The sequence below is a fragment of the Paenibacillus sp. FSL F4-0125 genome, assembly GCF_038008565.1.
In the GTDB taxonomy this organism is placed as follows: Bacteria; Bacillota; Bacilli; order Paenibacillales; family Paenibacillaceae; genus Paenibacillus_AQ.
The window spans coordinates 1960832-2018502 of sequence record NZ_JBBOZJ010000001.1; the positions used below are offsets into that span (position 1 = coordinate 1960832).

The 57671-nt window shown below is 43.6% G+C and carries 33 protein-coding genes and 3 pseudogenes (2 of these 36 running past the window's edge); 29 read left to right on the forward strand and 7 right to left on the reverse strand.

What is annotated here, in order from left to right:
• The 8 genes from NST74_RS08570 to glnA form a co-directional block, all read left to right on the forward strand.
• Positions 1-164, forward strand: partial view of a HAMP domain-containing sensor histidine kinase gene (locus NST74_RS08570; protein WP_042125653.1) — the final stretch only. The gene continues 913 nt to the left of window position 1, outside the view; 164 of the gene's 1077 nt are visible here — the last part of the coding sequence; the start codon falls outside the window, past its left edge; it ends in the stop codon at positions 162-164.
• Positions 165-167: 3 nt separating this feature from the next.
• A complete protein-coding gene (locus NST74_RS08575) occupies positions 168-821 on the forward strand; it encodes a response regulator (RefSeq protein ID WP_042186223.1) in 654 nt (217 codons plus the stop codon).
• A 687-nt stretch (positions 822-1508) separates the two neighbouring features.
• Entirely contained in the window at positions 1509-3176 is a 1668-nt protein-coding gene (locus NST74_RS08580; protein ID WP_341111501.1) for a S1C family serine protease, read from the forward strand.
• Between the two features lie 109 nt (positions 3177-3285).
• Complete coding sequence (locus NST74_RS08585) at positions 3286-3975, forward strand: response regulator transcription factor (protein WP_042125657.1); 690 nt, start codon at positions 3286-3288, stop codon at positions 3973-3975.
• Between the two features lies 1 nt (position 3976).
• Complete coding sequence (locus tag NST74_RS08590) at positions 3977-5425, forward strand: sensor histidine kinase (RefSeq protein WP_042125658.1); 1449 nt, start codon at positions 3977-3979, stop codon at positions 5423-5425.
• A gap of 60 nt (positions 5426-5485) precedes the next feature.
• Positions 5486-6442: a 4-hydroxy-3-methylbut-2-enyl diphosphate reductase gene (locus NST74_RS08595; RefSeq protein WP_042125660.1), complete on the forward strand. Its 957-nt coding sequence runs from the start codon at positions 5486-5488 to the stop codon at positions 6440-6442.
• A gap of 258 nt (positions 6443-6700) precedes the next feature.
• Entirely contained in the window at positions 6701-7747 is a 1047-nt protein-coding gene (aroF, locus tag NST74_RS08600; protein ID WP_076119233.1) for a 3-deoxy-7-phosphoheptulonate synthase, read from the forward strand.
• Between the two features lie 282 nt (positions 7748-8029).
• Positions 8030-9454, forward strand: a complete 1425-nt coding sequence (gene glnA / locus NST74_RS08605) for a type I glutamate--ammonia ligase (RefSeq protein ID WP_042125664.1) — start codon at positions 8030-8032, stop codon at positions 9452-9454.
• A gap of 221 nt (positions 9455-9675) precedes the next feature.
• On the opposite strand, the gene NST74_RS08610 is transcribed toward glnA, so the two are convergent.
• The gene (locus NST74_RS08610; RefSeq protein ID WP_341111505.1) at positions 9676-10710 is read right to left on the reverse strand and encodes a LacI family DNA-binding transcriptional regulator; all 1035 of its coding nucleotides are present in this window, start codon (positions 10708-10710) and stop codon (positions 9676-9678) included.
• A gap of 375 nt (positions 10711-11085) precedes the next feature.
• On the opposite strand from NST74_RS08610, the gene NST74_RS08615 reads away from it, so the two are divergent.
• The 8 genes from NST74_RS08615 to NST74_RS08650 all read left to right on the forward strand — a co-directional run bounded on the left by NST74_RS08615 (position 11086) and on the right by NST74_RS08650 (position 20274).
• Positions 11086-12453 (forward strand): ABC transporter substrate-binding protein, encoded by a 1368-nt coding sequence (locus NST74_RS08615; RefSeq protein WP_341111509.1) that lies wholly within the window; start codon positions 11086-11088, stop codon positions 12451-12453.
• Between the two features lie 122 nt (positions 12454-12575).
• A complete protein-coding gene (locus NST74_RS08620) occupies positions 12576-13469 on the forward strand; it encodes a carbohydrate ABC transporter permease (RefSeq protein WP_042125669.1) in 894 nt (297 codons plus the stop codon).
• On the forward strand, positions 13469-14305 hold the full coding sequence (locus tag NST74_RS08625) for a carbohydrate ABC transporter permease (protein ID WP_341111510.1): 837 nt from the start codon (positions 13469-13471) through the stop codon (positions 14303-14305). The genes NST74_RS08620 and NST74_RS08625 overlap by 1 nt, the downstream gene beginning before the upstream one ends.
• A 29-nt stretch (positions 14306-14334) precedes the next feature.
• The gene (locus NST74_RS08630) at positions 14335-17073 is read left to right on the forward strand and encodes a GH36-type glycosyl hydrolase domain-containing protein (RefSeq protein ID WP_341111512.1); all 2739 of its coding nucleotides are present in this window, start codon (positions 14335-14337) and stop codon (positions 17071-17073) included.
• 147 nt (positions 17074-17220) lie between these two features.
• Positions 17221-18108 (forward strand): hypothetical protein, encoded by an 888-nt coding sequence (locus NST74_RS08635; RefSeq protein ID WP_341111514.1) that lies wholly within the window; start codon positions 17221-17223, stop codon positions 18106-18108.
• 110 nt (positions 18109-18218) lie between these two features.
• A complete protein-coding gene (gene serC, locus NST74_RS08640; protein WP_076119239.1) occupies positions 18219-19307 on the forward strand; it encodes a 3-phosphoserine/phosphohydroxythreonine transaminase in 1089 nt (362 codons plus the stop codon).
• Positions 19308-19430: 123 nt separating this feature from the next.
• On the forward strand, positions 19431-19895 hold the full coding sequence (gene trmL, locus NST74_RS08645) for a tRNA (uridine(34)/cytosine(34)/5-carboxymethylaminomethyluridine(34)-2'-O)-methyltransferase TrmL (protein WP_042125678.1): 465 nt from the start codon (positions 19431-19433) through the stop codon (positions 19893-19895).
• Positions 19896-20019: 124 nt separating this feature from the next.
• On the forward strand, positions 20020-20274 hold the full coding sequence (locus NST74_RS08650; protein WP_039871533.1) for an AbrB/MazE/SpoVT family DNA-binding domain-containing protein: 255 nt from the start codon (positions 20020-20022) through the stop codon (positions 20272-20274).
• 251 nt (positions 20275-20525) lie between these two features.
• Here the strand turns inward: NST74_RS08650 and NST74_RS08655 are convergent, their stop codons facing one another.
• Genes NST74_RS08655 through NST74_RS08665 form a run of 3 tightly spaced genes read right to left on the reverse strand, consistent with a single transcriptional unit; the run spans position 20526 to position 22202 of the window.
• The gene (locus NST74_RS08655) at positions 20526-20723 is read right to left on the reverse strand and encodes a hypothetical protein (RefSeq protein WP_341116026.1); all 198 of its coding nucleotides are present in this window, start codon (positions 20721-20723) and stop codon (positions 20526-20528) included.
• 10 nt (positions 20724-20733) lie between these two features.
• On the reverse strand, positions 20734-21798 hold the full coding sequence (locus NST74_RS08660; RefSeq protein ID WP_341111517.1) for a phosphodiester glycosidase family protein: 1065 nt from the start codon (positions 21796-21798) through the stop codon (positions 20734-20736).
• Complete coding sequence (locus NST74_RS08665; protein ID WP_042125682.1) at positions 21795-22202, reverse strand: hypothetical protein; 408 nt, start codon at positions 22200-22202, stop codon at positions 21795-21797. The genes NST74_RS08660 and NST74_RS08665 overlap by 4 nt, the downstream gene beginning before the upstream one ends.
• Before the next feature lie 282 nt (positions 22203-22484).
• Between NST74_RS08665 and NST74_RS08670 the strand changes: the two genes are divergently transcribed.
• Together NST74_RS08670 and NST74_RS08675 are read left to right on the forward strand one after the other, a co-directional pair.
• Positions 22485-23141, forward strand: coding sequence for a response regulator transcription factor (locus NST74_RS08670; RefSeq protein WP_042125683.1), 657 nt, complete (start codon positions 22485-22487; stop codon positions 23139-23141).
• A gap of 139 nt (positions 23142-23280) precedes the next feature.
• Entirely contained in the window at positions 23281-24498 is a 1218-nt protein-coding gene (locus NST74_RS08675; RefSeq protein WP_341111519.1) for an aminotransferase-like domain-containing protein, read from the forward strand.
• Between the two features lie 973 nt (positions 24499-25471).
• Here NST74_RS08675 and NST74_RS08680 read toward each other — a convergent pair.
• Positions 25472-26410, reverse strand: a complete 939-nt coding sequence (locus NST74_RS08680; protein WP_341111521.1) for a DUF2161 family putative PD-(D/E)XK-type phosphodiesterase — start codon at positions 26408-26410, stop codon at positions 25472-25474.
• A gap of 181 nt (positions 26411-26591) precedes the next feature.
• Between NST74_RS08680 and NST74_RS08685 the strand changes: the two are divergent.
• Positions 26592-27464: pseudogene (locus NST74_RS08685) on the forward strand (protein prkA); the annotation flags it as partial.
• Positions 27465-27523: 59 nt separating this feature from the next.
• Here NST74_RS08685 and NST74_RS08690 read toward each other — a convergent pair.
• Positions 27524-29158 carry a recombinase family protein gene (locus tag NST74_RS08690; RefSeq protein WP_341111523.1) on the reverse strand — a complete coding sequence of 545 codons (1635 nt, stop codon included), beginning with the start codon at positions 29156-29158 and terminating at the stop codon, positions 27524-27526.
• Positions 29159-29614: 456 nt separating this feature from the next.
• Between NST74_RS08690 and NST74_RS08695 the strand changes: the two genes are divergently transcribed.
• The 7 genes and pseudogenes from NST74_RS08695 to NST74_RS08720 form a co-directional block, all read left to right on the forward strand.
• Positions 29615-32863: a family 43 glycosylhydrolase gene (locus NST74_RS08695; RefSeq protein ID WP_341111525.1), complete on the forward strand. Its 3249-nt coding sequence runs from the start codon at positions 29615-29617 to the stop codon at positions 32861-32863.
• Between the two features lie 85 nt (positions 32864-32948).
• Positions 32949-33941, forward strand: coding sequence for an S-layer homology domain-containing protein (locus NST74_RS08700; RefSeq protein WP_341111528.1), 993 nt, complete (start codon positions 32949-32951; stop codon positions 33939-33941).
• A gap of 139 nt (positions 33942-34080) precedes the next feature.
• Positions 34081-35646: pseudogene (locus NST74_RS29950) on the forward strand (glycoside hydrolase family 43 protein); the annotation flags it as partial.
• A gap of 1275 nt (positions 35647-36921) precedes the next feature.
• Positions 36922-37575, forward strand: coding sequence for a dockerin type I domain-containing protein (locus NST74_RS29955; RefSeq protein WP_445668182.1), 654 nt, complete (start codon positions 36922-36924; stop codon positions 37573-37575).
• An 89-nt stretch (positions 37576-37664) separates the two neighbouring features.
• The gene (locus tag NST74_RS08710) at positions 37665-40955 is read left to right on the forward strand and encodes a family 43 glycosylhydrolase (RefSeq protein WP_341111533.1); all 3291 of its coding nucleotides are present in this window, start codon (positions 37665-37667) and stop codon (positions 40953-40955) included.
• Between the two features lie 111 nt (positions 40956-41066).
• Positions 41067-45542: a beta-L-arabinofuranosidase domain-containing protein gene (locus NST74_RS08715; protein ID WP_341111535.1), complete on the forward strand. Its 4476-nt coding sequence runs from the start codon at positions 41067-41069 to the stop codon at positions 45540-45542.
• Positions 45543-46259: 717 nt separating this feature from the next.
• A pseudogene (locus tag NST74_RS08720) lies at positions 46260-47303 on the forward strand (protein prkA); the annotation flags it as partial.
• A 118-nt stretch (positions 47304-47421) separates the two neighbouring features.
• Here NST74_RS08720 and NST74_RS08725 read toward each other — a convergent pair.
• Positions 47422-48282 (reverse strand): helix-turn-helix transcriptional regulator, encoded by an 861-nt coding sequence (locus NST74_RS08725; RefSeq protein ID WP_042125692.1) that lies wholly within the window; start codon positions 48280-48282, stop codon positions 47422-47424.
• A gap of 269 nt (positions 48283-48551) precedes the next feature.
• Here NST74_RS08725 and NST74_RS08730 point away from each other — a divergent pair, with 269 nt between their 5' ends.
• The 3 genes from NST74_RS08730 to NST74_RS08740 form a co-directional block, all read left to right on the forward strand.
• A complete protein-coding gene (locus NST74_RS08730; RefSeq protein WP_341111537.1) occupies positions 48552-55943 on the forward strand; it encodes an endo-alpha-N-acetylgalactosaminidase family protein in 7392 nt (2463 codons plus the stop codon).
• Between the two features lie 513 nt (positions 55944-56456).
• Positions 56457-56666, forward strand: a complete 210-nt coding sequence (locus tag NST74_RS08735) for a hypothetical protein (protein WP_341111540.1) — start codon at positions 56457-56459, stop codon at positions 56664-56666.
• Between the two features lie 183 nt (positions 56667-56849).
• A protein-coding gene (locus NST74_RS08740) for an AraC family transcriptional regulator (protein ID WP_341111542.1) crosses the window boundary here: on the forward strand, positions 56850-57671 show its 5' portion. 75 nt of this gene lie beyond the right edge of the window; only the first 822 of its 897 coding nucleotides appear in the window; it begins with the start codon at positions 56850-56852; the stop codon falls past the right edge of the window.

Sequence of the window (57671 nt, forward strand, 5' to 3'; positions counted from 1 at the left end):
CCATGCGCGAACGTGCGGAGAAACTAGGTGGACAAGTGGAAATTATTAGCCGTAAAGGTGCAGGAACGACCATACGTGTACATATCCCTAAGTTTGTGCAAGGGAATTCTGAGTCAGAGGAAAAAAGAGTGCTAGGATCTGATATAGAGGACGAGGAGGAATAGAGCATGAGTGTCATAAGAGTGTTGCTCGTAGATGATCACGATATGGTGCGGATGGGCCTTAAAACATATCTGATGCTGGAGCCGACGTTTGAGGTTATAGGAGAGGCAGCCAATGGACAGGAAGCACTGGAGATGCTGCGTGCCGGTGGACATGAAGGCTTGCCTGATCTCGTGCTAATGGATCTGATGATGCCTGTGATGAATGGTGTGGAGACTACTCGTGCAGTGCTGTCAGAATTTCCTGGTCTCAAAATCGTGATCTTGACCAGCTTCCTTGAGGATGATCTCGTCGTGGACGCTATAGAAGCTGGAGCAGTCAGCTATGTGCTCAAAACCGTGTCAGCAGAGGAGCTGATCTACGCTCTGCAAGGCGCATTCCGTGGTATGCCTGTCATGACTGGTGATGTATCGCAAGCGCTGACGCGTGGCATTCGCCAGCGTACTGTGCAAGGTGATTCCTCCGGCTTGACGGAGCGTGAGAAGGAGGTCCTGCTGCTTATTGCTGAGGGCAAGACCAACAAGGATATCGGCGAGGAGCTGCATATCAGCATCAAGACGGTGAAGACGCATGTCAGCAACCTGCTGATGAAATGCGAGCTGGATGACCGTACCCAGTTGGCTATTTATGCTCATCGGAAGGGTTGGGCTCAGGGTTAGGGATTGTTTTTCAAGATGATGTGGGTTAGTTTATGGGGGCTTAAAAGTAAGTTATAGGGAAAACCTCCCTTTAAACTTGAGTTTTACGCTTGTATACAGGATTATAGGGAAATCCTCCGTATAAATTCATTGTTTTTCTCATAAACAGCTATATTGCTGAGAATTATAGGGAGGTATTCCCTTTAAATCTTGATTTCTTGTGATTTTTGGTTAATTATAGGGAGTTTTTCCCTATAATTGTTGTTTGTTCCTTGTTCCTTGTTCCTTGTTCTTGGACTTCGTTCATGGACGTCGTTCTAGGGTTTTGTTCTAGGTTGTATGTTGGAAGTTCGGGCCGCGTTGTTTTCCGCGCCCGAGCTTCTTTTTTACTTCCCTGCCTAGGGATTGGGTTCAGAGCGAAAAGTTTACGTCCGCCTTTGAAATCCTGTTCCACCTGCAGGGTCAATTCATAGGAACATGGTTTCAACAGCGGTGTAGCCTGAAACCCAGTCCCGACCAACAGCGTGCGCCTTTTGGAACCTAGTCCCCTAATAGCTCCCTTCTGATGCCCAATCCCGTCTATTTGCCTATATCTTTTATCTCCGCTTAAATTGTTTTTAATGTGACCTTAAGGTTTAAAGTACAAAATAAGAAACAAGAAAACAAATTAATCCTTGTCAGGCGACAGGATGCAGGAGGTATATGAACATGGACGATAACAAAAACAACTTTAATCGTGACAATGGACCAGCACCAGATCGGGATTGGGACAATAATAACCATAATAGTAATAATAATCAGTCATCCGAATCCGGATCATCATACTACTATTCTTACGGACCTTTTAAATCTTTGAACAAAGATGAAAGTGACACAGGCGGAAGTGCTCAGCATTACAACCGGATGGAGCCGGAGCGGGTTGAGGTTACACCTCCACAGCCCGTAAAACCACTCCCATACAACAGTTCATTTCGCAGTACAGGCTTTGATGGTAATGGCGGTGGACGAGGTGGAAACGGCGGAGGCGGCTCTGAAGGTGGCGGTGGCTGGCAATATAATAAAAAGCCAAAAAGCTCAGTGAAAACAGTCTTGATTTCCTTCTTAGCAGGTATGGTCGTTCTCTCAGGTTCAATGTTTATGGCAGATCGAGGCAACTGGTTCACAGGGGGTGCAGCTTCAACCGTTGCTAGCTCGGAATCGAATGGAACGGCGAAGACGACGAATGAGAGTGCTAGTACTACACCTAATACTACCACTACATCTTTGGTGAAAGGCTCCCGTGATGTGACTGGCGTAGTTGATGCGGTTGGACCAGCAGTCGTCAAGATTGAGACACTAGTAAAATCCAGTTCACGTAGTGGAGGTTCATCCAGCCCGAATTTGAGTGATCCGTTTTCTCAATTCTTTTTCGGAGATCAATACGGTGGAAGTGGTTCTTCACAAAATGAGCAGGACTCGAAGTCGGATTCAAGCTCTTCATCGCAGCTTATCCCATATGGAATTGGAACAGGCTTCATTTATGAGAAATCCGGATATATTTTGACGAATCAGCACGTCATTGAGAATGCCGATGTCATCCAAGTTACAGTAGATGGCGTAACCAAACCATATGAAGCAAAATTGCTAGGCTCTAGCAAAGATCTGGATTTGGCAGTATTGAAGATTGAGGGAGATAGTGACTTCCCTACAGTTGCTCTGGGAGATTCAGATAGCTTGAAAGTCGGTTCAGAAGTAGTTGCTATCGGTAACCCACAAGGCTTCGATCATACAGTAACCTCTGGTGTTCTTAGTGCAAAAGGACGCAGCATCGATATTAATGAAGAAGATGGTAGTGGAACACGTAACTACAAAAACTTGCTGCAAACGGACGCTTCTATCAACCCAGGTAACTCTGGTGGTCCACTGCTCAATATGAATGGACAGGTAATTGGTATGAACGTAGCCGTTAGTACGGATTCCCAAGGGATTGGTTTTGCTATCGCTGTGAACACGATAAAAGAAGTCGTAGATAAACTGGAAGCGAACCAAGCGATTCCTAAAGAACCAGTACCATTCATTGGTGCAACGCTTATGACGATTACAGATGAAGTAGCTAAACAAATGGGCACGGATATTAAAGAAGGCTCTGTAGTTGCAGATATTATCTTTAAATCGCCAGCGTATGCTGCAGACTTGCGCCCTTACGATATTATTACAGGTGCAAATGGAACGAAATATGCTACAAACCAAGATCTGATTGCTTTCATTCAAACGTTAAAAGTCGGTGACAAAGTAACGCTGAATGTTGTGCGCGATGGTAAAAACTTGGATCTTTCCGTCACAATCGGCAACAAAAATGATTTTGATACGACTACTGGGCAAAGTCAGCAGAAATAACACACCGGACGGTGAATAACGCGGAAGGGGCAACCCTTCCGTTTTTTGTCTAAACATGGTGCGACTGCTACAATATAAATAAAAAGAAATGAACAATGGGGGCTGCTTGATGCGACCGAATATTCTAATTATTGATGATGATGAAAAAATTATTTCCATGCTGCGCCGAGGGCTAGCCTTTGAAGGTTACGATGTAAAGACTGCGGTGAATGGAGCGGATGGATTACGAGCGATTCTGAGCAGTGATCCGGATGTGGTGATTCTGGATGTTATGATGCCTCAGGTAGACGGATTTGAAGTTTGCCGTCGTTTGCGAGAAGGGGGCAGTAATGTGCCTGTTCTAATGCTTACGGCTAAGGATGAAATTGAGCACCGTGTGAAGGGGCTTGATCTGGGTGCGGACGATTATTTAGTAAAACCATTTGCACTGGAAGAATTACTTGCCCGGGTACGTGCGCTACTTCGGCGTAAGAGTGAGCAAAGCGGAGGCAGTGAGCAAGCGGTTACTTACGAGGATATTACACTTGATGTAGATTCACGCGAGGTCACACGTGCAGGTAAGAGACTGGAGCTTACGGCGAAGGAATTCGAACTGTTGCATTTGTTTATGCAGAATCCGAAACGTGTGCTTTCGCGGGATCTGATCATGGATAAAATATGGGGTTATGATTACAGCGGTGAATCTAATGTACTTGAGGTATACATAGCTATGCTACGCCAAAAAACGGAGGAGCATGGCGGTAAACGCCTCATTCAAACGATCCGGGGTGCCGGTTACATTCTAAGAGGTGACAACTAACATGTCTATAAGATTGCGGCTGACTGCTTGGTATTCAGGGATTTTGGCCGTTATGCTGCTGGCCTTATCAGCCGCAATTTACGGCTTTGTCTATTTTAATACGTATGGTGACTTGAAGGATCGTCTAAGATTGCAAGCTGAGCAAACGAAACCTTTATTTAGTTACGATGTCTTCAACGGAGAGTTGAAGCTCGGTGGAGTGAGACGTCCTGAAAACTCCAACATGTATACACAGATTTATACTTATGGAAGCAAAAGCTTGTCGCAATCAACGAACATGATTAACTTTGGCTTACAGTTTGATTATCCTCCTCAAGATAAAGCTGTAAAGGGTTTTCGTAACGTAGTTGTAGACGGTAATCAGTTTTTGATTTACGAGATGCCTATTGAACTAGAGCATTATAATAATAATCCAGTGGCTGTATTACAAGTCGCTGCCTATGTGAGCGAGCAGAATAAGCTATTGGAGCGTTTGAAAAATATATTGCTTGTCGGGTCTTTTGCTACCTTGATTGCGGCATTTACCTTTGGATTATTCCTGGCCCGTAAAGCGATGAGTCCGATTGGGAAAGTTATTGAGGCTACAAATGGGATTCAGACGGGGAATGACCTAAGCTCCCGTATTGAATATGATGGACCTCCAGATGAAATAGGTCGCCTAATTGAGACTGTCAATAACATGCTTGGGCGTATGGAAGGATTCTACACTGAGTTAGAGGATTCGTATGCGGCACAGCGCCGATTTGTTTCCGATGCATCACATGAGCTGCGGACGCCGCTGACAACCATTCGCGGGAATATCGATCTGCTGCAAAAAGTATGGGAGATGGAGCCGGGTGAAGGGAAGATGAGCGAGGCTGAAATTCGCCAGCTCTCGATGGAATCGGTGAAGGATATCGCGGACGAGTCTAAACGAATGAGCCGACTGGTATCTGATATGCTCTCACTTGCGCGCGCTGATACAGGGCGAACCTTCGAGATAGAACCGGTGGCACTGGAACCAATGATGACGGAGATAGCACGTCGGGCGTCATTTCTACCTCGTCAAGCGGAGTGGGTTACAGGGGATATGTCCGTCTTAAATGGTAAATATGTTGTTGGTAATAAAGATTATTTGCAACAAATGTTGTTTATTTTTATTGATAATGCTTTTAAATACACACCTTCCGGTGAGGTGAGTTTAGATACGATTTTCTATCAGAATCAGGTTGGTATTCGAATCACCGATACGGGGATAGGTATGGATAAAGATGAGGTTCCATATATTTTCGACCGTTTCTATCGTGCAGATGAATCACGTGGAATTACGGAAGGAATTGGGCTTGGCTTATCTATTGCTAAATGGATTATTGACGAACATGGTGGGTCTGTGGAAGTTGTTACACGCCAAGGCGAAGGAACTACTTTTGTGATCTGGTTGCCGCTTCTCTTTGCTCCGCCGCTGGAATAGGGTATAATTTAAAGTGTGCCCTATTACAGAAGTCAACGAAAGCAGAAAGTTGGTGAAGTCATGGAAGTCATTAAAATTTCTCCCCGGGGATACTGTTACGGAGTAGTCGATGCTATGGTAATGGCGCGGCAGGCTGCGCAAAATCTCGATCTTCCCCGGCCGATTTATATACTGGGCATGATTGTTCATAATAGTCATGTCACGAATTCGTTTGAGGACGACGGCATTATTACCTTGGACGGTCATAACCGTCTGGATATTCTCGACAAAGTAGATAGTGGAACCGTTATATTCACTGCTCACGGAGTTTCTCCTGAGGTACGCAAGATGGCTAGGGATAAAGGATTGACTACTGTTGATGCTACTTGTCCTGATGTGACCAAGACACATGATCTCATTCAGGAGAAGGTCGATGATGGCTATGAGGTTATTTATATCGGCAAGAAAGGCCATCCGGAACCGGAAGGTGCTGTTGGCATTGCGCCAGAGCATGTGCATTTAATTGAAAAAGAAGATGAGATTGCAACTCTGTCCATCCCTTCTTCACGGATTGTAATTACGAATCAGACCACTATGAGCCAGTGGGACATTAAAAATATTATGAAAAAGCTTCTAGAGACCTTCCCAGGTGCCGAAGTGCATAATGAGATATGTATGGCTACTCAGGTGCGTCAAGAGGCTGTAGCCGAGCAGGCGGGCCAATGTGATCTAGTGATTGTCGTTGGCGATCCACGAAGCAACAACTCTAATCGTCTGGCACAGGTGTCGGAAGAGATTGCAGGTGTTCCGGCCCATCGGATTTCTGATATCTCTGAATTAAACACCGAGTGGCTAAAGGGTGTAAATATTGTAGGGGTTACTTCGGGCGCATCTACACCGACACCAATTACCAAAGAAGTTATTAATTATTTGGAGCAGTACGATTCCGAGAATCCCGAGACATGGGAGATCAAACGTACAGTGAATATGGCGAAGCTACTTCCTCCAGTTAAGAATAAGAGCGCAAGTACTACTTAATGCGCTAGCGAACTTATATATTTGTCTTGAAGAAGCGCTTAATCTCGTCTATCGGGGTTGAGCGTTTTTCTTTATAGAAAAAAACGGTTTCATCTTCTAAATCAGGAAATAGGATTGACGATAATGGATTTTTGGGGTAAAATCGCTTTATCGATTAAAAGCATAAAAGCATAAAAGCTTAAAAGCGAACACGCGTCGTAGTGCGAGTGTATTCAGCAAAATTATTATTAATTTTAAGTCCAGAGAGGAAGTTATAAAATGATCGTCATTACATCCAATCAAACGCCAGAAGAGCAGGTTAAAGATATTATCGCTGTGATCGAAAGAGAGGGCTTGCAGGTACATCTCTCCAAAGGTGCAGATCATACGGTTATCGGATTAGTAGGAAGTGTTACGCCTAAGCTTGCAGAGCATTTGCGGCAAATGAAGGGTGTGGAGAACGTCGTGAAGATCTCCAAGTCCTATAAGCTGGCTAGCCGTGATTTCCATCCAGAGGATACCATTATCGATATCAAGGGTGTGAAGATTGGCGGAGAGAATCTGGTGATTATGGGCGGACCTTGTGCCGTGGAGTCTCCAGAGCAGATTGATGAGATTGCCCGTCTAGTTAAAGCTTCAGGTGCGCAGGTACTGCGTGGAGGCGCGTTTAAGCCCCGTACAGGTCCATACAGCTTCCAGGGTGTTGGTGTAGAAGGTTTAACTATGATGGCTGAAGCAGGAAAGCGTCATGGCCTGTTGACCATTACAGAGGTTATGACACCAGAGTATGTGGATATTTGTGCAGAACACGCGGATATTCTCCAGGTGGGTACACGAAACATGCAGAACTTTGATTTGCTGCGTAAGCTTGGTACTTGTGGAAGACCTGTCCTTCTGAAACGCGGCTTTAGTGCAACCTATGATGAATTGCTCAATGCTGCAGAGTACATTTTGGCAGGTGGAAATAAGGATGTAATGCTCTGTGAGCGCGGTATTCGTACGTTTGAGACTTACACTCGCAATACACTGGATCTATCGGCTATACCGGTTCTACAAAGCTTGAGTCATCTTCCGGTAATTTCTGACCCGAGTCACGGCACTGGACGTCGTGAATTAGTTGAACCTATGGCTAAAGCTTCTGTTGCTGCGGGTGCAAATGGTCTAATTATCGAAATGCACACAGATCCGGACAATTCCATGACAGGTGATGGTGTTCAATCGTTATTCCCTGAGCAGTTCGATAATCTACTTAAGGATCTGGAAAAGCTTGCTCCGATTGTTGGACGTAAGTTTTCAACTTCGCCAGAAACCGTTTCGGCACTATAATTTATAATTATATTACTACCTTTGAAGTCCTACAAACCGCGGTATAGCGGGATAGTAGGGCTTCTTTGCTGTTGGATAAGTTAAATATGGTATGAATTTAAGCGAAAATAACGGATTTCACGAAAGCGTCAGAATATCTTACATAGTTGCAAGAAATACCTGACATAAGCATTGACGATGTTAGGTATGAGATTTATAATGACGACAGCAAATAAAAATAAAACAAGAACATTTGCATACTGTGAGGGGCTTAATGTTCGGAACTTGGGGGAGGAAAAATTCATGTCGGTTGAAAAAGTGTTGCAAACAATTAAAGAAAACAATATCGAGTGGGTAGATTTTCGATTCGTAGATTTAGGTGGCCGTGCTCACCACATTTCTCTGCCTGCTTCTGAAGTGGAAGATGAAACTTTTGTAAATGGGGTAGCATTCGACGGTTCTTCCATCAAAGGATTCCGTGGTATTGAAGAATCAGACATGGTTATGATGCCTGATCCGAACAGTGTGTTCATTGATCCGTTTACAGCTCATCCAACGCTGAACGTAATGTGCGACATTTTCACTCCTGATGGCGAACGCTATGAGCGCGATCCTCGCGGTATTGCTGTGAAAGCAGAAGAATTCCTTCAAAAGAGCGGAGTTGGTACATCAGCATTCTTCGCACCTGAGTCTGAATTCTTTATCTTTGACGATGTTCGTTACGAGAGTGGTATGAACAGCTCTTCATTCTTCGTAGACTCTGAAGAAGCGGCTTGGAATACGGGTCGTAAAGAAGAGGGCGGCAACATGGCATTTAAAGTTGGCGTTAAAGGTGGATATGTACCTGTAGCACCTGTAGATTCCCAACAGGATATTCGCAGTGAAATGTGCCGTTTGCTTGCTGAAACTGGATTGCGCATTGAGCGTCATCACCATGAAGTGGCAACTGCAGGCCAAGCGGAAATCAACTTCCGTTTTGATACCTTGAAGAAAACTGCTGATAATCTCATGACTTATAAATATATTGTGCAAAACACTGCACGTCAGTATGGTAAGGTAGCGACTTTCATGCCAAAACCACTGTTTGGTGATAATGGTAGCGGAATGCACGTGCATCAATCGATCTTTGATGGAGACACTCCTTTGTTCTACGAAAAAGGCGCTTATGCTAACTTGAGCGAAATGGCTCTTCACTATATCGGCGGTATTTTGTACCATGCACCAGCTTTGATCGCTTTGACTAACCCAAGCACCAACTCGTTTAAACGTTTGGTTCCTGGCTATGAAGCACCGGTTAACTTGGTATACTCCAAGGGAAATCGTTCTGCTGCAGTTCGTATCCCAGTAGCAGCTGTGACACCGAAAGGCTGTCGTATCGAGTTCCGTACACCGGATTCCACGGCTAACCCTTACTTGGCATTCTCGGCAATGCTGATGGCAGGTCTGGACGGAATCAAGAACAAGATCAACCCACAAGAACTGGGTTACGGTCCTTTGGATAAGAACATCTACGAATTGTCTGATGCAGACAAAGAAAAGATCCGCAGCGTTCCGGGTAGTCTGGGCGAAGCGCTTGATTCTTTGGAAGCTGATTACGAGTTCCTAACTGAAGGTGACGTATTTACTAAGGACTTCATTGATAACTATATTGCTCTGAAACGTTCCGAAGCTCAAGAGGTTGCAATTCGTGTTCATCCACATGAATATTCTCTGTACTTCGATCTATAAGATTTCTTAAGTAATAAAGCATCAACAAAAAGATGTTCCTGAGCCATTTACTTGGCTGTTGGAACATCTTTTTTTGTTGTTTTAGATATATTAGATTCCAAGTAAACGAGGACATTATTGGCCATTGACATGGCTTTAGATGTCCTCGTTTTTTTGCCTGTATAGTCCAATATTTTGCCCCATATCTCTACTTTAGTTCAGTAAAGGAAACTCTAAGGAGGTTACGCTAAACCCCGCTCAGAAGCGCCGCAGGATTCTCTTATGATGAGCTCTGGCTCCACGCTGAAGGAGCTCGTGCCAGATTGATTGTTTATCAGATCATACAGCATTAACGCGGCTAGGCGACCGATTTTATCTTTATTTTGTTTAATTGTAGTCAACAGTGGTGTTGTGTAATTACAAGCTTCGATATCGTCACAGCCAATAATTGCGACGGTACCAGGAACAGCGATAGAAGATTCCTTAAGGGCACGCATAGCCCCGATAGCTAGCTGATCAGACGCTGCGAAGATCGCTCTGGGTAAATTTCCGTTCGCAATCATTCTACGCATGGTTTCATAACCGCTGGCTTCAAAGAAGTTGCTTCCGTTTAAGAACCAGTTTTCGTTGATCGGTAGTCCTAAATCTTCAAGCGCTTTGCGGAAACCACTTTCACGAATGTTGGAGATTTCTGATTCTGAGGAGCTGCCGATATAACCAAGTTCTCGATAGCCTAATAAGTAAAAGTGTTCGACTACCTTAGTGGACATCTTGAAATTATCAGACATGATATAACCCGAATTGTCGCCTGATAGCTTTAAATCTACGCCGATGCAAGGGATAGAGCTATTATCTAATTCACTGATAGAGGTTTCTAGCTCTTGTCCGGAAATAAGAAGGCAGCCATCTACATTAAAATGCAGACAACGGGCAAGATAATCATTAGTATCACCACTTTGAAATTTTTCGTTAGAGAAAAAGATAAGGTCGTAACCTAGCAGTCCCATTTGTTTTTTGAAGGAGTTTAGGACTTCGATGAAAAAAGGATGGGTAAAGTCAACATTCAGCATTCCTGCAAATATAACGCCAATTAGATTCGATGATTTTGTTGCTAATGTTTTTGCGGAATTGGAGGGAGTATATCCGGTTTCTTTTATGATTCGTTGAACTCTAGTCTTGGTATCTTCCGAAATATCGCTGTAATTATTAATGATTTTGGATACTGTCGAAACAGAAACCCCAGCGATTTTCGCGATTTCTTTGATGTTATAGGCCAAATTAAGTCCTCCTTATTATGAGAAATACTCCGAATCTATGATAAAAGTGTAGTTGAGTCAGACTTTTTTATGGATTTCAAATAGGAATTACGAAACGTTTTCGTAAATGATTTTATAATTATATAGGTATATAGTCAATGGGATATTTGGTGCACAAATAGGAATATCCTTGATATTAAAGGGTTTTTGAGTGTTTTCGTTAAAAATGGGTTCGAAAATAAAGAATAAAAAAAGACTTTACAAAGATATATAACGATGTAATAATAAAAACAACGAAACCGCTTTCTGTGATATTTTCGATTATATTACGAAAGTTTAGGAGCTAACACAAGGTTTCGTAAAAGGTCATAACAAATCATCTGGGGGGTAACAAAAATGGTAAAGAAGCTTTCTGCGGTATTGTTGAGCTCGGCGCTGGTGCTCTCATTAGCAGCATGTGGAAGCGGCAACAACACAAATGGTGAGGCTACTCCGGGCAACGGAACAAATAAGCCTGCATCTGGCGATAAGAAAGTGATTAAGATCTTGCATTGGAAACAAGAAAACATTAATAAAGCCATTACCGAAATTAATAAAAAGTTTGAAGAAAAGTATCCGGAATACAAAGTGGAGTATACGACCACGGGTCCGGATGATGAATTTAAACAAGCGCAAAGAGCGAGAATTACAGCTGGTGACGTAGATGTCCTTGCTGATTTGTCCGGTATGAGATTGTCTCCGAAAGATTGGACACCGGGTGCGAAAGTGCCAGACTGGCAACAATGGATTGATTCCGGTTTGATTGCTGATCTGAGCAACGAAGCTTTCGTTAAAAACTACAATGCGAATGATATTGCTAAAGCGGGTACTTACAATGATAAAGTGTATGCGATCCCAACCGGTAAAGTAGCGATGTCAGGTTTCTTCTATAATAAAGAAATTTTTGAACAAAACGGATTGACTGTTCCAACAACATGGACAGAATTCATCAGTGTTCTAGATACTTTGAAATCCAAGAACATCGTACCTATCGTAGTTGCTGGTAAAGATGTATGGCCTTTGAAACTGCCAGTGTTCGGCTTGCAAGCTAAGATTCTAGGCGGCGGCGACCAACAAAAATGGATTGAAGGCGTTTGGAAAGGCACTTCGGCGTTCAACGATGCTGAGGCTGTAGAAGTATTGGATAAAATGAAGACCCTTCAAGATAACTACATCATCGATGGTTTCTTGGGTATTGACTATGCAACAGCACCTTCGTATTTTGCAACAGGAAAAGCAGCTATGATCGCTGACGGAACTTGGGATGCACCTACGATCGCTGCGGCAAATCCTGATGTGAAATTTGGCTACTTCCCAATCCCAGCTACTGAAGATGCAGCTAAGAATGCTTCTCTTGTCGGTAAATACGATGTAACTTGGTATGCAGCAGAAAAAGGTCCGAACAAAGAAGGGGCTTTGAAATGGATGGAATTCTTCTCTGAGCCAGAAAACTACACTGAATATGTTAAGGCTGCTGGATTTGTACCAACACAAGATAACATTTCAACTGGCAGTGACTTCATTGATAACGAACTAGCACAATACATGGCAGAAGACTTTGAACTTGCCTATGAAATCATAATGATTAACCGCGACAATGTAGGCGAGCACATTGCTGCTGAAGGTGTACACACTGAATACCTAGCACCAGGCGGCGAATTCAAAACCGCTAAAGAACTTGCAGATGTACAACAAAAAGAATGGGAAGCAGCAGCTCCTAAATAAGCTGTTATCCCAATAAAACAGACATCTACAACATACTGTGCACCATCATGTACTACAACTTCGGGGTCTGTTCGTACAGACCCCGATGATTTTATTGAATTAGGATTGGGTAGGTGAGAGAAATGTATCCGTTCGGAAAAGGTATAAAACGATATTTACCACTTCTGCTGCTTATGATTCCATTATCGTTGTATGTTGTTTTTTATTTTGGACCCTCTATGATGACGGTCATCTATTCATTTACAGATATTACTAACGTTCCTGGAAGCAAGTTGAATTTCGTAGGCCTTGACAATTACTATAGCGTTTTTAACTCCGGAAATTCAGGCGAACGTTGGGATTCCATTATACGAACTGTTTATTTCATGATCATTGTTACAATCGTACAGAACGGTGTCGGTCTCCTTATGGCCGTAGTTATTAATCAGAAGCTGAAAGGCGATTATTTTTATCGCGCAGTTTTCTTTTTACCGGTTGTCCTCGGTGTATCCGTAGTTGCACTGGTATGGGGCTTGATGTTCGATCCGCTTAGTGGTCCTGTCAATCAACTGTATGATTCATTGTTCGGTTATAAAGATATGTTCTTTGGAAGCTTCACCCATGCGTTTGGTTATATTATATTTACGCAAATTTGGATGTACATGGGTTACTCCATGTTAATTTTCCTTGCAGGCCTTCAATCCGTACCGAAGGATCTGTATGAAGCTGGATATATTGATGGAACTACGAAATGGCAATCTTTTAAGAACATTACGTTCCCGCTTATTGCTCCATCGTTCACCATTAATATTATTTTGTCCATTATCGGTGCGATGTCCACCTTTGATATTATTCTCGCAACTACGGACGGTCGCTTTAACACAAGAACGATGGCTTATGACGTGTATAAAGAGACGTTCCGTGGTTCTCTTCAGATGGGACTTCCATCCGCGCTTTCGGTGGTACAGTTCCTAATGATTCTGGTCTTCGTTGTATTTGCAGTTAAACAAATGCGTAAGAGAGAGGTGGAATATTAATGAAAGATTCCAAAACCGCCAAAACTCTCTCCTATATTCTGGTTGCAGTATTGCTTGTTTTGTATATCATGCCGCTATTGTTTGTAATAAATATTTCATTCAAGTCTTTTTCAGATTACCTGCTAGACCCGATCGGACTTGTGAAAAGTATTCAATGGGATAACTACAAGGAAGCTTGGTTAAAAGGTAATTTCTCTAATTATTTCATTAACAGTTTGTTGTACACAGGCGTAGCGACAGTGCTAACACTAATCGTTTCGTTATTCGGAGCTTTCCCGGTAGCGAGAAATTATGTAAAGTGGAGCGGATTCATTTATTTGTTCTTCTTGATGTCACAGTTCTTGCCTAACCCTATGGTTGCACAGTTCAAATTAATGCTTACCCTGAAACAAGAGCTTGGATTTGTGGGTTATGATACGAAGCTAGGTTATATCCTCCTAAAAACAGGGGGAACTGGTATCGTCTTCATGATGTTCGTAGGTTATATTAAAGGAATCAGCCGTGAGATGGATGAAGCTGCGGGCATGGATGGTGCTGGATATATGCGTTATCTGTTCCAGATCATTATGCCATTGATGAAACCTGTTATCGCAACAGGTGTTATCCTTACGGCGATTACGATTTGGAATGACTTTGTAGGTCCAATCATGTATTTGCCAAGTCCGGAACATTATCCAATTACCTTCGGGCTTAAAGAATTCCGCGGTCAATACGGGAATAACTGGCCTATGTTGGCGTGCGGGATCATGATCGTATCGGCACCACTTATCGTCCTGTACACCTTCATTCAAAAGTATATTGTTGACGGTGCATTGGCAGGTGCGGTTAAAGCTTAAGTAGTTGTGTAAATGAGAGGATGGGGACAATGGACCGTAAAAAAATTCATGGCTTTGAATTCACTGGAAAGGATGGGGAGTTCAAGCTTCAGCAACCGGATCACAGTAGTTTCTTATACTTCCCTCTAGTAAATGAGGGGGGGATGATGTCGACCGTTACTCCTAAACTTCATGGACAGGCGACGACAGGTCATAATACATTTTTAACACCGCCATTATCTGTTGAAGATTTGCATAATTCCCGTGCTTCACGTAATTTCTGGGTATACGTCGAAGGCAAGGGTGCTTGGTCTGCAGCAGGAAATTCGGCTAAGCAAAACGCAGCGTTCTACACTTCATCTGCTGATGAAGCAGTGCTTGAGGCTGGTTTTCTATGGCATCGGGTCACTCGCAGTAACTCTGAGATGGGTGTCACAGCTGAGATTACTAGCTTCGTACCTAGAGGTAACGACAAGGTAGAACTAATGAAAGTTACATTGACGAACATTGGAACAGAGAAGATTACTCTTACACCAACAGCTGTAGTTCCATTGTATGCCCGTTCCGCAGATGATCTGCGGGATCACAGACATGTAACATCCTTGCTGAACCGGATTTACACTTCAGCATATGGTGTTGAGGTTCAGCCTGCACTTTCTTTCGATGAACGTGGTCATCGCGTTAACCATACCTCTTACGGTGTATTTGGAGCGGAAGGTGACGGAAGTCAGCCTGTTGGTTTCTTCCCGATTCAAGAGGAATTCATCGGCGAAGGTGGAAGTCTTGACTGGCCAGAAGCGGTTATTCTGAATACTACGCCAGAGATCAGTAAAGGTGGAGGCGTGGATAGAGAGGGTTATGAAGCAGTCGGTGGCCTCCGGTTTGCCTCAATTACCTTGTCTCCTGGTGAAAAACATTCATATGTCGTAGTTATGGCAATTGATAGTGATAGAATTAACGTTGAAGCGTTGATGAATAAATATGGAGCATCTGAAGCTTTTGATCAACTCCTAGAGGAGACTAAAGCGTTCTGGGCAGATAAAGTGAATATGGTTGAATTCCATACCGGCGATTCGGATGCGGATCAATGGATGAAATGGGTAACCATTCAACCGGTCCTTAGAAGACTCTATGGTAACTCCTTCTTACCATATCATGATTATGGAAGGGGCGGACGTGGCTGGCGAGATCTTTGGCAAGACTGTCTGGCACTGCTTATTATGGAACCTGCCGAAGTTCGCAGCCTACTCTTCAATAATTACGCTGGTGTGAGAATTGACGGCAGTAACGCAACTATTATCGGTCAACAACCAGGCGAATTTATTGCTGACCGTAACAATATTCCTCGAGTATGGATGGATCATGGGGCCTGGCCGTTCTTAACAACGATGCTCTATTTGGATCAGAGTGGTGATCTTGATTTCTTGTTGCAAGAACAGACTTATTTCCGGGATACTTTTATGAGTCGTTGTAAGGAACGTGATACTTCTTGGGATACCTCTGCAGGCAGTGATCTTAGAACAGCTTCTGGGGAAATCTACAAAGGTACAATTCTGGAACATATTTTGCTGCAAAACCTGGTTCCGTTCTTTAATGTAGGGGAACATAATAATATCCTGCTCGAAGGTGCGGACTGGAATGATGGTCTCGATATGGGTGCGGATCGTGGAGAGAGTGTGGCTTTTACATCTTTCTATGCTAGCAATCTATTAGATATTTCTCGGATGCTGCGTACCCTTAAGACTTCTAAAGGTCAGGAAAAGGTTGAGTTGGCAGAAGAGATGCAGCTGTTGCTGGATACGCTTAACGAACGTGTGGATTACGGTTCTATATCAGGCAAGCATGAGAGATTGGATCGATATTATGCCGCGGCACCAAATAAGGTGAGTGGAGTTCGTGTATCTCTAGATATTGAAAAAGTAGCTGATGATCTGGAACAAAAAGCGGAATGGATATTTAATCATTTGCGCAACAACGAGTGGGTACAGAGTGAGAATGGCGATGGCTGGTTTAACGGTTATTATAATAACGATGGTGAACGGGTAGAGGGAGAATTTTCTGAAGGCGTTCGGATGACACTTACGGGTCAAGTATTCCCGCTTATGGGGCACGCAGCAGCTCCGGAGCAAATTCCACACATTATTGCTGCTGTAGATCGTAATCTACTAGATGACAAGATCGGATACAGGCTTAATTCTCATTTCGGAGGGATTCAGCAGAATCTGGGTCGTGCTTTCGGCTTTGCATTTGGTCATAAAGAAAATGGGGCCATGTTCAGTCACATGACGATCATGTATGGAAATGCGTTGTACAAACGAGGTTATGTAAAAGAAGGTCATAAGGTTCTCGAATCTCTTTACAACTTGAGTACAGATTTCGCAAAAGCTCGTATCTATCCAGGGATTCCTGAATATATTAACGAGCAAGGCAGAGGAATGTACACATATCTAACAGGCTCGGCAAGCTGGCTCTTGCTAACCATGGTCACTGAAGTATTTGGTGTGAAGGGTAAACTGGGCGATCTATTGCTAGAACCTAAGCTAGTAAAAGAACAATTTGATTCCGAGGGGAAAGCATCCATTAAGACGATCTTTGCAGATCGTGAGTTTGAGGTGGTCTATAAAGCCACAGGAAGCTTTAATTACGGAGAGTACCAAATACACTCCGTTACCTTAAATGGCAGCGAGGTGACGCTGCAGCGCGGCTCAGGGAGTGCGATTATTCCGCGTGAAGATCTACTCGCTCTGCAGACAGAGAAGCGTCACGTGATTGAAGTGACTTTGGCGTAATCATAACTAGATTTTATTAAAAGCGTCTGCACCGTTATGTATAGCGGCTGCAGACTTTTTTTGAAAAAAATATAAAAACTAAGCTTCTTCATAGATGATATAATGGGGCTAATTTATTTGTTGAATGATTAAAGGGGCGTGTGAAGGATGGGCTGCAAACTGTCAAATGGCGTATTATCTGTAGATATCGCTGATATTGGAGAAGCATATAAAGGGACTCGTTTTGACTGGACGGGGTTTATCACACAAGTTACGTTAGAAAAAGGTAAGCATACTTTTTGTGTGCCAGAAAGCTTGAAGGAAGGCGAAGGTACTGGCGGAAGTGGACTGTGCAACGAGTTTGGCATTTCCCGGGCAATTGGGTATGATGAAGCGCCGATTGGAGGCTGGTTTCCAAAGCCCGGAATCGGACTGTTACAAAAGCAGGACTCGCAGAGCTATATCTTTCATAACGAGTATCCACTAACCCCCTTTACTGTTGATAGGGAGGTTAATAATGATTCGGCTTCATATACTATCCATCCGATGGAAAGTAATGGATACGCGATGCTTTTGACCAAAACGATCTCTATAAAGGACGACCAATTAAAAATTGCATATGAATTGCATAACAAAGGGAATAAGCCAATCCAAACCGAGGAGTACATCCACAATTTTATTGGAATTGATGGTTTAAATATAGGTCCGGATTTTGAGTTGCGCCTCCCGAATGGGCTCAAAGTTATGGAACCAGAATCTCAATACACGAACAATTTGCTAGAGGTATCTGGTAATACCCTTACTTGGTCAGAAGAGCCAGACCGGTCCTTTTATTGCAAGTTGAGTGGCTGGGGAGGACCGGAAGCCGAGTTCAATTGGGAGTTGGTTCATAAGCCTAGTGGAACAGGAGTACGCGAGAGCGGAGATTTCCCAGTAGCACGAATGGCGTTATGGGGAGAACGCCATGTGGTCTCTCCTGAAGTTTTTGTGAACATTAGTCTTTTACCGCATGAAAGCAAGTCCTGGAGCCGAACTTATCATTTTTTCACAACTTAATAAGCAGTAATCCAAGCCTTTATGTGAATAATTATACTTGCTGGTGTGTAAGATTATTGCTATCATAAGCGATATCCATATTGATAGGAGAGAAAGGGTGGGGAGTAGTTTTGAATAAGAGAGCATACAATTTTAATGCCGGACCGGCAGCATTGCCGCTTACGGTACTGGAACGCGCACAAGCGGAGTTTGTTGATTTCCGAGAAAGTGGAATGTCTATCATGGAGATGTCGCACCGTGGAGCAATCTACGAATCCGTGCATAATGAAGCGCAGGAACGTCTGCTTTCGCTCCTCGGCAATCCGAAGGGCTATAAGGTATTGTTCGTACAAGGTGGAGCAAGCACGCAGTTTGCTATGATTCCTATGAACTTGATCTCTGAGGGCCAAGTAGGTAGTTATGTAATGACAGGAAGTTGGGCTGATAAGGCTTTTAAAGAAGCTAAATTGGTCGGGGGCGCTCATGTAGCCGGTTCTTCAGAAGATAAGAAATTCGTAGCGATTCCAGAGTTAAGCTCGATCAAGGCTGCGGATAATGCGGCTTACCTTCATGTAACTTCCAATGAGACCATCGAAGGAACGCAGTATGCGGAATTCCCAGATGCTGGTTCGATCCCGCTAATTGCAGATATGTCTAGTGATATTCTATGTCGTCCAATCGATGTAAATCAATTTGGAATGATCTATGCTGGAGCTCAGAAGAATCTTGGTCCTTCCGGTGTGACTGTGGTTATCGCTAAAGAAGAATTGCTTGCAGAATCACCTTCTAACATTCCAACAATTATGCGTTACAGTACTCATTATAAAAATAACTCTCTTTACAACACACCTCCATCTTTCTCTGTATACATGGTTAACGAAGTGTTAAAATGGATTGAGGAGCAAGGCGGTCTAGCCGGCATCCAATCCAAGAATCTTGAAAAAGCGGGTCTCTTATACGATCATATCGATGGAAGTGACGGCTTCTACAGTGGTGTTGCTGAGAAGAGCAGCCGCTCCATTATGAATGTTACCTTCCGGATGCAATCGGAAGAACTCGAAAAACGGTTTGTTAAAGCCGCTGAGCTGGAAGGTTTTGTCGGCTTAAAAGGACATCGCAGTGTGGGTGGCTTGCGCGCTTCCATTTACAATGCAGTTCCTTACGAAAGTGTTAAGGCACTTTCTGATTTCATGAACCATTTCCGGCAAACTCAAGGTTAATGAACTCTATCGTAAACCTTCCGCCTATGGGTGGAAGGTTTTCAGTTTGTTTGGAGAAGCTATGGTTATGCACTAGAATAAAACATCTGGCTATCAAGCCTTTAGAGAGGAAGGAACCATATAATGGCACTCCATATCGTATTAGTTGAACCGGAAATCCCGGCCAATACTGGAAACATCGCGCGTACCTGCGCAGCAACAGGCACTCATCTTCACCTGGTTCGCCCACTCGGATTCCGTACAGATGATGCTACATTGAAAAGAGCAGGATTAGATTACTGGCATGCCGTTAACATTGAATATCACGATTCTTTTGCTGAAGTGCTCGAGAAGTATAGCGAGGGACGTTTCTTTTACGCAACAACGAAAGCTGAGAAGAGATATAGTGACTTTGATTTTCAAGATGGAGATTTCTTTGTCTTTGGTAAAGAAACGAAGGGGCTTTCTGCTGAAATTCTGGAAGCCGGAAAAGAAACAAAAATGCGCATGCCAATGAGTGATGCCGTGAGATCGCTGAATTTATCGAATTCTGCGGCTATTATTGTATATGAAGCCCTTCGCCAGCTGGATTTTCCGAATCTTGTTTAGAAAAAAGACATTTTTTTTGTTTTTTTCAGCAGGATTCGACATTTTAATAACGAAATATAATGAATGAGCCGAAATAAATAGTAGCTACAAATTATTAGTTGAACAGGAGAGGTGTACGTTAGATATGAAACCTGCTGGTGTAGTTCGCAAAGTGGATCAGCTGGGTAGAATTGTTCTGCCTAAGTCCCTGCGTAAAAGGTATCAGATGAATGAAGGCGACCCGGTTGAAATTTTGGTACAGGGTGACCATATTATCCTGGAGCGCTATCGTCCAAAATGTGTTTTCTGCGGATCAATGGAAGGTGTAAGTGAATATAAAGATCGTTATATTTGCGCTGCGTGCCTCTCAGAAATGACCCAATTGCCGAGACACGCCTAGGAAGTACATATTTACTAATTTAGAATTCGACGGCCTATAGTTTTCTAAATAAAGGAACTGCCCCATTCGTAGATATCGTCTACTTTATGAGGCAGTTTTTTTATACAAAAAATGCCTCAGAAGCCAAGAGCCTCTGAAGCATTAGTATAAATATAAGAATTTATATAGATTTCACACCGTAAATTAATCGTGCTGGTTTTCGCAGAAACGGGTACCGCCCCAAAAAGGACGGCAATACCGTTTCTTCTTGCTTATAAGCCTTTTGTTTTGTCGTCGTTGTAAGATGAGGTAAGGATGCCGGCCATAAATAACACAAATACGAACGTTACGATCCAAAAGGTTAATGAGAACGACATACTGGCACCTCCATTAGCAAATGTATTCGTTATCAAGATTATAACCTGCAAATCAATAAAAATAAACGCAAATGTGATATGTTGCATAGACATTTTAATATAATCATTCAAAAAACAGGAAATTAGTCGGTACAGCTCTAAGATTTCCGTCCGAAGGTTTGTTGACTACTCTTCCGTTGAAGATAAGTGATGATGATCCTCCACCGTCCAGATTATAAGCATCCATCACGCCCATGTTATATAGCTTGTTCTGAATTTCCTCTAATTGTGCTCCAGAGCTACCTAGCTCATTATAGCCATCTGCTACAAAAATGAGAAGCTGATCATCCTTATAATTACCGATAACTGTACGTGGCGCCCGATTGGGGGAGGTTTTCCACTTTTCAGGGATGGGCACTTTGGTGTTGTTCTTCAGTAGAACAGGCACAAAGGTTGCACCGAATACGGGTTCAAGTTGATCTAACTGTGCGCGACTGTAGAATTTTCCGCCGATTAACTGTCCGGACTTGTTCAGTCCTACGAAGCTGAGGTCCTTGAAGGTCGGCTCGAAACCATTGAGATACTTTCCATCAACCACAGTCGTGCTTAACGGGTAGCGTTTTCCGGATTGATCTGCAAAACCGCCTGCATTAATACCAGCAATGGCTCCATTACGCTGTACGGCATGCATAGTTGTTTCCGCACCGGAGGCTGTCTCCGCCAGGCTCATCTTCATAGCGGTCGGATCCTTCAGTTTGATTTTCAAAGCATAAGCTTTGTAGTTTCCTGGATTCAATCGATATAACTCAACTCTAATACGGTCGCTGCTAAGAATCTCAGAAGGGATTCCAAGCTTGGCAGAAATCCGGCGGTTATAGATAAGCTCAGGACGGCTAGCTTGCGTTTGCGCTGTTTCAACCAGCTTATTCATCACAGCAGTGGTTCCTTTATATAGCTTGGCGCTGGCGCTGATTGCATCTATGGTGTAGGATACAGTGCCTTCAGCTAGGGCTAAATCTTTTTTTAGTATGGCTGTTTCATTCAACGGCCCTGAGATAGGTGTGAATTGTCCTACATCAAGATCCAGCTCGATCGGTGGTCGATACCACCACATACATATCAGTAAACCTAGAAAAGGTGCGGTTAGAAGCAAAAAGAAACGGTTTACTCTTTTGACAGGCGTCATCATTTGATCAGATCCATTTGCTTCTTCAAAGCTTCTAACTGTTTGTTAACCTCGTTCAATTGCGTATATAGCTTATTACTATTATCTGTCTTGGCACTAGCATTATCTTTAGTGAAGGTTAATAGTTCGTTAAAACTTTGCACAGTATTCTGCAATTCCTTCACCTCTTCGGTCAGAACGGCAATTTTTGACTCATAGTCGGTCTTCAGAACGGTAAGCTGCTGCTGGCTCTGAGTGCTAAGTTCGCTCAGCACCTGCTGCTTCAAATGGTTCGTGTAGCTGTAAACAGCATATACACCAATTCCAATCATCACGATCCAGAACAGTAAAAACCATTTTACGGAAGGGCCGCTTCTCACAGCAGCACGGCGCGAGTGTACCGGGGACGTTTCCGCTAGCGGTTGCATTTGATCACCTCGGGTTGGTCTTTTTTTCAAGTCCCCATTCTATCAGACTTTGACTAGTTTCGCAAAAATGAAAGAGAGTGTGAAAACTAGAAAAAGTAATTGCATCCTATTAAACTACTGCGATACAATTTCTATAGATTGGAATTCTGATAGACGTACTCAAGGTAACCAGCTAGAGAATAAACGGACAAGTCATCATACTTCCTTGCTTGCGTTTAAACCGGAAACGCTGCGGCGCTTTCCTTTCTGGATGATTATATAAAGCAGGGGGTCTGGGCATTAATGATGAAGGTTTGGCAGGTGGTTATTGTGGGGTGTCATCCTACAAGTATGCTGGGGACGAAATTGATTTTGGAAGAGGGAGGAGAGCTTAAGGTTCTAGGAATGTATTCAACTTGGAACGAAGGCGCTTCCATCGTAAGGGAAAAGAATCCCGAGCTAGTGCTGGCAGATTATCATATGCCTGAAGGTAATATTGAGAGTGTGCTGTTAAATATGAAAAAAAGCTCACCAAACTCACATTTTGTCGTGATGACAGATGAAGATGGCAGGGATCTGCTTCAACCCCTCATAGAGCTGGGAGCGAGCGGGATATTCTCCAAAGGCGCTTCTCCTAATCAGCTTTTACAGCTGATCCTGGGTTTGCGAGTGGGTTTTCTTTCAATGCCGCTAGAATGGATAGAGAAAGGATCCTGGCCGATTTCGACATCTAAAGGGCTGGATGATGTTCTTCAATTGACGCAGACAGAGATGTTTATTATGGAGCGAATCGTACAGGGGATTACCTATGATAAAATAGCGCTCGAAATTGCAGTAAGTCGTCGTTCGATTGACAATTACTTGCGCAAAATTTATGTGAAGCTTGATGTTTCGACGCGAGCGCAAGCCATTGAGAAATTCGCTCTCTTCTCAAGACAAAACAGGCAAATCTACGCATAACCCAAGCTATACGACATAATGACGGTAAAGGTGGAATATTCTTGAAATAGAAGAAAGCATATCATGTTGAATGGATAATTGTCCTTGGAAGAGGATCACCAAGCCATTTCTACTTGGTACTAGGGAAGGGGGATTTCGCATGCTTTACCAATTTTCTGCTCGCGCACACACACTGCTATCGTCACCGCTTCTAAGTATTCGCACCCAAACACGGAGAAGCTCCATGATATCGCTTGCTGAAGAATTACCAGCGGAAGAACTGTTCCCGTTATCGCTGCTTGCCGAAGCAGCCTCTACGGTAATATCTGCAGATGCAGGGGCACTTCAATATGGTGATCCTGCAGGGTATGGTCCACTTCGGGAGTGGCTTGCCGGGGATTGGCTCAGAGAAAAAGGGGTAACTGTTACTGAAGGTGGAGTTCTGCTAACAACGGGGAGCCAGCAAGCGATTGATTTGTTATCGCGGGTGTATATTGATCCGGGAGATCGCGTATTGGTAGAAAATCCGACATCTCCAGGATTCTTGCAAACTCTTCGGATGCAAGGCGCCATTATTATTCCCGTAGAGGGTGACTTGGATGGGCTTGATCCAGATCATTTGCGGAGGCAAATTGAACTGCATAAGCCAAAAATGCTGTTCGCAACACCGAGCTTTACGAATCCAAGTGGCATCCTATGGAGTTTAGAGAGACGGCGTGAGGTGCTGGATCTTTGTACCGCCTATAACATCCTGATTGTAGAAGATGACTCATATGGTGATTTACATTTTCAAAAGTATGGTGAACCTTGGGCCACAAGATTTCCATCTTTGTACGCACTGGAAAATATAAGTGACGGCGGACACGTATTATATATCGGTTCGTTCAGCAAGACCGTCGCGCCCGCGCTGCGGACGGGCTGGGCAGCAGGTAGCCGGGAAGTGATCGGGATGATGGCTGCGGCCAAGCAGATGGCAGACTGGCAATCGAGCGCATTAAATCAGCGGCTCTTGCATCATTTGTTGGATGTGACCGCTTTTGATCTTCGTGAGCATATTGCGCAGCTGAATCGAGAATATAACACCCGGCTGAAGTTGATGGTGGAGCTGCTTAAACGTCCAGCTTGGAAGGGAAGCTCCTACGATCTGCCGTCAGGAGGCATGTTTCTCTGGGTATCTCCGCCGGAGGGGATGGATGTTATGGCACTGCTGAAATGTGCGCTGGGTAAGGGAGTGGCATTTTTGCCGGGACCGTTATGTAGTGTGGATGGGAGCGGAAATCATATTCGTCTTAACTTCAGCCATCCCGGCCGGGATGAGCTGCTGCTCGGCATGAATTTAATGAGCGAGGCGGTTAAGGAGTTCACGGCTCGGAGTTAGATAGTGGAATGAAAATTATGAATGAAATGATTAAAATGATGAAGTATGAGTGAAATGAATAAAAAGTCAGGACGATTGAGGATTTATCGTAGAGATGAATAGACGGACTGTGGAAAGATGCATAGATGGATGAATAGACAAATACATGGACAGATATATAGATAGACGAACAGACAGATACATGGACAGATGTATAGTAAAGACAAAAAGACAGATATATGGACTGACAGATAAGCTGACGGATGAACAAACATAATACAAGACACCTTAGAGCTAAAACAAGGATAGAATTTCAAGTTGGGCAAGATGAAGTGCGAAATGTGAGATTATTTAGGGAAATCCTCCCTAAAACTGGTCGATCTAAACTCTAAAGTGGACTGTTTAGGGAATTTCTCCCTAAAAAATTAAGGGATTCCCCGTTTTAGGGGTTAATCTGGCGAAAATCAGGGAGGAATTCCCTAAAATACGGTTTTTAGCGTGTGAATCGAAGAATATTAGGGAGGATTTCCCTAATAACTTAGTGTGCCTTTTTCGGAATGGTGTTTTTAAGTATAATTTGATTTGATCGTTTTAGTATTAGTGAATGTTGAATGTAGTATAGGGTTCTAATGTGAATGATTCAGCAAGAGTAGCATGTTAAAGTAAATAGAGAAAATGGTAATTAGTAATAAGGCTGGTGTTCGAGAGTGTAAATAAGTCAAATAAGTACAGTCACTTAGAGCCGGATGAGACTAGTGTGTTGTGTGTAAGTTAAGAACATGGAATGCATGCACAGAGATAGGATTCAAATAAGATTAGACATACGAAAAAGCATCCCGTAGATGGGATGCTTTTTGGCGTTAGTTAGACATGTTATGTGTGAATTAGATTAATAAGTTTAAAGACCGAGTAAATGATTAGAACTGGGGGGTAAAGGATTAGAATCCAACAAAAAGATTATAATCGAAAAAAAGTACTGCTTACGATAGGCAAGCTAATTACTGTGATGATTGCTGTTATGAGTTACGCCGCCAGTTATAGCGGCGTATTCCACTAGCGCGGCCTGACCGGCTGGGGTCAGGGTATAGCGCCCACGGCTGACACGGTGGAACCAGCCGTAGTAGTTGTGCTGCAGCATAGCGGCGGCGTTCGGTACGCCGCTACGCTTCCGCAGCTCGGCCGGCGTGATCCCGGCCGGGCGTGTGCTTGAGGCAGCGCTAGGGGCACCGCTTCGCGTGCCAGCCGCCGCTGCCTCCCGTGCTGCCGTGTCCCCGGCAGCACGCCCCTCCGGCGCTGAGCTCAGCGCCGGAGCCTGTGCAGCGGTGCTCGCCGCTGCACGTTTGCCCGCTGCGAGCGAAGCCTTCGCAGCGGCCTTCTCGGCAGCGACGGCGGCTTCCGCCTCCGCTGCTTGCAGAGAAAGCGCGACACGCAGCGCTTTCTCGCGGTAGGCCGTCACGAGCTTAACGCGCGTGCTGCCGCCGGTGTTGTAGTCTCCGCTGCGCTCGCGGAACTCATAGAGCAGACGCTCGCGCCGCCGCTTGTTGCTGCGCTGGGCAGGCGGCGTCTCGTCCGGCTCGACGAGCACCTCGACTAGCGGTGCCTTAGTCTTATAAAAAACAACGGTGATCAGCCCGAGGCCAAGACGGCGGCACAGTCCGCTAAGCTCGCCCCAGCGCTGGTTCACCGCTCCTTTTTTATCACGGACACGTTCCACTGCGAGATAGACCGTAGGGCTGAGCTTCAGCCGTTCCACCCCTTGCAGCAGCAAGGCCAGGTTGAACGATTTTTTCATCTCCACGATTAGAGGGTGCTCTAAATCCTCACGGATCCCCACCAAATCACAAGTCCGAACCTCACCCTTGATGCTGTATCCTTGCTTTTCAAAAAAAACCTTTAAAGGAGCATACAGCTCCGTTTCATGTCGTACCGCCATAGTGTCACTCCCGTAGCCCATTATTTTCGGGTTTCCATTAAGGTTTTACTGCGATTTTATGATTCTCTATTATAGCACAGCAAAAAAGAGGTCAACTATTCCACGCTTTCTGCATAGGTATGTAATACACTTTTTAACGTTATAGGAGAGCAAGTAAGAGCGCAAGAGGAGGCAGCGAGCAATGGATATTTTTGAGCGAATAGCTTCGTATCGGGCTGAGAACGACCGTTTGGCGTGGAGCGGGACCTTCAAGCAGTATATAGAACTTTTGAGAAAAGACCCCTCTCCCGCTAAAACCGCTCACTCCCGCGTTTATGACATGATTAAGTCGCATGGCGTAGAGGACATAAACGGACGCAAACGGTATAAGTTTTTTGAGCAGGAAATTTTTGGGCTTGATCGTGCAGTCGAAAAGTTAGTGGAGGAATATTTTCATTCCGCAGCACGCCGGCTTGATGTTCGTAAACGGATTTTATTATTGATGGGACCCGTCAGTGGGGGGAAATCGACCCTAGTCACACTGCTTAAACGAGGGTTGGAACAATACTCGCGGACGGATGCGGGTGCGGTATATGCCATTGAGGGCTGCCCGATGCATGAAGACCCACTACATTTGATTCCCTTGGAGCTTCGTCCAGAGATTGAGAAGGAACTTGGTGTACGGATTGAGGGTAACCTCTGTCCTTCCTGCCAGATGCGGCTAAGAAATGAATATGCAGGGGATATTGAACAGGTCAGAGTAGCCAGGGTTATTTTGTCAGAAGAAGAGCGGGTAGGGATTGGTACCTTTAGTCCATCTGATCCGAAGTCGCAAGATATCGCCGATTTGACCGGGAGCATCGATTTTTCGACCATTACTGAATTTGGCTCGGAATCCGATCCGCGTGCGTACCGTTTTGACGGAGAGCTCAATAAAGCTAACCGTGGACTAATGGAGTTCCAAGAAATGCTCAAATGTGACGAAAAGTTCCTGTGGAACCTGCTGTCTCTGACGCAAGAAGGTAATTTCAAGGCTGGTCGATTCGCATTAATTAGTGCGGATGAAATGATAGTTAGATGATAAAGTCTAAAATAATGGCAGTAAAGGCAGTAACAGAATAGAAAATCCGATTCTTATAATAGAAAATCATGTTTGAAGTATCCACGTACGAGCAACTTCGCAGGACGCCTGCCAATGCCTGGCTCCAAGACCTCAACCTCAACCTTCTCGAATACACGACGTAATAACGTATTCTTTCTTGTCTTGTCATTTAGCGTACGATAGGCATCAATCACTGAAGATACTTTCTTGCGAATTGAATCTGTGTTGATGTCGTTTTTCACATCTGTTGCCTCTATATTTTTGATTTTGAGAATTTCCGCTTCAATACCTTTTAAATCCTCAGTAAGCTTTGTTTTTCTCTTATTGAACTCTTCACGGGTGTAGTCGCCGGACTCATAAGCGTTAAAAATAAACTCAAGTCGCGACTGTAATTTCTTTTTACTGTCTTCCAGGATACGTAGGTCATCCAATGGATTATTAGCTGTGCTTGCTGCACGCTTAAGAGTCTGTTCAATCATTGACTCGAGTTGATTCGTATCAAGCTCTTTAACATGCTGCAGAAGCTTAATGATTTGATCTTCAACATCTCTGTACTTGTAAGATTTACGACACTCTTTGTCATAGAGAAATTCTTTGTGATAGACGCTGGTTACATTGCTTCCCCTTTTATCATAATGCTGGGTAGAGTATTGGCGAACCATTTTTTTCTGACAAGTTGGGCAAACGACAAGTGATGCTAATTCACAAGACTGGAACTGTTCTTTAACGGGAAGAGCAAGATTACTATTTGCTTGCAATTTACGCTGTGCAGCATCGAACGTTTCTTTATCAATAATTGCATGATGCGCATTTTCGTGAATCAGCCACTCCTCTTTGGGACGCTTGATTTGGCGATATCCCCGTTTCAGAGAAGGGTCCTTAATGTTTTCTGTGGTTCGATAGTAAATATGTCCGATGTAAACTGGATTTTCTAACATTCGGCGGATGACCAGCCCTTGCCAATGCTTTTTGTTCTTGGAGGTAGGGATCCCCATTTTCACGAGTTTCGTGGAGATGGCTTGATATCCGATATCATCATTCACATACCAATCAAATATTTTGCGTACAATCGCAGCTTCATCGGTATATTCTCCTGTGCTTTCATCATAGTTAAAGGGTTCAAGTTTCTTAGTTTTGATGTTTGACCGGTAACCGTATGCGGGGTGTGAGTTCATGAATTTCCCTTCCTCACGGGCTTTAAAATACCGAGCATTAACAAGTCGCTCTTTGATCATGAAATATTCTTCACGAGAGATAAAGAGCTGCATCCGAATAAACTTTGCATCATCAGAGTTACGGGGATCGTAAATACGACTCTCAGTAATGATGTAAATGCGATTTTGCTCTAGCAAATCATAAATCACACCCATATCACCGTATGAGCCGCGCCCTAATCGCTGAATCTCACGTACTGCGATCGCTTGGTATTTGCCGCTCTCAATGTCATTCAGCACTTGTCTGAAGATGGGGCGTCCCGAAATTGAATCCCCCGACCCAACTTCTTTAACTTGCTCAAAAGGTACACCGTATTGCTTCAATACGGTTTCCATTTGAACGCGCTGACGTTCTAGTGCATCGATTCCTTCTCGTTCTTCTTGGATTTCTTCTTCTCTTGACTTACGGATGTAATTAATAATTCGCAATATGTTAGGGGGCAGTTCACGCATTAATTTATACACCCTTCTTTTTGGTTTAATTACTGCGAAAAGATTATATCATCGTTGTACAAGCAAAATAAAGGGAATGCGACCCAAGTTATAACCTGTTTTTTCGTTAAAATGGGTGAGATCGGCCGGAGGCCGCTCGAATTACTAGGCATTATAGGCCTCTCGATTCTTTTCCAGAATCAGGAGGCTATTTTTGGATACGAACGAAACTTGAGCACCAAAAAGTCTACTTTCTTCAAAAGAAATTACATTGTACTTACTAAAAGTCGCAGATATAATTAGTGCAGAATTCAGGAGAATGGCTTGCGAGAAGTGATATTAAGGGCGAAGAGGGGGTGATTATATAATTTAGAAGTATTATTAAACATATTTGTTAAAGCGCTATCATTTTTAAAAATAGTAAATAAAGGGATAAATCAATGGTTGATAGAGCCTGAATGGGAGGAATTAAATACGATGTATAAAAAGTGTTGGGTACTCGTTTTGGTTTGTTCTTTCTTCATTTGCTTTCTACCAGGAAAATCTATCTATGCTGCGGATCAAACCGCCAAGAACCCGATTATATGGGCGGATATTCCGGATGTTAGTGTAATCAGGGTAGAAGATACCTATTATATGACCAGTACAACGATGCATATGAATCCGGGCGTTCCCGTTATGAAATCCAAGGATCTTGTAAACTGGGAAATTGTTAGTTACGTATACGATATCCTAGCGGACAATGACAAACAGACGCTTACCAATGGGCAGAATATTTACGGGCAGGGCTCATGGGCTAGTAATATCAGATATCATAACGGCAAGTTCTATGTCGTCTTTGCTTCCAATGATATCGGTAAAACGTTTGTTTTTCAAACCACGAACATCGAAAAAGGACCTTGGGAAAAGTATGAACTGGCCGGCGGAGTTTATCATGATATGTCTCTATTGTTTGATGATGACGGACGTGTATATCTGGTTCATGGCAATGGCACCATTCGCGCGATTGAGCTTACTTCGGATGCCACGGCGATTAAACCGGGAGGGATGAACAAAGTCATTATTCAAAATGCAAGCGCTCCCGGAGGAACCGGAGGTTTAGGCGCTGAAGGGTCTCACATTTATAAAATTAACGGCAAATATTATATCTTTAATATTTCATGGCCGACCGGGGGAATTCGAACTCAACTGGTTCACAGGGCAGATCAGATTGACGGTCCCTATGAAGGCAAGGTTGCGCTGAAATCCGGGAGTAACACAAGTGGAGCCGGCGTAGCCCAAGGCGGCATCGTTCAAGCAGCTGACGGGAAATGGTATGGGATGCTCTTCCAGGATTACGGTTCGGTGGGACGCATCCCGTATATTGTTCCCATGACTTGGAGTGAGGACAATTGGCCAGTATTCGGTGATGTCAATGATACGGGAATTGCTGCAGAGCTTTCGAAATCCTGGGTGGCATCCGACAATTTTGATCAGAGGACAGAGAGAGTCAGTGCATACCATACCGAGGTAGCCGGCGGAGAAAATGATGACAACGGCTCCAATCTTGCATACGTATGGCAATGGAACCATAATCCCGATAACAGATATTGGTCTCTGACGGACCGTCCCGGACACCTTAGATTAACAACGGGAAGAACGAGCACAAGTATTCTGGATGCCAGAAATACCCTTACCCAGAGAACCTTCGGTCCGGAAAGCTCAGGGACAATCGCAATTGATGTCAGCCATATGAAAGACGGGGATGTAGCCGGAATATCTGCTTTTCAGAAAATTTACGGTTATGTAGGGGTTAAAATGTCAGGATCTGAAAAGTCGATTGTGATGGTAAACGGAAGCTCAGGGTCGGCAGTAGAAACGGCTAGTATTCCGATCAATCAGGACGTCGTCTATTTACGAACTGAGCTTGATTATAAGAATCGGACGGACAAAGCATCCTTCTATTACAGTCTGGATGGTAAACGCTGGGCATCGATCGGGAACACCCTGCAAATGTCATATACCCTGCCACATTTTATGGGCTACCGATTTGCCTTATTCAATTATGCAACAAAAACTGCAGGCGGTTACGTTGACTTTGATTACTTTAAAATAGGCGACAAGCTGGAAGGGACTAATGTTGATACGAATTTAAAAGAACTTCGTCTAGACGGTGTTCCTTTGCGTGGCTTTAGTCCAAATATTTATTCCTATGACATTGATGTTCCGGAAGGGGCAGCTCCGCCTCAAGTTACCGCGATGGCTTACGATCCTGAGGCGATGGTCAAAATCACACAAACGATGGAAATCCCCGGCATAGCAACGGTGAAGGTGATCAGAGACGGGATTGAAGCAGCAGTCTATACTCTTCGTTTCAGTACGCCGGTCTTCATAGCCATCGAGGCGGAAACAGCGGCGGACAACTCGAAGGAGGCCTACGTACACGGCACGATCAACGGCCATACCTGGTCGCTTGCCGACGGGCAGTCCACAAAAGCCATGTTCTTCGGGCCTGATACCGGCTTTAATATGCCCGGGACGGATGCAGCGACCCTAGCCTCAGGTTCCAGGCTTGGATATAAGATCAACATCCCGAAAGCAGGGGCTTACCAGCTTTGGATCCTAGCCAAGAGCGTGGATTTCAATTCCGATTCCGTCCATGTCGGATTGGATCAGCAGTATAAATTCACTTCCAACGGGATTGAGGGAATCAGCGGCGGACAGTTCAGATGGGTGAATCTTAGCAACGGCGGCTCCGTCGTGCCTGGGGGAGAGCCATTGAATATGACGGTCGGCGAGCATGAGTTGAATTTCTGGGGCAGGGAAGACGGGTTGACGATTGACCGGATTTATTTGACGACAAGCACCTCCACGGCGGATCCCGTCTGGCCGTCTACGGAAGAGCCGGAACCGACGGAGCCTGCCGTTGCATTGTCGGCAACGGATAGCGTGAAGCCTGGAGGCAGCTTTACCGTCGGCGTGAAGCTGAACAACTTGGTAGAAAGCGTATATGCCCAGGACATCACGTTCACTTATGATGCCAACGTTTTCGAATATATGAGCGTAACATCCGCAACGTATAATGTGGAGCTGATGACAGAGGACAAAGATACCCTTGGTGAGGTCAGATTGATCGCCGCCAATATCGGAGGCATCTCGGGAGCAAGTACGCCGTCTCTGGATCTAACCTTTAAGGTGAAATCCGGTGTCCAGAACACGAGCGGGACGATAGCCGTGAAGCGGGCGGAATTGGGAACGTCCGAGGGAGCCGTGATCCAGGCGAAACTGGACCATAAGGTCATTTCTGTAGGAAGCATCGATGTGAGCGTAGACAAGACTGCGCTGAACGCAGCGATTACAAATGGGCAGAGCTTGTATGACGCTGCAGTCGTAGGTACTCTACCTGGTCAATATCCGCAGGCAGCCAAAGATGCGTTTGGCATTGCAATTAACGCGGCCAAAGTGGTTAAAGACAACTCGGGCGCGACACAGTCTCAGGTTGACAACGCAGTCACTGATCTGCTCCGTGCGGTGAATAGCTTCAAGTCCGCAGTAATTAAGGAAGTATCGGCGGATCTGAACAACGACGGCATCGTCAACGTAGGCGACCTTGCGATTGTTGCTTACCATTACGGCAAGGACTCCACTAGCTCTGATTGGGCGAAAGCCAAGATCGCTGATCTGAACGGCGACCAGAAGATTGACATTACGGATCTTGCATTCATCGCCACCAAAATTCTTAATTAGTAAATTAATTGTAAAATATTCTCTCAGTACGCCCTATTCCGCCTTGAGACGAAGGAATGGGGTGTGCTGAAATAAGGAGTGCCCAATGAGAAAACGAAAACTAGCAATCTTGATCTGTTTCATTGCAGTCCTAACAACGGCTTTCATGCCCGGTAAGGGATATACAAAAGCGGATACGGGCTTTTCACTATCGAAGATTTCAGATCAAGCTCTTCCTGACAAAACTCTGACGGTTACATTGAATGGAGATAACCTGAATGGACTCTATGCTTATGAAGCTACAATCAAGTTCGACCCTGAAATTGTTGAGTTGGTTAAAGCCGAATCGAAGCTAGAAGGTTACTTCATAACTCCGAAGGTCGAAGACGGAACCATGACGATAGCGTTCACGAAAATCGGAAAGAAGACAGGCGAGCAAGGGAATATAGCCTTAGCCTCTATTCTTTTTAAAGGGAAAACCAAGGGAGATGCCGGCATACAACTGGTATCCGTTAAGGCATTGGACCCGGCTCTAAAAGAAACGGTCTACAAAAACAAGATGACCTTCGACGATCTTGAAGGCTATGAATGGGCAAGGATGGAGATCGAAACGCTTGCCACATCCGGAATCATCAAGGGAACTTCAGCTACCACTTTTAGTCCCGGGGCGAAAATTACCAGAGCTGACTTCGTTAGCTTGCTGGTCAGGGCGCTGCAGTTGGATACCGAGGTCGAAGGTAACTTTAAAGATGTCAAACAGACCAACTACTTTTACAAGGAAGTAGGGATTGCCAAAAAGTTTGGAATTGCACTGGGTACAGGCGATGATAAATTTGAGCCGAAGCAAAGGATTACCAGACAAGATATGATGGTGACGGCAGAACGCGCGATGAAAATTGCAGGAAGAATGCTGGATGAAAAAGACTCCGATTTAAGCAGCTTCAGAGACTCTGGGGATGTATCTACTTACGCGGTAAACGCCCTGACCCGATTGGTCAAGAAAGGAATCATTGAAGGCTATAATGGCATGATAAAACCTAAAGATTTAGCGAGCCGGGCGGAAGCAGCCGTCATTATCTATCGGTTGTTGAACATTTAAGCATCGAACCTTTCATGAATATGTTCAGACTACTGAACTGCTGGGAAAGGAGGTGTCAACATTCTAGTAAATCTGCATGAAGCATCTATATAAATTTAAGTATCTATTAACCAAATTAAGAAAGGGTGGAGTTAATAATATGCGAATATGGAATAAACTATTGTCACTCATGTTAGTTTTAACTCTTGCAATCGCTTCAAGCCCGGGAAATCCAAAGGTACAGGCCGCGGAGGAAACACCGCTAACTCCGGCCATGGCCAAAACACCCGGCAATGCCAATCCGCTATTTTCGCACAAGTTCGGGGCTGATCCCTACGCCATGGTTTATGATGGTAGAGTTTATATTTACATGACAAATGATATTCTTGAATACAATGCGAATGGGACAATTAAGGACAACGGATATAGTCGTATCAACAAAATTACGGTGGTTTCATCCGATGATATGGTGAACTGGACAGACCACGGAGAAATCCCTGTAGCCGGCCAGCAAGGCGCTGCCAAATGGGCAAATAATTCATGGGCTCCTGCTGCGGCTCATAAAACGATAAACGGCAAAGAAAAGTTTTTCCTGTATTTTGCAGATAGTGCAAACGGGATCGGCGTTCTCACCGCGGACAGCCCGATTGGACCGTTTTCCGATCCGATTGGGAAACCACTGATCAGCAGAAGTACCTCCGGTGTCGAGAATGTCACATGGCTCTTTGATCCTGCCGTACTTATTGATGATGATGGAAGCGGATACATTTATTTTGGCGGGGGGATTCCAGCCGGAAAGGATGAAGATCCGGGAACCGCGCGTGTTGCAAAGCTTAGCGATGATATGATCAGCCTGGATTTGGCAGCCAGCGGCGGTAAAGCTCAACCGATTAATCCGCCTTGGCTGTTTGAGGATTCGGGAATCAACAAGTACAACGGAAAATACTACTACTCCTATAGTACAAACTTTTCCGGTCAACATCCGGCGGATATTCCAACAGGAACGATTGCTTATATGGTGAGTGATCATCCATTTGGCCCGTTCACCTATGTAAAAACCATATTACCTAACCCTGCTGTTTTCTTCGGTGTCGGTGGGAACAATCATCATGCCATGTTTGAATTTAACGACCAATGGTACATCACTTACCATGCTCAGACCGTGGCTAAAGCCATGGCGGAGAGCGGTCTAGTACCGGAATTGGGTGGGCAAGCGCACGGGTATCGTAATGCACACATAAATAAGGTAAGTTTTGATGCAAACGGAGTTATCGAAACAATCACAGGCGATTATACCGGGATTGCTCAACTGAAAAACTTTGATCCCTACCAAAGAGTAGAGGCTGAAACGATCGGTTGGAACGGAGGGATCACTACTGAAACTACGACCGAGCCGGGAGGAATGGTAAACAGCATAAACCTGGCTGTGGGCAGTATCAACAATGGAGACTGGACGGCCGTATCCAAGGTTGACTTTGGCACGGAAGGCGCCGGTACATTTACAGCGAATGTTGCTAGCGATTCCAGCGGCGGAGCTATCGAATTGCATATAGATAACGCAAATGGCCCGCTGATCGGAGTCCTGCCTATTTCCAATACGGGCGGTGATCAAGCTTGGAAGACTAAGACAACTAGCATTTCCGGCGCTGTGGGAGTTCATGATCTTTACATGGTCTACAAAGGTGCTTCGACAGGCAATCTCTTTAAGGTAGATTATTGGAAGTTCGGAAAAATGAGCGAAGTTCACGATCTTGTCGCCATCAATGCATCCATCGATAAAAACAAGATCGATTTGGCTCCTGGAACTAACACGGCGAAATTAAAGGTTGTAGCTGTTTACGGTGATGGAACAAGTGAGGATGTCACTGCTCAGGCAAACGCAACCCCTGCACAAAGTGGTATTGTCGATATTAAGAACGGAGTAATCACTGGGGTGGGGTATGGGTCAACAACTATCGATATCAGCTTCGGCGGAAAAACTGATTCATTAAATATACTCGTAAAAGACCTGAATAGTGAACTGTCGGTCAAACAGATTACTGTCGATAATAGTTCGTTTGCTCTGGATACCGGCCAAAAGGCTACTTTTAAAGTCACTGCCGAGTATAATGACGGACATAAGGAAGATGTGACGAGGAAAGCGGTCTACAATAACCCGAGTTCAAATATTGCAGAGGTTTCAAACGGTACGATTACTGCAAAAGCCAGCGGAACGACCCAAGTTGCTGTAAGTTATCAGGGAGAATTAGGCGAAGCTGCAACAACTCAAATTAGCGTAACTGTCAATACGCCTGCAGTCGTAGCCATTGAGGCGGAAGCAGCGGCGGACAACTCGAAGGAGGCCTACGTACACGGCACGATCAACGGCCATACCTGGTCGCTTGTCGACGGGCAGTCCACGAAAGCCATGTTCTTCGGGCCTGATACCGGCTTTAGTATGCCCGGGACGGATACAGCGACCCTAGCCTCAGGTTCCAGGCTTGGATATAAGATCAACATCCCGAAAGCAGGGGCTTACCAGCTTTGGATCCTAGCCAAGAGCGTGGATTTCAATTCCGATTCCGTCCATGTCGGATTGGATCAGCAGTATAAATTCACTTCCAACGGGATTGAGGGAATCAGCGGCGGACAGTTCAAATGGGTGAATCTCAGCAACGGCGGCTCCGTCGTGCCTGGGGGAGAGCCATTGAATATGTCGGCCGGCGAACATGAATTGAATTTCTGGGGCAGGGAAGACGGATTGACGATAGACCGGATTTATTTGACGACAAGCACCTCCACGGCGGATCCCGTCTGGCCGTCTACGGAAGAGCCGGAACCCCTGGAGCCTGCCGTTGCATTATCGGCAACGGATAGCGTGAAGCCTGGAAGCAGCTTTACCGTCGGCGTGAAGCTGAATAACTTGGTAGAAAGCGTATATGCCCAGGACATCACGTTCACTTATGATGCCAACGTTTTCGAATATATGAGCGCAACATCCGCAACGTATAATGTGGAGCTGATGGCAGAGGACAAAGATACCCTTGGTGAGGTCAGATTGATCGCCGCCAATATCGGAGGTATCTCGGGAGCAAGCACGCCGTCTCTGGATCTGACCTTTAAGGTGAAATCCGGTGTCCAGAACACGAGCGGGACGATAGCAGTAACCCGGGCGGAATTGGGAACGTCCGAGGGAGCCGTGATCCAGGCGAAACTGGACCATAAGGTCATTTCTGTAGGAAGCATCGATGTGAGCGTAGACAAGACTGCGCTGAACGCAGCGATTATAAATGGGCAGAACTTGTATGACGCTGCAGTCGTAGGTACTCTGCCTGGTCAATATCCGCAGGCGGCCAAAGATGCGTTCGGCATTGCAATTAACGCGGCTAAATCGGTTAAAGACAACTCAGGCGCGACACAGTCTCAGGTTGACAACGCAGTTACTGATCTGCTCCGTGCAGTGAATACCTTCAAGTCCGCAGTAATTAAGGAAGTATCCGCGGATCTGAACAACGACGGCATCGTCAATGTGGGCGACCTTGCGATTGTTGCTTACCATTACGGCAAGGACTCCACCAGCTCTGATTGGGCGAAAGCCAAGATCGCCGATCTGAACGGCGACCAGAAGATTGACATTACGGATTTGGCGTATGTTGCCTCTAAAATAGCTGACTAATCATGGGTGAAAATATGGACGGGGATTTTTTATTCCTGTCCATATTTCTTACATCCAATTATCAAATGTAATGTGGAGGGGGTTTGTCAATGAAAAAGGCTTTAAGCCTCGTAGTGACATTCTTAATTAGCTTGATGGTATCAACGACTATTTCTTTTGCAGATAACCCCGTAGTCCAAACGATTTATACCGCTGACCCTGCTCCATTGGTAGTTGGTGATACGGTCTATCTATATACCGGACACGATGAGGATGGCTCAACCTATTTTACGATGAATGAATGGAGAGTATATTCCTCCACAGACATGGTCAACTGGACAGATCATGGATCACCCTTGTCTTATAAAACGTTTAGTTGGGCTAAAGGCGACGCGTGGGCGGGGCACGCTATTGAAAGAAATGGTAAATTCTATTATTACGCAACGGTTACAAGTAGTGCGCTTGGAAGACCGGTGATCGGGGTGGCAGTCTCTGACAGCCCAACCGGTCCGTTTGTAGATGCTCTCGGATACCCGTTAGTCGCCAGCGCTTGGGGCGATATTGACCCGGTTGCATATATTGATGAGGATGGTCAGGCTTATCTTTATTGGGGAAATCCTGAATTGAAATATGTAAAACTAAATCCTGACATGATTTCCTACGACAAAAACGTTGGTATTGTAACGGTACCTTTGACGACAGAAGGATTTGGGAAGCGTACAGGGAATGCCTCCAAGCTGACATTATACGAAGAGGGGCCGTGGTTCTATAAACACGGAGATCTATATTACATGGTATATGCTGCCGGAGGTATACCTGAATATATCTCATATTCTACCAGCAATAGCCCTACCGGTCCCTGGACCTATAGAGGCGTCATTATGTCGACCCAAGGTAAAAGCTTTACTAACCATCCGGGAGTTATAGATTTTAAAGGACATTCCTACTTTTTTTATCATAATGGCGCCTTGCCGGGAGGCGGAGGCTTCACTCGTTCAGTAGCCGTTGAGGAATTTAATTATAATCCTGATGGCACATTCCCGGTGATCAATATGACAACTCAGGGACCAGCTGCGCTGATGCGTTTAAATCCATATGTCAGAAATGAAGCTGAAACCATTGCATGGGCATCGGGCATAAAAACAGAGCCATCCAATCAAGGTGGAATGAACGTTTACCATATTGATAACGGAGACTATATAAAGATAAAGAATGTGGATTTTGGGTCTACCGGGGCCGGTTTATTTTCTGCAAATGTATCCAGCGCATCTAACGGCGGCACATTGGAGCTTCATCTTGACAGTACTGAAGGGACATTGATCGGGACGCTCCCTATTTCCAACACAGGCGGAGATCAGGTTTGGCAGAAAAAAACAACAAATATTTCTGGTGCTTCCGAAGTCCATGACGTTTATTTGGTATTCAAGGGAGAAGCGACAGGCAATCTTTTTAAGATAGATTATTGGCAGTTCAAGCAAATGAGCGCTGCTCATGATCTATCAGCAATCAACGCATCCATCGATAAATATAAAATCGACACTGTATCCGGAGCCAACCAGGCAAGGATGAAGGTTACTGCTGTATACACCGATGGAACAAGCGCTGACGTTACTGCGCAGGCTGTTGCAACTGCGGCAAAAGACGGTATCGTAAGTATTAATAAGGGAGTTGTAACGGGAGTAGGCTATGGTTCAACTAGCATTGATGTGAGCTATGGAGGAATGACAGATACACTGAATTTGCTGGTTAAAGACTTGAACAGCGAGCTTACGGTGAAGGAGCTTACAGTAGATAATCCCTCATTTGCTCTGGATTCCGGTCAAACAGCTGCCTTTAAAATTACCGCAGAGTATCTTGATGGACATAAGGAAGATGTGACGAGGAAAGCTGTCTACAATAACCCGAGTCCAAATATTGCAGAGGTTTCAAACGGTACGATTACTGCAAAAGCCAGCGGAACGACCCAAGTTGCTGTAAGTTATCAGGGAGAATTGGGCGAAGCTGCAACAACTCAAATTAGCGTATCTGTTGATACGCCGGTTGTCATAGCCATCGAGGCGGAAACAGCGGTGGACAACTCGAAGGAGGCCTACGTACACGGCACGATCAACGGCCATACCTGGTCGCTTGTCGACGGGCAGTCCACGAAAGCCATGTTCTTCGGGCCTGATACCGGCTTTAGTATGCCCGGGACGGATACAGCGACCCTAGCCTCAGGTTCCAGGCTTGGATATAAGATCAACATCCCGAAAGCAGGGGCTTACCAGCTTTGGATCCTAGCCAAGAGCGTGGATTTCAATTCCGATTCCGTCCATGTCGGATTGGATCAGCAGTATAAATTCACTTCCAACGGGATTGAGGGAATCAGCGGCGGACAGTTCAAATGGGTGAATCTCAGCAACGGCGGCTCCGTCGTGCCTGGGGGAGAGCCATTGAATATGTCGGCCGGCGAACATGAATTGAATTTCTGGGGCAGGGAAGACGGATTGACGATAGACCGGATTTATTTGACGACAAGCACCTCCACGGCGGATCCCGTCTGGCCGTCTACGGAAGAGCCGGAACCCCTGGAGCCTGCCGTTGCATTATCGGCAACGGATAGCGTGAAGCCTGGAGGCAGCTTTACCGTCGGCGTGAAGCTGAACAACTTGGTAGAAAGCGTATATGCCCAGGACATCACGTTCACTTATGATGCCAACGTTTTCGAATATATGAGCGTAACATCCGCAACGTATAATGTGGAGCTGATGACAGAGGACAAAGATACCCTTGGTGAGGTCAGATTGATCGCCGCCAATATCGGAGGCATCTCGGGAGCAAGTACGCCGTCTCTGGATCTAACCTTTAAGGTGAAATCCGGTGTCCAGAACACGAGCGGGACGATAGCCGTGACCCGGGCGGAATTGGGAACGTCCGAGGGAGCCGTGATCCAGGCGAAACTGGACCATAAGGTCATTTCTGTAGAAAGCATCGATGTGAGTGTAGACAAGACTGCGCTGAACGCAGCGATTACAAATGGGCAGAACTTGTATGACGCTGCAGTCGTAGGTACTCTGCCTGGTCAATATCCGCAGGCGGCCAAAGATGCGTTCGGCATTGCGATTAACGCGGCCAAAGCGGTTAAAGACAACTCGGGCGCGACACAGTCTCAGGTTGACAATGCAGTCACTGATCTGCTCCGTGCGGTGAATACCTTCAAGTCCGCAGTAATTAAGGAAGTATCCGCGGATCTGAACAACGACGGCATCGTCAACGTGGGCGACCTTGCGATTGTTGCTTACCATTACGGCAAGGATTCCACCAGCTCTGATTGGGCGAAAGCCAAGATCGCTGATCTGAACGGCGACCAGAAGATTGACATTACGGATTTGGCGTATGTTGCCTCTAAAATAGCTGACTAAAACTACCATAAGCGAGAATGGGGATGGAGTGTTTTGCATACCATCCCTTGTTCTCACGCTAGATTTGATTCACTCAATCCTCATATAAAACACAAGGAGAGGTGTCAATCAATGGAACAGATAAAAGGTAAAAATGAGTCGCAGAGAAAAACGTTAATTAAAATCTTATCTATAACATTGCTGGCGAATCTGATGTCCGGTTTTTTAGGTTCCACAATTCCGGCATATGCAGCTGGGTTAGATGAATCAAAACAGCTGGAATTCAAGTTTGAAAATAATATTACAGATTCCTCTAGTAACGGGATTCAAGGGATATTAAATGGGACGGCAAATTATGTTGAGGGTAAGGTTGGTAAGGCCTTACAACTAAACGGAACCAATAATTATATTGATTTAGGCACGTCATCGGCATTGCAGCCACAAAATCTAACGGTTTCCTTTTGGGTAAAGCCTGACTCTAAGTTAATAGGTGAACACATGATCATGTGGAACAAGCCAAATGGAAACTGGATGGGAGAAGGGTGGTATTTAAGCATCCTGAGCGATACAGTTCCGTTGAAGCTTTCAACTGGAACAAGTGTACAGGAATCGTATGTTACTGGGGATCGCAGCACGTTCTTTCCCATTGGAGAGTGGACGCATATTGCGGTTACCTATGATAATGCAACAAAAAATGTGGAGATTTATCGTAACGGTCTAGCTCAAAAGGTTATTTATATTAAACAAGGTGGCAGCATTGCAGCAAATAATACGGAACATAAGTATTTGGGATTCAATTCGCCACAGTATGGGGGAGGCTATGCAAAACTGAATGTGGACGAATTCAAGATTTATAGTGTAGCTGCTACGGAAGAAGTGATCCGAGACGTTTATAAAGGGGAAGGCGGCGTAATAGACGAAAAGAGGATTGCACAGCAAGATTTAGATGCAATCGTTCTGCCGGGGACAACTAGGGGCAATCTTACCTTTCCAATAAACGGAGCAAATCGTAGTGCTTTCTCGTGGAAATCATCCAATCCGGATGTGATATCAAATACAGGAGTGCTTACAGATCCAGGGGTAGATACCTCGGTGACTATACAAGCTACTGTAACGTATGGTTCAGTAACCTTAACAAAAACGTTTTCGATTCTTGTGAAAACAAGTAAATATCTAGGGGATTCAGCAAAGATCAAAAATTTCGACTTGGAGCAGGTAGATGTTACCGACCCGTATTATGTGAATGCCTTAAATAAAGATATTGAGTATTTATTAAAGCTTGATCCGGACCGTCTTTTGTCTGGATTTAGAACCGTAGCAGGTTTACCTAAGAAAGCGGAGCTATACAACGGTTGGGAAGGGAACTGGAGTTATCTTAGAGGGCATAGCCTGGGACATTATTTGACAGCGTTATCACAGGCCTATAAGCAAACGAAAAAGAACCCAACACAGAATGCACAAATCAAGAGCAGAATTGATTATGTGATTAGTGAACTGAAAGTATGTCAAAATGCAAGCAGTAACGGGTATGTTTTTGCAACACCAGAAACGCATTTTGATGTGATTGAAGGAAAGATCGAGGGACAAAGTTGGGTGCCATGGTACACCATGCATAAAATAATAACCGGGCTTGTGGATGTCTATAAATACGAAGGAAATGGAGATGCCTTGGGGATTGCAAGTAGTTTGGGGGATTGGGCTTATCAAAGAACTCAAACATGGAACGAATCAACGCACACTAGAGTCTTGAATATTGAATATGGCGGTATAAACGATGCATTGTATGAATTATTTAAATTCTCCAATAATCAGGATCATTTAACCGCGGCCCATATGTTTGATGAAGACTCTCTGTTTACGTCAATTGTTAATGGGCAAGACGTATTAGCGAATAAGCACGCCAATACACAAATTCCTAAGTTTATTGGCGCACTGAATCGATATCGCACATTAGGTGAGGCAGAATCGTTTTACCTGAAAGCAGCGGAGAATTTTTGGGAAATGGTGGTTAATGACCATACCTATGTAACAGGTGGAAATAGCGAAAATGAGCATTTTAGAGAACCTGGGCAGTTAGATAATTATAGGAATAACATTAATGATGAAACTTGTAACGCGTACAACATGCTAAAGCTTACTAGAGAGTTATTCAGGCTTACCGGTGATATTAAGTATGCTAATTATTATGAGAAAACATTGAAAAATGAGATAATGTCCTCCATTAATCCGGAGACCGGTATGAGTACGTACTTTAAGCCTATGGGTACAGGTTATTTCAAAGTATTTTCAACCGAGTTTGATAGCTTCTGGTGCGATACGGGAAGCGGTATGGAGAATTTTACGAAATTGGATGACAGTATCTATTTTCACTCCGGTCAAGATCTTTATGTCAACATGTACTTGAGTTCGATATTGAACTGGACTGAAAAGGGCCTTCAATTGACACAACAAACAGATCTCCCCCAAAGCGATAAGGCAACGTTTACAATTAATGCGGCACCTTCCGAGGATATTACGATTAAATTCAGATCTCCTGAGTGGGTTGCAAGAGGTGATAAGGTTGCTGTAGCGATAAACGGAACAACATTTAATGGGGAAGCAGCTGAAGGATATATTGATATCCATCGGGTATGGAAGACAGGGGATATCGTTGAACTGACATTCCCTTTAAAAGTCCAAGTATCAACGCTTCAAGATAATCCTGAAGCGGCAGCATTTACTTATGGTCCACTTGTTCTAAGTGCTAGCCTTGGGACAGAGCAAATGGTCGCCATTCCACATCTTGCTTCACAAAAAGCCAATTTGCCTTCGGGCGTGACCTTCAAGGATTACATCCTTATTAAGGATGGTAATGTTAATGATTGGGTCCGTGATATTAACAACAATTTGGTTAAGACGGAAGGAAAACTGGAATTTACCTTGCGGAATACAGATGAAGATAATCACTTGAAATTTACGCCTTTTTATACTTTATACAAGGAAAGATACGGGATTTATTTCTATTTATCCGCATTGGATTCACAGACCTTCCAGAAAAATATTTTGAATAAAAAGACGGCGGCTAAAAAGGCAATCGCTAAAATCGATGAAGTTCAAATTACGAATGATCAGCACGAATTGGCACATAATCTGCAAGGAAATACAGGAGGAGGTTCCTTCGGAGGGGAACAGTACCGACAGGCTTGGAGCGGGTCATCAGGAGCCGCCTGGCTTAGTTATGATATGGCAGTCGATCCTTCTGTTACTAATTATATATCTACCAGATACTATAGCGGTGATAAAGGAAGAACCTTTAACGTTTATGTGGACGGTATTCTTATTAAGGAAGAAACCATAGAAGCAAAAGCCCCTGATCAATTTTATGATGTAAGATATCAAATCCCGGCAAATTTGTTAGCAGGAAAAACAAAAGTAACCGTGAAGTTTGCCAATAGAGGTTCGAGCTACGTAGGCAGATTATTCGGAACGGTTTCCATTTTGAAAGACTATAACAAAAGCACGAACCTTCAGAGTGTCACAGCGGATGGAACGCCAGCAGCATTGACTAATAATCACTATTCCATTTCTGTTCCAAAAAATGCTACAGAGTCATTAGTCAATTTCACTCCTGAAAACGCGAATGCTTTGGTATATGTTAATGGTGTATTAATTGACGATACTGCGAAAAGAAAAGTATCTTTACCAACCGATATGACTACTTTGAACGTTAGAGTGGTAGCTGAAGATGGGGTAACAGAAAAAGCTTATACCGTTAGCATCAATAAGCAAGCAAAAGAAGTAGTAACAGCTACACTTACAGTAGACAGTAGTGTGAAGGCTGGCAGCAGCTTTAAAGTGGGGGTTAATCTAAACAGCGTTACCCAAAGTGTTTATGCCCAGGACATCACTCTAACCTATGATGCCAAAGTATTTGACTATATGCTTGCGGCGGGAGCTAACAACAACATCCAGGTTGTGAAAGAGGATAAGGACACTACCGGGGAACTTCGACTGATTACTGCCAGTATCGGAGGTGTTTCGGGAGCGAGTAAGCCGGTTCTGGATCTGACCTTCAAGGTGAAATCAGGTGTTCAGAACACGAGCGGGACGATAGCCGTGAGCCGGGCGGAATTAGGAACGTCCGAGGGAGCCGTGATCCAGGCGGCATTGGACCATAAGGTCATTTCTGTAGGGAGCATCGATGTAGGCGTAGACAAGACCGCGCTGAACGCAGCGATTACGAATGCGCAGAACTTGTTTAGCGCCGCAGTCGTGGGTACTCTGCCTGGCCAATATCCGCAAGCGGTCAAAGATGCGTTCGGCATTGCGATTAACGCGGCCAAAGCGGTTAAAGACAACTCGAGTGCGACACAGTCTCAAGTTGATGGAGCCGTAAATGATCTGCTCCGTGCGGTGGATACCTTCAAGGCAGCAATAATTAAGGAGGGATCCGCAGATCTAAACAACGACGGAATTATCAGTGTAGGTGACCTTGCAATCGTCGCTTACCATTACGGCAAGAACGCCACCAGCCCTGATTGGGCGAAGGCCAAGATCGCTGATCTGAACGGTGACCTGAAGATTGACATTACGGACCTTGCGATCGTCGCCACCAAAATATTGGAATAATTTATTAGTTTAATCCTTCATTTATATAACAGGAGCAGATTGCTATAGGCGTCTGCTTCTGTTTATTGAGGGGATGCTTGATGGATGATTCATCAGAAATGCTTCCTAACTTCTCAGAGAATTGTAGCGGGAAGGCACGAAGATAGAACAGCGTAACCTAGAGGAGTTTCATTCAGAGAATAGCAGACTTTTGTTTTATTGAATGTTGTATACCTGCACAAAAAGATCGTCCAGCTGATCTTATAGGACCCTGGACGATCTTTTTTATATTCTTTTTTATTAGTAGGCGTTGTTGCTTGATATCACCATCCATTTAGAGCACTGGGAATGAGGCAAACCTCCTTGAATGGGGAGATTTGACGCTTATAATATTAACCATATAAATAAAATGACAGTAATAGATTCAATATTGCTGATCAAGTAACTGTTCTAAATAATCTATATATAATAGGTTTGCCAGAAAAACATAAAAATCGTCTTGTTCCCTTTTAGTAGAGGGTGTCACTGGTTTATAAATTTCAATTTCGCCTAGTTCGGTTTGAAACTTTTGTACGCTCTCCCACATCGGCTTCACCTCTACAACATAAGTATGTTTATAGCAGAGGGAAGTATTAGAAGAATTATTACAAGTTGTCCTAAACTACACGAGAACCTACAGTCAGCAAAAACCTTTTCTGATGTCTAAAGAAGACCGTTTACTTTTAACTTAATCATCCATCAATCAACGAAATGATCATCGCTCATACCAATGAAACCGAGTATAAGTCATTTATTTCAAATAAAAAGAATGAAGCGCTCCAGTCCCGTATGATTGTTATGCCTGTTCCGTATAACCTCAGGGTATCGGAAGAGGAAAAAATCTACGCGAAGCTGATCGCTCAGAGTGATATGAATCATGTGCATATTGCACCGCATGCGCTGCGTGCCGCTGCGATTTTCTCGATCCTGACCCGTTTGAAAGAAAGCAAAAAACAAGGCATGGATCTGATCAAAAAGCTCCGCATGTATGATGGTGAAGAGGTCGAGGGCTACAAAGAAGCAGATCTCAAGGAAATGCAAACGGAGTATTTAGATGAAGGTATGTCCGGAATTGATCCGCGGTATGTTATCAACCGGATTTCCAGCGCTTTGATCAAAGGTGATCTGCAGTGCATGAACGCACTGGATGTGCTGCGGGCAATTAAAGACGGCCTGGATCAGCATCCATCGATTACTAAAGAGGAGCGGGAGCGTTATTTGAACTTCATCTCCATTGCCCGCAAAGAATATGATATTTTGGCAAAAAGCGAAGTGCAAAAGGCCTTCGTCTACTCCTTTGAGGAATCTGCTAAGACATTATTTGAGAATTATCTCGATAATATCGAAGCCTTCTGCAATTGGTCCAAAATCCGCGATCCGCTTACGGATGAGGAAATGGAGCCGGATGAGCGGTTAATGCGTTCGATTGAAGAACAAATCGGTATCTCTGAGAATGCGAAAAAAGCGTTCCGGGAAGAGATCCTGATCCGGATTTCCGCGTATTCACGCAAAGGGAAGAAATTTGAGTACAACAACCACGACCGCCTGCGGGAAGCGATTGAGAAGAAGCTATTCACAGATCTCAAGGATATTGTCAAAATCACCACCTCGTCCAAAACGCCGGATGAAAGCCAGCTCAAGCGGATCAACGAGGTATGCGCCAGACTTATTGACGGGCACCATTATTGCCCAATTTGTGCCAATGAGCTGCTGAAGTATGTGGGAAGCTTGCTGAATCGGTAAGCATCAGGATGAACATAGGGTAGTAAGTATAAGAGATATACAATGAAAATGAGCTATGCTCGAAGTCGATTATGACGGAGCAAGCTCATTTTTTTTGTTATATAGATACAATTATTAACTATATATCCTTCGTACGAAGATTTTTATATTCCTTTGGAGTAACGCCGCTGTATTTTTTAAATACGGTTGAGAAGTATTGTGCACTAGAAAATTGGAGTTTTGAGGATATTTCTGTGATGGAGAGTTCTGTATTACATATGTAATTCATGGCTTTATCAATTTTTGTGATACAAAGATAATCGTTCACCGATATATTCACGTATTGTTTGAAAATTTTCGATAGGTATCGGGTAGTTATATTACAGTTGCTAGCGATATCGTCTAGTGTGATATTGTTTTCTACATTTTGTCTAATGAAATGGATAGCTCGAATTGCTATGGGATTATTTATTCTGAATACTTTACGAACACTTTTTTCAATCTCGCGAGATAATAGAAACAGTAATTCGTAGATATAAATATTTGCTAGCGACTTGTGGTACATATTTACTTCAGTATTTACTTCTTCGCAAATACGATCCACACATGAAAGAATCTGTTTCGTATATGGATGGAAGGTATAGGCTATATGTCTATCTGACATATAATGTAAAAATCTGATATATTCATTTACTTTGGGGTCTGCTGCAATAAAGTTTTCCGGAGAAAAGTGAACTTGTAGGAAGACGGCTTCTTGATCTGATTTTACATGAAAAGAGTGAATCATATGAGGGAAGATGACCATTATTTCACCTTTATGAACGGTAATCCTCTCACCATTAATAATGATGTCACATTCTCCTTCTTTCATTAAACAGATTTCCAGATTCTCATGGCAATGAGGTCCAAAAAAATAACCTGGTTTCAAGGTGCGCTCTAATGCATTATAGATTAATTCCTGATCAGACTCATGATATAAGAGATCAACAACTCGGTTCATAATAATCGCCCCTGATAGTATTCAGACATTTGTGTCAAAATTCACCACTTATTATCACTCAGTGTATCATTGAAACTATTAACATTCCAGAACTAATGTGGGGCGTATGGGTAGAATAATAATTGATTTTTAGTTCTGTATTTCAAACGGATTTTTCAATATTGGTTATATTTTGAAAGTATAAATCGAATAAAATTGTTAAAATCAAAAATGTATTTGAAAGCGTTTTAATTTATATCCAATAGACTATTATAAGGGGGAAAGGTACGATGCGAAAAAAGGTTGGGAAAAAGATTTATCGATTCATGATTTGGATGATGATTTTTTTAATGGCTACAAGTCAATCAATCATATATCCAAGAAGTACGTCTTATGCTGCTGAAGGAGAAATTGGTGATTCGTTAAGTGCAGTTCACGAACAAGTAATTAAACGTATTTCTCCAACAAATGTTCAAACTTCCGTTGGTGAACCACCAGAACTCCCTTCGGTAGTACAAGCAGTTTACAACGATGATTCCATCGGCGAAGTAATGGTTAGCTGGGATGAAATTGATCCTTTAAGTTATGCGAAGGTGGGCACTTTTAACGTAGAGGGTAATGTTAAAGCCTCGGATGTCAAAGCAGAAGCGACTATTACGGTAACGGATACACAAGAGGGTACAATTGAAGAGGCGAACATAGAGGACTTCTTAAATGACATCAAATTAAATGTTCCTGAGGGTCAAGGGGCAGTATCGTATACGAATAATTATCAGTCAATGGAACCGGAACCAATGACGTTCGTTAAAGGAGCAGGAACAACTTCTGTAAATAATGGACTAACCATTGCGATAACTAAAGTGGATGGCGGTGGAGCCATTGCAACATGGGATAAAGCTCCATGGCTATCTGCCGGAATTATTGATACAACGATGCGCTATACAAGTTCAGTTTCAAGTAATGTTGGTTTTGTTATAGGATCAAATGATACGAATCAAGGGGTGTCTATCCGTTACGATGCCAATACAGATTGGGTAATTCAAAGTCCGGATGGTTCAGGGAATTGGGAAGTATTCGAGGGTCCTGAACTGAAAACAGATATAGATTATCGAATACAAATCGGCTTTCATGGTACGAAGCTCGTGGTTATAGTAGACGGAGTGACATACTACAATAAGGATACGGATTTATTGAATCAGTCGACAGGGATTGGTCAGGTAGGTCTATATAAACGTTTTGCAACAGGAAATGTCTCTATTAAAGAGTTACGTATTGCAGGTGTAGGTGTGAAGGATAAACCTTCAAATGTCATTGATTATGTACAAGACTATGAAGATCCTAATTATATACCTCATTGGTCAGGTTTAAATGCTCAAGTAGTGACCGATCTTACGGGTAATAAAGTTCTTTCTCTGAAAAAAGGATCAAAAGAACGAGGTGTAGATCTAGATTCCCCACAAATTCAAGAGGGTACACTCTCGTTAGATTTCAAGCTGATTAATCCAGCAAAACTAAGTAGCGGTCAAGGCTTTGCGTTTGGTTTTAGAATGAATGAAACGGCGAGCATATTCAATGAGATTGGGGTTGACCCAAGCATCTGGATACCAGAGTCTAACTCGGGTTGGGGAAGTAAATTAAATATTCCTTACCCGATCCAAGGCAGATGGAATAATCTCATGTTCAATTTTAAAGGGAAAACAATCACGGTATTTTTGAATAAAAAGGAGATCGGTGATATTACTTTTGCGCAATTCTCAGAAGTAGCTGGGTACTTCGGTCTTCGAATTCGAAGTACGGTAGAATTGCAGATAGATAATATACACTATACAAATCAGATCATAAAACCCAAACAAATTATTCAGTATAGTAATGATTTTCAAGACAGTATAACAGGCGACTGGAGTAACGGTGCAACGTCTACCATTATTACAGAAGGCAGCAACCGAATTCTAAAGTTATCTGGTCTGAACGGTGAAACATGGAATACTGATGCTCCGCTCCTACAGAGCGCGACTTATATGGCTAGTGTGAAACCTACGAATACTAATATCGGATTTGCTATTGGTAACAATGCTCTAATTACATTTGATGGTGCGAAATGGATTTTGAAAAAGGGTAACACCATCATTGATTTTGTTGCATCTGGTACTAGTACTAGTAGTTCAAATCCTAAACCTTTCGTCTGGAATAAAGTGGGTTTACAATATTCCGACTCCTCTGTAACCCTAAGCATTAACGGGGCTGAATTGTATGCAAGCTTACCGGCAGGACAGCAATTCGGAGAAGGACGTTTTGGGGTTGTTGCTCAGGATACCATATATATCGATAATATTCTTTTTACCGAAGAGTTTATGGATATGAATACTTCTACACAAACGGACAAAATGATTTACGAGGAATATTATGAAGGTAATTCTCAGCTTAATTGGGATGGGTATCATGCGGCACCGCAAGTTATAGATGGATATTTGACAGGGACTATTGATGCTGGAGCAACTGCTTTTAATAGAGATATAACAGCAGTATCTAATGGAATCTATCAAGTAAAAATGAAGAGTGACGGTGAAGTTGGTGTTAAACTGGGCAATATCACCATATATCAAGAGAGCGCGGGAAAATGGAAATATCAGTTGGAAGGTAGCGAAGCTGCCATTGGCAATACTGATGCCATTGCAATAAGCAAAGATTATATTTTACGTGTGCAGGTCATTGAGAAGGAATTAAGCCTATATATAAATGGAGTATTGGTCGGTAATGTACCAGTATCTGCATATTCCCCAGGAGCATTTGGCTTATATAACACAACTGATGCTGCAATTAAGGTGAATGTAGATGCAATAACCGCAGAAGAAATCAGAGTATACCAACCAAATTATTCGGCACAGAATTGGGGCTCACTGGATAGTAGTAATCCGGTGGTAGAGAGTAACGGAGATGGTCAAATTCAATTGAACATGCCAGGTGTAGCACTAGCCGTGGATAAGGATAGCCCTAAATTGATGGATCAGAAAGTTACTTTTGATTACAAAACAAATGTAGATGCTGGAGCAACTGGTGGGCGATATGGATTTATATTAAGAGGATCCACGGATAATGCATATGTATCGGTTAATCATGACATTAACGGCGTTTGGAAATTGTTTGCAAATGGAAACGAGGCTACTTTCTCAAACTCATATGAGATGCTAGCCGATACACTTTATCATATAGAACTTCGTTTAGTAGGAACAACCATAAGCTTCAAGATTACGGACCCCGATGGCGTGACAACGGATATGGGATCGGTATCTGAAGAAGAAATGACTATGCAGCCAGGTTGGCTTGGACTTCGATCTTGGTATGGAAGTAAGAAGATGACGGTGAGCAATGTAAAGATGGTAGAGCTAGAGTCACTACCTAAGCTTCAGGTTGCCTCAGAGACAGATACGATCACTAAAGATGGTTTAAATGTTACAGTATATAAAGATTTCCCGGGTATTGTTGAATATCAAGTGGATGAACGCAAACTACAGGCTAGCGAGGAGCAAACGAATAGTCTGAAGATCAACAATATGGATTATGTGCCTCGCACCATATCTAATAAAGTGAGCGATAGTAAGTATCAGTATACAATGATGATTGACGAGATTGGTGTTGTCATCGAAGCACATATTGAGGCGAAAGCGAATCATGTCGTACGTTTTGAAATTGACAAAATAACTGAAAAATCGGATGGGTTTGTTGTCCGTTCGATACAAATTAACAATTCTCTAATCCATGTGAATAGTGCTATGGAAAACGCAACGTATGCATGGAGTAAATCGGATGGAGCATGGCATGGATTAACAGAAGAACTCGTCGATAATATGAACCTCATGAAACAGAGCAGCGCTTCAGGCGTTACGATGGCTATGTTGAGCGGAAATGGCTTAGGAGCATCGATCGAAGACAATGTAATCAGCGGTGGCAATAAAATGATTGTGACCACGGAAAAGAAACCACTTGTCAATAAAGTGACAGTGAAGCCGGGTACTTGGACGTATCGCCATCTTCAAAGTAATGAAACGGAAGAGCTGCCTTGGTATGAGGTAGTTGTGACGAATGATCAGAATAATGACAGTAAAACAGATTGGCAGGATGCAGCTGTTGCTTATCGGACGCATATTTATAAGGAGCCATTTGGTGCTCGAGATATGCAGAACAATATGATGTACATCGCATTCAATTTTGCTAGCCAGGCAAATGATCCTTTCTTGAATTCGTTGGATACAGGTAAAATTCTGTACAACTATACAGATGGCTTTGGGCAAATGATTCTTCATAAGGGGTATCAAGCAGAGGGTCATGATGATGATATTCCATCCTATTCTAATATTGGTGTGAGGCAGGGTGGATTGGATGAATTAAACTATCTCATCAATGAGGGAGATAAGTATAATCTTAATGTGGGTGTTCATCTCAATGCAACAGAGTATCAACTTGATGCTAACGAGCTGAATTATTCCAACTTAAATGGTGCATCATCAAAAGGGCCAACAGTAGATAAGCTCTCTGGAGGCTGGGATTGGATTGATACGTCTTATTATGTTGATCAGACGAAGGATGTCTTGAGTGGGAATCTAGAGTCACGGTTCAAAAGCTTATTTAATCTGACGAAGGATTCTTTGAGCCCGAATGATCCTACATTAGACTTCTTCTATATTGATGTGTATACAGGCAATGATTACAATGCCTATAAATTGCTGCAATACGCTAATAATCTTGGACTAAAAGTAGGAACGGAATTTGCCGGCCCATTAGAGCCCGGTGTGGATTTTGTTCACTGGGGTCCAGATTTAGGATATCCGAATAAGGGGAATTCTAGCATTCTATCAAGAATAGTGAAGAATAATCTAGATATTTTCGTTGGAAATGCCTTATTCAAAGGACAAAAAATACCAGGTGTGACCACGTGGGGAGATTCCAAACCGGATGTACAGCAAGGTGTAACTGTATTCTTTAACGAAGTATTACCTACGAAGTTCATGCAACATTTTGGTGTTATGAAATATGAAGAGGATCAAATTACGTTTGATAACGAAGTGATCTCTAAGAGAAATAAATTAACGAATATGATTGAGTTATCTAAAAATGGCAAGCTCATATCTTCTTGGAAAGATACGGGGACGACAACAGACGAATCAGAGCGTCATACTGGTGAAGCGAATTCGTTAATTCCTTGGGTTTGGGATATGAAGACCAATAAGATCTTGGGTTTAAACGAAGGTGCAAGACTATATCACTGGAATACAACAGGCAACGCGACAACTTGGCAGTTGACGGATGAATTTAAAGATGTGAGCCAATTCAATATGTATGAGCTGACACAACAAGGCAAAGTGTTAGTCGATACAGTTGTTGCTCATGATGGATCTCTCACGATAAATAAGGCTAAGAAAAATACACCTTATGTGCTTTATCCTACATCAGCGGATGCTCTAGTATTGGTCCCTGCTGCAACAAATTGGGGTGAAGGCAGTCTTATTAAGGATTTCGCCTTTAATTCTGAGCAATTGAATGTTCCAGGTTCCTGGACAGCTGATGATCTAAGTAATATTACAATCAAGACAGTGCAAGGTGATCGCGAATACGATACCAGCAAAGAAATGAACAAATCGAATTGGAATAAATACGCTGAGGTTGGAAACAAAGCGGGTATCTTGTCTCAGGAAATTAATGGACTACAGCCTGGTGAGGATTATACTGTCGGGGTGTGGACTCAGACGGAGAAAGGAAGAAAATCTTCTCTGCAGGTTACAATTAACGGTAAAACCTATTCTAATCATGTGACAGGGCAGGACGGTATCCATAACTCATCCTTCAAGTATGTCGATACAACATGGCAGAGAATCAATGTTGAATTTAAGGTTCCTGAAGGTGTTACTACTGCAACAGTGAAGTTGCTAGCTGATTCAGGAGTTGGTACTGTACAATTTGATGATGTTCGTATTTGGAAGCATACGTCAGTGGAGAAGGATCCTACGAATAAAAATTATGTTGTGTATGAGGATTTCGAGAATGTGTATGAAGGTTGGGGTCCATTTGAGTATGGTGGTGGGTCTAGACAAATTCATATTGCAACTGACCAAAGTAATCCACACGATAACAATCCTATCGTTCAGGCCGCTGAGAACAAAGTTGGTCCTGTGATGACTTGGGTTCTGAATGGTGAGAACTCGCTAAAAATGAATGAAACAGATGTGGGTAAACTCATTAAAACAAACGAATCTAGCGTGAAATTGAAGCCAAATAAAGAATATGAGTTAGGATTTATCTATACTTCAGAAACGAATGTTGGTTATGAAGTGTCGGTACAATCACGTTCTTCAAAAGAGATTGTATTAAAGGAAACGCTAGGTAATTTAACCAATCCAGGCAATAAAGCTGGAGAAAATGGCGGTTATATCACATTCAAGCAAAGCTTTACAACCGGTAATCAGGATGATTATCAAGTGATTTTCAAAATGATTACCAAAGGTTCGGGAAAAGCTACATCTGATTTTGCTTTTATTCTAGATGATTTTTATATTAAGGGAAGTAATCTAGACATCTCTAAAGATCTTCTTCAACAAACGATTACCGATGCAGCAGCATTAAAGAGTTCAGATTATTCATCTGAAACCTGGGCAATCGTTGCGGCTGCTCTGGATAAAGCGGAGAAGATTCTGAAGGATCCTAGCGCTACGATTACTTCACTAGATGAAATGCGAGTAGAGCTTGAAAATGCGATAAAAAGTCTTGAATTCGCTCTTAGCATTGTAGCTATAGAGGGTGTAAAGATTGAAACAGAAGTTGGCTCCGCGCCGAAACTGCCTGCGGAAGTAACTGTGACCCTGAGCAATCATACGATACAGAAAACGTCGGTTGTATGGGATGAGATTCATTCTTCGAGTTATGCACAAGCGGGGAGCTTCCAAGTAAAAGGCACGGTTGCTGGGACTGATATGAAAGCAATAGCGATTGTAACGGTCAAAGCAAAGGATAGTAATCAATCAGAGACAGATCCTAGCAATGTTTCTAACCCAAGTTCTAATCCAAGTTCAGGTGCGAAACCGGAGGCAACTCCAAATCCAGGAACCGGCTCAGATCAAGGATCTGGAATTAAACCTAAATTCTTTGTTGATACCGTGGGTCACTGGGCAAATAAGGATATTCAGGCTTTGGTGAGTAAAGGTATCTTGAGGGGTGTCACAGATCAGAATTTTGCTCCGGACAAGACGATTAATCGTTCTGAAATCGCAGCGATCCTGGCACGAGCTCTAGGTCTTGAAGTAAAAGGGTCAACATCATTTAAGGATGTGCCGCAAGATAAATGGTACAGCGATAGTGTTATTGCTACGGCAGATGCTGGGTTGATTAAAGGGTATGAAGGTAATTTGTTTGATCCGACGAAACCTCTAAGCCGTCAGGAAATGGCAGTTATTATGGCAAGAGTACTTGAATTGAAGGGGAAATCTCCTAAAATATCAGATGCTACGCAAGCTGTACTAGCTACGTATATAGATGCGGATCAGGCAGGGATATGGTCTAAGCAGGCATTGGCTACTTGCATCGAATTAGGTCTAATCCAAGGGACCCCTGATCATAAACTCAATCCGAAGAGTAATCTGACTCGTGCGGAAGCTGCAGTCATGATCAGCAGATTATTAACGTATTTAGGTTAGGTGAATCGATAGCGAAAATTGCATACATTATTCAGTTGAATCAAAGCAACCGTGTTCTCAATAGAGAGCAGGGTTGCTTTTTTGTTGTCTGTCGAAATGAAATCGATCGTCTACCATTGAGCGTTGAGATTCATTTCTATTATTTACTTCACTTTTCCCTACTAAGTACACTCTATTTTCACACGCGAGCTTTTAATTCATTCGCTACACTTGATGTTGAATATCCACTATCTTTGAAGCAAAGGGAAGGAGGGCTACGTAGCTGAACTAGCCTGTGAGGTGCTGAAGCATGAAGGCTTTGAGGTTGATGACCATTATAAGTATTATGGAATTTCGGTAATAAGGGCGGATTTATTTTTGGTGAAATAAGGAGGATGGGTTAGATGATAAGACGACGCATCAGCTGCACGGTTCCTCAGCTACACAGGGGAAACTGATATCGGAACTGAACCGAATAAGTATGAAATTCAGTTCACCCCATCAAATGAAGATCATGGATTACAGGATCTGCGCTTGATATGGTGTAATGAAGATAGTCCGACCCATTCTTGGATTGGTTATCTCGATCAGGTGTCTCTGCTCCCATCGAATGCTGTCGTTCCACTGCCTAACGTGGAGGAGTCCTTGGCTGTTGATCTAGGTTCAGGTCTGATGACAGGAACAGGTGAAAGTCAAGTATCACCTCAAATGCATACCACACGTTCTCAAGCCGCAGTTCTATAGTATCGATTACTAAAGCTACTTTAATAATGAAAAAGGGATGGAGTGGCTTAATCAGGCCGCTTCATCCCTTTTTTTTGCGCTTATTAAAGAGAATGAATAGGGGGTGAACACAGCTCAGCAAAACAGGAACAATCCTCCACGCTTGCAGTTGATATAATGAAATCACCGTACGGGGGAAGGTTGGTGCTGCACTTGAATTACAGTAAAGATATAGAGAAATGTGTTGAATATATTGAAGCTCATATCAAAGAAAATATTACAGTAGAAGAAATAGCCGCTGAGGTCGGATATTCGGTGTATCATTTTTGCCGAGTGTTCAGCTTATGCAAGGAAATGTCCGTGATGGAATATGTGCGGAGCCGGAAGTTATCTTTAGCGTCGATTGAATTATTTGCCGGTAAAAGGATCATTGATATCGCGCTGGACTATGGTTTTGAGACACAAAGCGGATTTACTAAGGCCTTTCGTAAGGTTTTTGGCTATAGCCCGACACAATATGCCGCACGGATGGACGGATTTACTAAAGGAACAACACTATTCGAAATCGGAGGTTTTATAATGAACCCTGTTATTGTTCGCAAGCCTGCTTTTAAGGTCGCTGGTTATGGGATTCAAACCAATGTTGCGGGAAGTATGTACACCAAGGATATTGCTTCTTTTTGGAGCCATTATGAAGGTGAAAATCTGGAGTCCAAAATGTATAAAATACTAAACCCACCTAAACACGGAGAGGTCGGTTTGTGTATTCCTTCTTCGGATAATGGCAATGCCACCTATCTTCTAGGTGTTATTGTAGAGGACTACTCCAAGGTGGAAGAGGATATGCTGACGATGGATGTACCGGAAGCTGAGTATGCCGTGTTCACAACCCCGCCAGTGGATACTTCAACGGATACAGAGCAAATACAGTTTGCACAGGTTATAAAAAGCACTTGGAAGTATATCTTCGAAGAATGGTTTAAGGACAGCGGCTACGTCTATGATGATAGTAAGCTGGATTTCGAA

Excerpts from the sequence above, each read along its gene's own strand:
- NST74_RS08575 (WP_042186223.1), top strand. The coding sequence starts at position 168 with ATGAGTGTCATAAGAGTGTTGCTCGTAGATGATCACGATATGGTGCGG.
- NST74_RS08580 (WP_341111501.1), top strand. The coding sequence starts at position 1,509 with ATGGACGATAACAAAAACAACTTTAATCGTGACAATGGACCAGCACCA.
- NST74_RS08585 (WP_042125657.1), top strand. The coding sequence starts at position 3,286 with ATGCGACCGAATATTCTAATTATTGATGATGATGAAAAAATTATTTCC.
- NST74_RS08590 (WP_042125658.1), top strand. The coding sequence starts at position 3,977 with ATGTCTATAAGATTGCGGCTGACTGCTTGGTATTCAGGGATTTTGGCC.
- NST74_RS08595 (WP_042125660.1), top strand. The coding sequence starts at position 5,486 with ATGGAAGTCATTAAAATTTCTCCCCGGGGATACTGTTACGGAGTAGTC.
- aroF (WP_076119233.1), top strand. The coding sequence starts at position 6,701 with ATGATCGTCATTACATCCAATCAAACGCCAGAAGAGCAGGTTAAAGAT.
- glnA (WP_042125664.1), top strand. The coding sequence starts at position 8,030 with ATGTCGGTTGAAAAAGTGTTGCAAACAATTAAAGAAAACAATATCGAG.
- NST74_RS08615 (WP_341111509.1), top strand. The coding sequence starts at position 11,086 with ATGGTAAAGAAGCTTTCTGCGGTATTGTTGAGCTCGGCGCTGGTGCTC.
- NST74_RS08620 (WP_042125669.1), top strand. The coding sequence starts at position 12,576 with ATGTATCCGTTCGGAAAAGGTATAAAACGATATTTACCACTTCTGCTG.
- NST74_RS08625 (WP_341111510.1), top strand. The coding sequence starts at position 13,469 with ATGAAAGATTCCAAAACCGCCAAAACTCTCTCCTATATTCTGGTTGCA.
- NST74_RS08630 (WP_341111512.1), top strand. The coding sequence starts at position 14,335 with ATGGACCGTAAAAAAATTCATGGCTTTGAATTCACTGGAAAGGATGGG.
- NST74_RS08635 (WP_341111514.1), top strand. The coding sequence starts at position 17,221 with ATGGGCTGCAAACTGTCAAATGGCGTATTATCTGTAGATATCGCTGAT.
- trmL (WP_042125678.1), top strand. The coding sequence starts at position 19,431 with ATGGCACTCCATATCGTATTAGTTGAACCGGAAATCCCGGCCAATACT.
- NST74_RS08650 (WP_039871533.1), top strand. The coding sequence starts at position 20,020 with ATGAAACCTGCTGGTGTAGTTCGCAAAGTGGATCAGCTGGGTAGAATT.
- NST74_RS08655 (WP_341116026.1), bottom strand. The coding sequence starts at position 20,723 with ATGTCTATGCAACATATCACATTTGCGTTTATTTTTATTGATTTGCAG.
- NST74_RS08660 (WP_341111517.1), bottom strand. The coding sequence starts at position 21,798 with ATGATGACGCCTGTCAAAAGAGTAAACCGTTTCTTTTTGCTTCTAACC.
- NST74_RS08665 (WP_042125682.1), bottom strand. The coding sequence starts at position 22,202 with ATGCAACCGCTAGCGGAAACGTCCCCGGTACACTCGCGCCGTGCTGCT.
- NST74_RS08670 (WP_042125683.1), top strand. The coding sequence starts at position 22,485 with ATGATGAAGGTTTGGCAGGTGGTTATTGTGGGGTGTCATCCTACAAGT.
- NST74_RS08675 (WP_341111519.1), top strand. The coding sequence starts at position 23,281 with ATGCTTTACCAATTTTCTGCTCGCGCACACACACTGCTATCGTCACCG.
- NST74_RS08680 (WP_341111521.1), bottom strand. The coding sequence starts at position 26,410 with ATGGCGGTACGACATGAAACGGAGCTGTATGCTCCTTTAAAGGTTTTT.
- NST74_RS08690 (WP_341111523.1), bottom strand. The coding sequence starts at position 29,158 with ATGCGTGAACTGCCCCCTAACATATTGCGAATTATTAATTACATCCGT.
- NST74_RS08695 (WP_341111525.1), top strand. The coding sequence starts at position 29,615 with ATGTATAAAAAGTGTTGGGTACTCGTTTTGGTTTGTTCTTTCTTCATT.
- NST74_RS08700 (WP_341111528.1), top strand. The coding sequence starts at position 32,949 with ATGAGAAAACGAAAACTAGCAATCTTGATCTGTTTCATTGCAGTCCTA.
- NST74_RS29955 (WP_445668182.1), top strand. The coding sequence starts at position 36,922 with ATGGCAGAGGACAAAGATACCCTTGGTGAGGTCAGATTGATCGCCGCC.
- NST74_RS08710 (WP_341111533.1), top strand. The coding sequence starts at position 37,665 with ATGAAAAAGGCTTTAAGCCTCGTAGTGACATTCTTAATTAGCTTGATG.
- NST74_RS08715 (WP_341111535.1), top strand. The coding sequence starts at position 41,067 with ATGGAACAGATAAAAGGTAAAAATGAGTCGCAGAGAAAAACGTTAATT.
- NST74_RS08725 (WP_042125692.1), bottom strand. The coding sequence starts at position 48,282 with ATGAACCGAGTTGTTGATCTCTTATATCATGAGTCTGATCAGGAATTA.
- NST74_RS08730 (WP_341111537.1), top strand. The coding sequence starts at position 48,552 with ATGCGAAAAAAGGTTGGGAAAAAGATTTATCGATTCATGATTTGGATG.